Genomic DNA, 50,504 nt, shown 5'->3' on the forward strand with positions numbered 1-50,504 from the left:
GTTTCATGGTGACTCCCGGGTGGTGGTACGCAGGTCGGGACGCCGGTACGCCGCGCCGTACCGGCGTCCCGACCTGCGTACCACCACCCGGGAGTCACCATGAAACTCACCGCCGGCCTCCTAGGATGCGCCGTCCTCGCCACGACGCTGACCGCCTGCGGATCCCCCGCGGCCGACGAGCCGGGGGTGGTCGTCATCCGGGTCCAGGGCATGCCGCCGGCCACCGACAAGCCGGGGCTCGACCAGTTCAAGAAGATGGTGGCGGACTTCGAGAAGCAGCATCCCGGGATCGAGGTGCAGGGCTCGACCACGACGTTCGACCCGCTCACGTTCTCCGCCAAGCTGGCGGGCGGCCGGGTCGAGGACGTCATCAAGGTCCCGCTGACCGAGCCCCAGGGGCTCATCGCCCGCAAGCAGGTCCGGCCGCTCACCGAGGAGCTGTCCGCGTGGGCGCACTACAAGGAGTTCAACCCCCAGGTGCTGCGCCCGCTCAGCGACACCGCCGGCCAGGTGTACGGCGTGCCCCAGTCGCCGTTCGCCCAGGGCCTGGTCTACAACCGCGCGCTGTTCGCCGAGGCGGGCCTCGACCCGGACCAGCCGCCCAAGACGTGGGACGAGGTCCGCGCCGCCGCCAAGGCCATCTCCGGCAAGACGGGCAAGGCGGGATTCGTCCACGAGTCCAAGAGCAACCAGGGCGGCTGGCAGCTCACCATGCTGACCTACACCCACGGCGGTGAGATCGAGCGGCAGGAGGGCGGCAAGCACGTCGCCGCGTTCAACGCCGATCCGATGAAGAAGGCGCTCGGCCTGCTCAAGGAGATGCGCTGGTCGGACGACTCGATGGGCGACGCCCAGCTCAACGACCAGAACGACGTGATCAAGAGGTTCGCCGCCGGTGAGATCGGCATGTTCATGGGCACGCCGGGCACGTACCGGCTGGCCAAGATGACGTACGGGATGCAGGACACCGACGCGTTCGGCGTCGGCCCGCTGCCCCAGGCCGGCGGGAACGCCACGATGACCGGCGGCGACGTGTACCTGGTGCCCCGGTCGGTGTCCGAGGAGCGGGCCGCCGCGGCGGTGAAGTGGCTGCTGTTCGCCTACGCGCAGCCGCAGTACGACCCCGCCGCCGCCGCGTCGCGGGCCAAGGACCTGGCCGCCGATCCGAAGTCGGCGGTGGGCGTGCCGACGCTGCCGATGTTCGACGCGGCGCAGCAGGCCAAGATCGACGCGGCGATCGAGCCCCACGTCAACGTGAAGCTGGAGCACTTCCGCCCGTGGCTGGAGGGGACCCAGGCGCTGACCCTGCGGCCGGAGCCGTCCGTGCAGGCCCAGCAGGTGTACGCGGTGCTGGACACGGTGGTGCAGGCCGTGCTCACCGACAAGGGCGCCGCCATCGACGAACTGCTCGCCGAGGCCGAGTCGGACGTCAACGCCAAGCTCGCGGCGGCCCGGCAGTGAGTGCCCGACGCGGCACCGCGGTCGTGGAGGCCGCCGCCCCGGTGGCGGCGAGCCCCGCGCCCCCGGTCCGGCCGAAGCGGCCGCGCCTCGGGCGCAACGCGCTGACCGCGACGCTGTTCCTCCTGCCGGCGCTGCTGGTCTTCGGGGTGTTCTCGTGGTGGCCGATCCTCAGGGGACTGCTCATCGGTTTCCAGGAGACGAACCTCGTCGATCCCGCCACCTGGGTGGGACTGGCGAACTTCCAGACGCTGTTCGCCGACCCGCTGCTCGGCAAGGCCGTCGTCAACACGCTGCTGTTCGTCGGGCTGGCGCTGCTCATCGGGTTCCCCGCGCCGCTCGTGCTGGCCGTGGTGCTGTCCACCGTGCGCCGTGCCGCCGGGCTCTACCGGTTCCTGGTCTACCTGCCGGTGGTGGTGCCGCCGGTGGTGGCGATCCTGCTGTGGAAGTGGTTCTACGACCCGGGCCACGGCCTGTTCAACGAACTGCTCGGCCTGGTGGGGCTGGGACCGTTCCCGTGGCTGGACTCGCCGCACAGCGCCATGCTCAGCCTCGTCCTGCAGTCCACGTGGGCGGGCATGGGCGGCGCCGTGCTGATCTACCTGGCCGCCGTCGTCGGCGTCCCGGCCGAACTGTACGAGGCCGCGCAGATGGACGGCGCCTCGATCTGGACGCGCGTGTGGCGCATCACGCTGCCGCAACTGCGCCCGGTGATCGGCCTGCTGCTGCTCATGCAGCTCATCAACACCATGCAGGTGTTCACCGAACCGTACATCTTCACCGGCGGCGGCCCCGAGAACGCCACCCTGACCGTGCTGCTGCTCATCTTCCGCTACGCCTTCCAGGACGGCGCGTACGGCCAGGCCGCGGCGCTGTCGTTCCTGCTGGCCGGCGTCCTGGCCGTGCTGTCGGCCGGCTACCTGCGGGCCACCCGCGCCTGGAGCGCCTCATGAGCCTGATCTCCCACGTCGAGGAGCGCCGCCCCGCGGTGCGGGCGGGACTGCGCTCCGTCCAGTGGCTCACCCTGGCCTTCCTGATCGTCATCGGTCTCGGACCGCTCTACATGACGGTCAAGGGCGCGGTGTCCCCGAGCTCGGACCTGATCTCCAGGCCGCTCGACCTGTGGCCCGCCGAGCCGCGCCCCGGGAACTTCGCCACGGCCTGGGAGGACCTCGGCATCGGGCACTACCTGCTCAACACGCTCCAGGTCGTGGCCGGATCGTGGGCGGTCCAACTCGTGGTGGCGGTGAGCGCCGGGTTCGCGCTGTCGGTGCTGCGGCCCCGGTTCGGCAGGTACGTGTACGGCGCGATCCTGGCCACGATGTTCGTCCCGTACACGGTCTCGATGACCAGCCTCTTCCTCACGGTCATCGATCTGGGCCTGGTCGACTCGTACTGGTCGATCTGGCTGCCCTCCGGGGCCTACGCCTTCAACGTGCTGCTGGCCAAACGCTTCTTCGACGCCCTGCCCGCCGAGCTGTTCGCGGCGGCCAAGGTGGACGGGGCGAACACCTGGCAACTGCTCACCCGGATCGTGCTGCCGATGAGCCGGCCGATCCTGGCCGTGATCAGCCTGCTGGCCGTGATGCATAGCTGGAAGGACTTCATCTGGCCCCTGGTGGCCATCACCGACCCCGAGAAGCAGCCCATCAGCGTCGCCCTGGCCAACCTGGCGGCGCAGGCGCCGCAGGACGAGCTGATCGCCGCCATGGCGATGGCGCTCGCCCCGCCGGTGCTGGTGTTCCTCGTCTTCCAGAAGCACATCGTGGCCGGACTCGGCTTCACCGGCGTCAAAGGTTGAACCTCCCTTGAAAGGCCGTCCATGGCTGACATCCCCCGCCGAACCCTCATCCAGGCCGTGCCCGCCACCGTGGGCGCGACGTTCATCGCGGCCCAGCCGGCCCAGGCCGAGAGCGCGGCGGCCGCGGCCCCGCCGACCGTCGAGGCCGACGGCATCGCCCTGGTGGCCGAGCCCGACGGCTCGATCCTGGTCCGCGACGGCGCCGACCGCGTCCGGCTCAGCCACTTCATGATCAAGGACACCGTGCTCGGCCAGCAGCGCACGTTCGGCGGCACGCCCTCGCTGGTGACCGTGGACGGCGCGCCGGCCATCCAGGTCGACTACCGGATGTCCGCCTCGGCCCAGCAGGTGAAGGTGCGCGGGCTGTTCACCGTCTCCGCCCGCCGGGCGCACCTGCGCTGGGAGGTGAGCGGCAGCGCGACCCTGACGCCGTCCGGATTCATGTTCTCCAGGACGCTGCTGAACGCCGCGGCCCCCGAACGGTACGTGCCCGTCACCCGGTGGACGCGCGACCCGCGCGGCGGCGTGCCGTACGAGGTCAACGCGGGCGCGCTGTACGCGGAGAGCTGGGCCGACACCAGCGCGTACGTCCGGCTGGACAAGACCACGCCCGGCTTCACGAACGCGTCGTGGATCCACGCGCCCGGCACCGCGGACAACGTGACCGAGGCGGAGCTGGTGCTGGGCACGATGCGCCCCGCCGCCGCGAACGGGATCGCCACCGCCGCGCCGCTCACCGTGGAAGCCTGGAGCGACCAGCCGTTCGGCCTGTACGACCCGGGCGCGTCCATGCGGCTCAGGGCCCAGGTCGTCAACGGCTCCGCCACCCGGCGCAGGGTGCGGCTGACCTGGAGCGCCCGCGACTTCGACGGCAGGCGGGCCGGCGGCGGCGTGCTCACCAGGGCCCTGGCCCCCGGCGAGATCTGGGACGAGACGTTCACGGTCGGGGGCGCCCCGCAGGACATCGTCTTCGCCGAGGTCAAGGCGGTCTCCGGGGCCGACGAGGTGTTCGCCAGGACCAACCTGGCCACCCTCGAACCGCACGACTACCAGGCCGAGGGCAGGTTCGGCATCGCGAACTACCCCTGGATGCTGGTGCCGGACAAGGCGGCGGTCGGCACGCTGATGCAGCGGATCGGGGTGAAGTCGGTGCGCATCGCCTACGACGGCGCGCCCGGCCTGTCCCCGGCGGAGCTGGACGCGCTCGGCATCCCGCACAACGTCCAGCTCGGCGGGGTCATCTTCGACGGCACGGCCGAGCAGGTCGCCGCCTGGGCCGACGACCGCGTGGCCGTCGCGCGGGCCTCGGGCGCCCGCTACTTCGAGGTCGCCAACGAGCTGAACCAGCCGTGGATGTCCGGTCAGAAGGCCGCCGAGTACGTCCGCGACGGGCTGCGGCCGATCCACGACCGGCTCAAGGACTCGGGCATCAAGCTGATGAACTGCGGGCTCGGCGGCATGGACCACAAGTGGACGGCCAACTTCAAGGAGGCCGGCGGCTGGGAGCTGATCGACGCCTTCGCCTTCCATCCCGGCCGCGGCAACTTCACCCCCGACCACGCGCCGCCGCCCGAGGAGTGGGAGCAGGGCGAGAACGGCTCGTACTGGAACTTCCTCGGCGCGCTGCGCAAGGCCCGGCAGACGGTGGACGAGTACGGTGGCGGCAAGGAGCTCTGGCTGACCGAGGCGTACGCCTGCACGCGGCCCAACAGGTGGTGGAACGACAGCCACCGGCAGGCGGCCGAGAACGTGCTGCTCACCCTGGCCCTGGCCGTGTCGGAAGGGGTGGACGGGGTGAACTGGTACCAGCCGCACGACAGCACCATCCATCACCCGCAGGAGGCCGATCCGGCCAACCCCGAGTACCACTTCGGCCTGATGAACCGCGACACCAGCGCCAAGCCCGCGCTGCTGGCCTTCGCCACGGCCACGCGCGTCCTGGAGGGCGCGACGTTCGTGCGCTGGCTGACCTTCGACGACCCCGATCTCAAGGGCCTGCTGTTCGACGGGTTCGCCATCCTGTGGAGCCGCAAGGACGGATATTTCCTGAACGCGGACCACGGCGCCGACCCGTGGTACCCGCACAAGGAGGCATGGGCCGACCACTGGCCCACCAAGACCGCGCTCACCCTCCCCGCGACGGGCACGTCCGTCCGCGAGGTCGACTGCATCGGCCGCGAGCGCACGATCCCCGTACGCGACGGCCGGGTGCGGCTGACCCTGGACGGCGCCGCCCGCGTCTACTACGGATTGAGCCAATGAGACAAGAAACCATAAAGCGTGACATAACCGTCGTGGGCGGTGGGCTGGCCGGGGTGAGCGCCGCCATCGCGGCCGCCCGGCTGGGCCGCACCGTGGCGCTCGTCAACAACCGGCCGGTGCTCGGCGGCAACTCCAGCAGCGAGGTACGGGTCTGGGTGTGCGGGGCCACCGGCCACGGCAGGAACCACCACGCCCGCGAGGGCGGCATCATGGGCGAGCTCTTCGTCGAGAACCAGTACCGCAACCCGCACGGCAACCCCTACTTCTGGGACACCACCGTGCTGGACGCCGTCCGCGCCGAACCGAACATCTCCCTGTACCTCAACACCGACGTGCGCCTGGTGGACGCCGGCGAGAGCGGGATCGCCTCGGTCACGGGCTGGATGATGGGCTCGGAGCGGCTGATCACCTTCGAGTCGCCGATCTTCCTCGACTGCACCGGCGACGGCCTGGTCGGCCACCTGGCGGGCGCCCGCCACCGCATCGGCCGCGAGGGCCGCGCGGAGTACGGCGAACCCTGGGCCCCCGACGAGCCCGACGACATCACCCTGGGCAGCACGCTGCTGTTCTACACCAAGGACGCGGGCGAGCCCGTCCGCTACGTCCCGCCGAGCTTCGCCAAGGACATCACCACCACCTCGATCCCCGAGCGGCGCATCATCAAGGCCGGCGACAACGGCTGCGCCTACTGGTGGATCGAGTTCGGCGGCGAACTCGACACCGTGCACGACAACGACCGCATCCGTGACGAGCTCTGGTCGGTGATCCACGGCATCTGGGACCACATCAAGAACTCCGGCAGGTTCGACGCCGACACCATGACGCTCGAATGGGTCGGCGCCCTGCCCGGCAAGCGGGAGTACCGGCGCTTCCTCGGCGACTACGTGCTCACGCAGCACGACGTGCTCGGCCAGACGCCGTTCGAGGACCGGGTCGCCTTCGGCGGCTGGTCGATCGACCTGCACCCGCCCCAGGGCATGTACGCCACCGAGGCCGGCGCCAGGCAGCGCTACGCCGACGGCGTCTACCACATCCCCTACCGGTCGCTCTACTCCGTCAACGTGCCCAACCTGCTCATGGCGGGACGCAACATCTCGGCCTCCCACGTGGCGTTCGGCTCGACCCGCGTGATGGCCACCTGCGCGACCATCGGCCAGGCCGCGGGGACGGCCGCCGCGCTGTGCGTCGCGCACGGCAGCCGCCCGCGTGACCTGCCGGTCGCCGACCTCCAGCGGACTCTGCTGCGCGAGGACGCCTCGCTCGTCGGCCTGCCGCTCGACGACCCCGGCGACCTGGCCCGCACGGCGACCGCGTCGGCCACCGGCACGCTGTCGCGCCTCGTCGTGGACGCCCCCGACGACCTGTGGCGGCTCGCGGCGGACGCCGGGATCGTCCTGCCCGCCGCCCCCGCGCTCGACGGCGTGCGCCTCCTGGTGGACGCCGCGGCGGACACGACGCTCTCGGTCGAGCTGCACGACCCCGTGCTCGGCCAGAACTACGTGCCGCGCGAGCTGGTCGGCACGAGCGAGGTCACGGTGCCCGCCGGTGCCAAGCAGTGGATCGACCTCGCTGTCGGCTGGCGGCCGGAGACAGCGCGCAACGCGTTCCTGGTGCTCAGGGCCAACCCGCTGATCTCGGTGCACGTCTCCTCCCGGCCCACGCCGGGGGTGCTGTGCTTCACCCGCGTGCCGCTGCGCCCCCAGGACGAGTCGCCGCAGCCGCTGCGGGAGTGGACCGACGCCGGGCTGCTGCGCCGTACGTTCTGCCTGGAGACGGGGGAGACGGCCGCCTTCGCGCCGGCCAAGGTGCTCGACGGCTACCAGCGCCCGTACGCGGGCCCGCACATGTGGGTCTCCGACACGCTGCCGGCCGCGCTCGAACTGGCGTGGGCCGAGCCGGTGACGATCTCCCGGGTCGAGGTCATCGCCGACGACGACGTCAACGAGGACCTGATCAACCTGCACCACCACCGCACGCCGTTCGAGCTGCTGCCCACCCTGGTCCGCGACTACCGGGTGGAGATACGCACGGGAGGCGTCTGGCACGCCGTGGCCGGGACGCGGGAGAACCGGCGACGCCGCATCGTGCACGTCCTCGACGAGCCGGTGCGCGCCGACGCGCTGCGCATCGCGGTGGAGACCACCAACGGCGCGCCGTCGGCGCACCTGATCGCGGTACGCGCCTACGCCTCCGGGCTTGCGGCGGGGACCCCGGAAGACACCGTGGGCCCGACGTGAACGGCGTGGACAGCGTCGGGATGAGCGTGCGGCGGGTGCTGGTGACCGGGGCCGCCGGGCGCGTCGGGCGGGCCGTCCTCGACCTGCTGGCCGCCGAGGGGATCGAGGCCACCGCCCTCGTCCTCGACGACCCCGGCGACCTGCCCGCCCGCCGGGTGGTCGCGGGCGACGCGGCCGAGCCAGGCACCGTCCGGACGGCGCTGGAGGGCGTGGACGCCGTCATCCACCTCGCCGCCATCCCGACCCCCGAGCGCGACCCGGCCGAGCGGGTGTTCGCGGTCAACACCCAGGCCACGTTCACCGTGCTGGAGCAGGCGGGTCTCGCCGGGGTCCGGCGGGCGTGCGTGGCCGGTTCCCAGGCCGCCAACGGCCTGGCGTTCGCCGCCAGGGACCTGCATCCGGCCTACGTCCCGATCGACGAGCGGTCGCCGTCCCAGGCGGAGGACCCCTACGCGCTGTCCAAGCTGGTGGACGAGCTGACCGCGGCGACCATGGCGCGCAGGCACGGCATGGGCGTCGTCGCGCTGCGCCTGCCGTACGTCGGCGGCTTCGACGAGCGGCTGCGCGACTTCGCCGCCCGGTGCGCCGCCGACCCCGGGCTGCACGCGCGCGGCCTGTGGGCGTACCTGGAGACCCGCGACGCGGCACGGGCCTGCGTGCTGGCACTCGACGTGCCCGGGACCGGCGCGCGCACGGTGCTGGTCGCCGCCCCCGAGACGCTGGTCCCGCAGCCGACCGAGGAACTGATGCGCCGCTACCACCCGCGGGCGGAGCTGCGCTCGCCGCTGCCCGGCCGTACGGTGCCCGTCGACCTCGCACCGGCGCGGGAGGTGCTGGGCTTCACGGCACGCTTCACACTCTGAGCGCCGGTCAGCCCCGTCCGGCTTCGCGGTGACCAGGTCGAGGCGCTTGACCCTCACGTGGCGTCAGGCGGCATAGTCGGTGCCGTGGAGGATCACTGGACCGTCGGGCACGTGGCCGAGCTGGCCGGCGTGAGCGTCCGCACGCTGCATCACTACGACGAGATCGGGCTCGCCCGGCCGTCGGCCCGGACCGCGACCGGCTACCGCGCCTATTCGGCGGCTGACGTGGAGCGGCTGCGGGAGGTGCTGGCCTACCGGCGGCTGGGCTTCGGGCTGCGGGAGATCGCCGAACTGGTCGGCGACCCGGCCACCGACGCGGTCGCGCACCTGCGCCGGCTGCGCGGCCTGCACCTGGAGCGGCGTGATCGCGCCGAGGCCATGGTGGCGGCCATCGACAGGGAACTCGAGACACGGGCGAAGGGGCTGCGGGTGACACCGGAGAAGCAGTTGGCGATGCTCGGCGCACGGCTGTACGACGCGATCGGCGGCGCGTACCCCGCGACCCGGCGTACCGACCCGCGGATCGCCGCGCAGATCTGGGCCGCGCTCGGGGACGCGCGCACGGTGCTGAACGTCGGGGCCGGCACCGGCTCCTACGAGCCCGCCGATCGCGAGGTGACCGCGGTGGAGCCGTCGGCGGTGATGCGGGGGCAGCGGCCCGCCGGCTCGGCGCCGTGCGTGGCCGCCGCCGCGGAGAGCCTGCCCTTCGCGGACCGCTCCTTCGACGTCGCGATGGCCGTCTCCACCGTGCACCACTGGGCGGACCCGATGGCGGGGCTGCGCGAGCTGCGGCGGGTGGCCCACCGTGTGGTGGTGCTCACGTTCGACACCGACGAGCCCGGATGGCACGACCGGTTCTGGCTCACCCGCGACTACCTGCCCGAGTTCGCCGCCGTCCTCGACGGGTTTCCCTCGCTCGCCGGGATGGCCGACGCCATCGACGCCCGCGCCGAGCCGGTGCCCGTCCCGTGGGACTGCGCCGACGGCCTGTTCGAGGCGTACTGGCGCCGACCGGCGGCCTATCTGGAGGAGCCCGTGCGCCGCGCGATGTCGGTGTGGACGAGGGTCGGGCCGCAGGCCGAGCAGCGGGCGGTGCGCGCCCTCGGCGACGACCTCGGCTCCGGCCGCTGGGCCGAACGCAACGGCGATCTCGCCGGCCTCGACGCGGCGGATCTCGGCCTGCGCCTGCTCGTCGCCTGAACCCCGCCGCGGCCGGTGAGCAGCGTTCGTCACAGTTGCGGCAGGCAACGGGTCCGGCCGGTGGCCACGACGTTCTGGCCGACCATGTCGAGCCGCGCGCGGGCCTGCACACAGCCCATGCCGGTGAGCAGCAGGTTGCCGTAGGTCTGGTCGATGTAGCCCATCTTCCAGGAGTTCGCGGTGTTGTTGGCGGGCCGCAGTCCTTCGACGGTGAGCACGCCCACCGTGGTGTCGCCGGGGTCGGGGTTGAGGCCGGGCGTGGGGTCGAACCGCGGCCAGGCCCCGGCGCAGCGGGGCGAATAGGCCAGGCTGATCACGCCGACCTTCGTCCCGGCGGGCAGCCGCCTGCCGCGTAATCGTGCCTCCTGCTCCAGGAGGACGGGTGCGGAGTCCAGGGTGATCTTGTCGGTTCCGCAGCCGGCGATCTTCGGGTCGGTGCCGTCCAGAACCTGCGCGACCGACGGCGCGGGCGAGGGAGCGGCCGGCCCGCCGGCCGGTTCGCCGGCCGGCCAGGGCAGTCCCTGGGCGAGGACGAACCCGCCGACCCCGGCCAGCACGGCGGCCACCAGCCACAGCCGTCGCTCCTGCCGCCGGCGGCGGTGAGTGACGTCGGGAGTCTGCGGCAGCAACGCGAAGCCACCGGCGAGATGCCAGCTCCGCGTGTCCTCCGAGGCGATGACCTCGCCGTCGGTGAGGGCCGGCGTCTGCCCCGTCACGACGGGCAGCACGATCTTCACCGGGACCAGGTCCACCCCGGCCGCCCGGACGTCGTCTGGCCGCGCGGTGTGGGACGCGACCTCGGCGAGCGCCTGGAGCCAGTGCTCGCGCCAGTACGGCCAGTCCCCACCGCAGACCTGAACGAAGTTACGCAGCACGTGCTCGGTGGGCAGTTGGTGACCGGCCACCGCTGCCGCGAGCGCGCTCTTGGAGATCTCGCATCGCCGGGCCATTTTCCAGAAGGGCAGTTCCCCGGCCCGGGCCCGCAAGGCGCGCAGGTCACAGGCGAACCGCTCGACCGGGCCGCCGGCGGGATCCAGGGTCCGCATGCGCCGTCCCACGCTGCCGTCCGCCTCCTCAGGCCGGTGATCCTGCTGGAGATACTGGACAACACGCTGCCAGGAGTTGTCCAGATCCCTCTGACGTGGACGAATGCGCCTTCAAGCAGGTCACTGCGGCCGAGGCCCGGCCCGACCGCCGGGGCGGCGCGACGACCCCGACGACAGCCACGCCGCCCTTCCGGATGATCCGGGGCGGCGGGTAACGTGCTTCACCGCGCATCGCTCGTGGACTGTCCGGGCGCTTCCGCGGAACCCGCCCCGCCGTCAGGGCCGGATCGAAGCCGGTGGATCTCGGCGGCGGTGCTGCGCCTGGCCGTTCCCAGGAAACGCAGGACGGCGCTGAGCTCTTCGTCGTCGAACGCGCCGAGGTCGTCCCTGGTACGGGCGATCAATCCCGCGTAGGCGGCGGTGACCCGGTCAAGGCCGTCCTGCGTGGGTTCGACGAGGACCCGCCTGCGGTCGCCGGGATCGGCCACCCGCCGGACGCAGCCCGCGGCGACGAGCCGGTCGATCATCCGTGAAGCCGATCCGGTGGTGAGGTTCACGTGCTTGGCCAGCACGCCCGGCGTCTGGGGGCCGTGACGGCCCAGCACGTGCAGGCACTGCACGTCGGTGTCGGTGACTCCCAACCGGTCGGCGACGATGTTGTTGAGCTGCACGACCAGGATCGCCCAACCGGGCACCGCGTCGCCGATGATTGCGGCGAGCAGCGCTTCCCTGTCCTGGTCCGGCTTCGTCATGTGAGATCCACTCCATCCGATGTTGCTGCGTCGCGCAGCAATCATGCTAAGTTGACTGCGTGACGCAGCAACTGTGCGGCGCAGTCATCTTATCTCATCGCCCTCCGGCCAAGGAGCACAGTTCGGCATGACCACATCCACCCGCCCTCGGAGCGGCGCCGCGGCGGCTCCCGCCCTCCTGCACGGGCGCACGGCGTTCGTCGTACTCTCCGTGATCCTCATCGCGGACTTCATGGAACTCCTCGACGCCACGATCGTCAGCGTGGCGGCCCCCGCGATCGCCGCGGACCTGGACGCCGGCGAGTCCGCACTGCAGTGGATGATGGCCGGGTACACGCTGGCCGCCGGAGCCGGCCTGATCACCGGTGGACGCGTCGGCGACCAGTTCGGCCGCCGCCGCGTGTTCCTCCTCGGGCTGGCCGCGTTCATGCTGGCCTCCGCCGGCTGCGGGCTGGCGCCGAACGCCGGAGTGCTCATCGGCACGCGCATCGCGCAGGGCCTGGCCGCCGGACTGATGATCCCGCAGGTGTTCGGCATCATCCGCGCGTCGTTCGAGCCCGGCGCCCGCGCGAAGGCCCTCGGCGCGTACGGGGCCGTGCTCGGCGTGGCCTCGGTGGCCGGGCCGCTGCTCGGCGGGGTCCTGGTCGAGGCCGACCTGTTCGGCCTGGGCTGGCGGGCGATCTTCTGGGTGAACGTGCCGATCGCGATCATCGGGCTGATCGTGGGCGCTCGCCGCATGCCCGAATCGCGCCTGCCGGGCGGCGCCCGGCTGGACCTGCCGGGCGCGGCGCTCGCCTCCGCCGCCGTGCTGCTCCTGCTCCTGCCGCTCCTGCAGGGACGCGACTGGGGCTGGCCCCTGTGGAGCCTCATCGTCCTGGCACTCTCGGCGCCGGCGGTGGCCCTGTTCCTGATCAGGGAGCGGCGGCTGGCCGCACGCGGTGGGCAGCCGATCCTCGACCCGGCCCTCCTGCGGGTGCGGGCCTTCGCCGCCGGCCTGTCCGCCTCCCTGCTGTTCTTCGGAGCTCTCGGCTCCTTCTTCCTCCTGCTGTCGCTCTACCTCCAACTGGGCACCGGACGGACCGCGCTGGAAACCGGTCTGGTGATCCTGCCCTACGCCATCGGCTCGATCATCACCTCCGGGATCGGTGTCCGGTTCGCCCGCCGTGCCCTCCTGGTGTCGGGTGCGCTGGTCCTGGCCGCGTCCCAGATCGTCCTGCTCCTCGTCGTCGGTGGCGGCGCCGAACCCACGTACTGGGCGCTCGCCGCGCCGCTGTTCGCGGGCGGACTGGGGCTGGGGCTCACCGCCCCGTCCCTGGTCAACGTCGTGCTGGCCGGGGTGCCCGCCAGGGACGCCGGCGCCGCCGGCGGGGTGCTCACCACCGTCGGCCAGGTCGGGAACGCGTTCGGGGTCGCCGTGCTCGGGACGGTGTTCTTCACCCGGCTGACAGGCCGCTCCGCCGACGGGGCCACCGTCCTCGTCGCCTACGGCGAGGCATTCGTCGCGATCCTGCCCTGGCAGGTCGCCTGCTACCTGGCCGCGGCCGCGCTCATGTTCCTGCTGCCCAGGCGCGCCGGCGCCGCCCACCCGTGACGGCGCAGGCGCATCGGCGCCGCCCACCCGTGACGGCCGGCACACCGCGGGGCGCGCCACCGCCTGCCGGATGTCCGCACGTCCTCACCACCCCGATCCGAACACCTTCCCGGGAGATCTGATGACCGACGCACCTCATGTCACCATCGACCCGTTCGCCGGCGGCGTTCGCAGAGTCGGCGAACCCCATCCCGCTCGTGCCGTGCTGCGGGCCGCGGGTCCCATCGTCCGAGCCGACGCCCCGGCCGGGGGGCCGGTGTGGATCATCACCGACGACGTGCTCGCCCGGGAGGTCTTCGTCCACCCGCACATCGTGAAGGACCCGGCCTGGGCGCCGGCGGGCTGGGACCCGCGGACGGCAGGTCTCGAACCGACCGCCGCCACGCAGCCGTCGCTCACCACCTGCGACGGCCCGGCACACGAGACACTGCGCCGGGCGCACGCCCCGCTCTTCACGGCCCGGCGGATGAGCGAGTACGCCGACCGCGCCACGGTGCTCGCCCGCGAGTTGCTCGCCGGGCTCGGGGACACCGCCGAAACGGTGGATCTGATGGCCGACTTCACCACCCGGTTCCCGCTCACCGTGGTCTGCGACGTGCTCGGCGTCCCGCTCGATCGGATCGATCAGGCCATCGCGGCCTGCCGGGGCATGTACAGCGCCGACCCCGAAGAGGTGGGAGCGGCGATGGCCGCCTTCGGGGAACTGGCCGCCGCCGCGCTGGGCGACGGCCAGGACGGCCTCGCCGTCGAACTGCGCGATCGGGTCCCGGCCGAGCTCACCGAGGCACAGTTGCACTACCTGCTCTTCACGCTGATCTACGCCGGACAGCTCACCACCGACCCGTCACTGGGATTCCTGCTCGCACGCGTCCTCGCCGCCGGGGACACCGCGGCGGAGCCGACCACGACCGAGGAGTTCGTCCGGGAGACACTGCGCCGGCACGCGCCGGCGCCCTTCAGCCTGTGGCGGTTCACCTCCGCTGAGGTCGAGCTCGCCGGAGCCCGCCTCCCCGCCCGCTCGCCGGTGCTCGTCGACATCCAGGGCATCAACACCGGCCCCGGCCGGTCGATCGGGCCGGACCTCACCTTCGGCGCCGGCCCGCACTACTGCACCGGCGCCCGCCTCGCCCAACTCGAGCTGAAGGCGGTCGTGGAGGTCCTGCGGGCCGACTTCCCCAAGGCGCGCCTCGCGGTGCCCCTCGCCGACCTTCAGCAGAGCGACCTCGGCGGCATCCAGGGCAGCCGCCTGACCGCCCTGCCGGTGAAACTACGAGGCTGACGGCCTGCCGGCGTCCGGCGCCGGCCGATCTCGGGTGCCCGTGATCGCATCACGACGTCGCCCGGCCGCGCACCAGAGGGCAGGGTCAGAGCGCGTGCCCGCCGGCGACCTGCAGCACCTGACCGGTGACCCAGCGGGCCTGGTGGGAGGCCAGAAACAGCACCGCGTCGGCGATGTCGTCCGGCTCTCCGACCCTGCCCATCGGCACGATCGCCGTCGCCCGGGCGAGGACCTCCTCGTCCATCCAGCCGGTCTGGACGGGCCCGGGAGCGACGGCGTTCACCCGGATGCCGCGCGCCGCCAGGTCCAGCGCGGCCGATCGGGTGAGCGCCTCGAGCGCGGCCTTCGACGTCCCGTAGCCGGTCTGGCCGGGGAACGCCCGCGCGGCGTCGGTGGTGACGTTGACGACGCACAGCGGGTCGTCGCCGCGCCGCAGGCGGGCCACCTCAGCGGTCAGCAGCGCCGGGGCGATGGCGTTGACCCGGTAGTGCCGTTCCAGCGAGCCGTGGGTCAGCGTGTCGAGGGTGTCCGGCGATTCGCAGTGTGCGGCATTGTTGACCAGGACATTGATCGAGCCGGCGCGGGCCACGACCGCCTCCACGAGCCGCGAGGCGGCCTCCGGCGCGGACAGGTCCGCGCTGACGGCGAAGGATCCGTTGCCGAGTTCGGCGGCGAGCTTGTCGGCCGCGCCGGCGGCGGGGGTGAGGTGGGCCCATTCGGCCCGCGCGGGTGCGGGGACGTCCTGCGCCAGGTAGTGGATCGCCACGCGCGCGCCTTGGGCGGCGAACGCGCGGCTGATGGCCGCACCGATGTTCCCGGCCCCGCCGGTGACCAGAACATTGCGGTGGGCAAGGCGGGTATCGATCATGGTCTCTCCTTCTGGCCGGCACGTGCACCGCCGCCACCTCGACCCGTGGGAAAAGGATTGGACGGGCTGACGTCCGAGCTTGTAGCTTGCCGTTGATCGTGACACCGCCCGAGGAGGTGAGACCCATGAACGCTGTATCGATGTGGGTGCTCCCCCTTTTCGTCATGGTCGGGCGATCGACGTAGGTGTCGCCGGGAGCGCCTCGCCACCCAGGCACTCCCGAAAGGCAACACCTATGCATTCTCCGCAGCTCCCCGCCGAGTCGTCGTCGGACGGCAGGGCCGAGCGCGTTCCCTCCATGTTCGACGTGATCATTGCCGGGTGCGGGCCGACCGGTGCGCTGCTGGCCGCCGAACTGCGGCTGCACGACGTGCGGGTACTCGTCCTGGAGAAGGAGACCGAGCCCAAGTCGTACGTCCGCATCGTCGGTCTGCACATCCGCAGTCTCGAACTGATGGAGACGCGCGGGCTGCTGGATCGTTTTCTCGCGCACGGAAGACGGCGTCCGGCCGGCGGTTTCTTCGCCGCCATCAACAAACCCGCGCCCGAGGGCCTGGACTCCGCGCACGCCTACCTGCTGGGCATCCCGCAGCCGGTCGTCGAACGTCTGCTGGAGGAGCATGCGATCGAGCTGGGCGCGCAGGTCCGGCGCGGTTGCGCGGTCACCGGCCTCCAGCAGGACGACGAGGGCGTGACCGTCGAGCTGGCCGACGGGGAACACCTGCGTTCGCGCTATCTCGTCGGCTGCGACGGCGGGCACAGCACGGTGCGCAAACTGCTCGGCGTCGGCTTCCCCGGCGAGCCCTCGCGGACCGACACGCTGATGGGCGAGATGGAGGTGGGGGTGCCGCCGGAGGAGATCGCCGCCAAGGTGGCCGAGATCGGCGCGATCCATCGGCGGTTCTGGCTCCGGCCCTTCGGGGGAGGGGTCTACAGCGTCGTGGTGCCCGTCGCGGGAGCCGCCGACCGCGCGAGACCGCCGACCCTCGACGATTTCCGGCAGCAGTTGCGTACCGTCGCCGGAACCGATTTCGGCGTGCACTCCCCGCGCTGGTTGTCCCGGTTCGGCGATGCCACCCGGCTGGCCGAACGGTACCGGGCCGGGCGGGTGCTGCTGGCCGGCGACGCGGCCCACATCCATCCGCCCATCGGCGGACAGGGCCTCAATCTGGGCCTCCAGGACGCGGTCAACCTCGGCTGGAAACTGGCCGCGCAGATCCGCGGCTGGGCGCCGGACACCCTGCTGGACACCTACCAGGCCGAACGCCGTCCGGTCGCCGAGGACGTGCTGGACAACACCCGCGCCCAGCTCGAACTGCTGTCCGACGAACCGGGCCCGCAGGCCGTGCGCCGGCTGCTCACCGAACTGATGGACTTCGACGAGGTGAACCGCCGGCTCATCGAGAAGATCACCGCGATCGGCATCCGCTACGACTTCGGCGAGGGCCCCGACCTGCTCGGCCGCCGCCTGCGCGACATCGAGGTCAGACAGGGCCGCCTCTACGGTCTGCTGCATCGCGGCCGCGGCCTGCTGCTGGATCGCACCGGACGCCTGACCGCGGGCGGCTGGTCGGACCGGGTCGACCACCTCGCGGATCCCGCCGCGGCACTCGACGCTCCGTGCGTCCTGCTGCGTCCTGACGGCCATGTCGCCTGGATCGGCGACGACCAGCGGGACCTGGACGCCCACCTGTCCCGCTGGTTCGGCACGCCGGCCGGCTGATGACCGGGCCGCCGGGAAGGGGCCGGACGCCGGGCGGCACACGGACACCCTGAGGCGGCGCACCGGCCCGTGACCCCGGGCGGAGCCGGTCACGGAGGGCGGCGCCGGGCCGTCAGTCGCCGAGCAGTTCGAGCACGGCGCTGACGGCCGGGGTCACGGTGCGGAACAGCGCATGGGTGGTCCGGGTGATCTCGATCGTGGAGACCGGACGGAGCACCACGCCGTCGGGGACGCCGACCACCGTGGCGACCAGTTCGGGGACCAGGGCGGCGCCCAGACCCGCACGGACCATGCGCAGAACGAGCGCGTAGTCGTCGGCCGTGTGGATGACGTTCGGCTGGAAGCCCGCCAGGGCGCAGGCGCGGTTGAGCATCTCGTGGTCGGTGGTGCCCCGGGAGCCCGCGATCCAGGACTCCTCGCGCAGCCTGCGCAGGTCCACCTCGCCGGTCGCGGCCGGGTGGCCGACGGGAAAGGCGATCATGATGGGCTCGGCGGCCAGGGAGCGCCGGGTGACTCCGGGCGGCGGCTCCTCGGGGATCAGGCTGTAGGTGAAGGTGATCGCGAGGTCGCAGCCGCCGTCACGGAGCGCCTCGACCGCCTCCCGGGGTTCGAGTTCGTACACGATCACGTGGAGGCCGGGATGGCGGGTCCTGGCGGCGGCCGTCGCGGGCAGCAGGCGGTGGACCGCGGCCGTGGCGAAACAGGCCACCCGCACGGGTCCTCTGGGGGTCGAGGCCGAGCGGAGGTCCTCTTCCGCGGCGTCCATCGCGTTCAGGACGATGTGCGCGTGCCGGACGAGCCGCCGCCCCTCGGCCGTCAGGCGGACGCGGCGCCCGGCACGCTCGAACAACGCCACCCTGGCCTCGCGTTCCAAGGTGGCGAGCTGCTGCGAGACGGCGGACGAGGTCATGCCGCAGACCTCGCCCACGGCGGTCATCGTGCCGTGCTCGGCGAACTCGCGCAGGAGGCGCAGCCGAGTGGGATCCAGCATCAAGAAGTCCTTATAGATCAGCACAGGATTACTAAGTGGACGTTGCTGATTGGACCACGCGACACTGACGTCCGGCCACCAGAAATCCATGCCAGGAGGGCGAGATGCTGACTGTAGTCGAGGTTCCGCAGTGGCAGGGTTCACTGTCACCCACCGCACCCAGGCTGGTCGAAGGCGCCGCCCGGCTGGCCGCGATGGTTCCCGACGCCCGGCACGTACGGGTGGACACCGGCGCCGGCCTGGCCGAGACCGCCGACCGGGTCCGGCGGGCGCTCCCGGAGGACGGCTTCGTCGTCACGGTCGGCGGAGACTGCGGCGTCGAGCTCGAACCGGTCGCGGCGGCGCTGCGCCGGCACGGCGACCGCCTGAACCTCGTGTGGTTCGACGCCCACGGCGACATGAACTCGCCCGCCACCTCCCCGTCGGGCGCCTTCCACGGCATGATCCTCCGGACGCTGCAGGGCGAGGGCCCGCCCGACCTGGTCCCCTCACCGGCGCTGCGCCCGGACCAGATCGCCCTGGCCGGAACGCGTCGCCTGGATCCGGCCGAGGCCGACTACATCGAGCGGGCGGGCATCGGCGGCCTGTCCACCATCGACGAGAACGCGGTTCTCTACATCCACGTGGACCTCGACGTCCTGGACGGCATCACCTCGGTCGGCTACCCGGAGCCGGACGGCCTGTCCGCGACGGCGCTGACCGAGGCGATCGCCGGCCTGGCGGCCCGGCACGAGATCGTCGGCCTGGGCATCACCGAATACGCGCCCTCGGACCCGAAGGACGAGGAACTGCTCAGGAGGCTGGTCCCCGAACTCGTCCGGCTGTGCGGCCCTGCGTCGCGCTGACGACGCGACGTTCCGGGTGGTGGGCGCGCAGCGCGGGTGGACAGGCGACCAGGCGTCAGTTCCTGGGCCAGACGGTTGTCCAGGCGGCGAACGGCCGGTCCTGGGGGCACGCCCTCTTGGACAGCTCGCGCACGCCCACGAACGCCCCGTAGTAGCGGACCTCGGTTGCCGGGTCGTCGATGTCCGACCTGCAGTCGACCACCACCCGCTGGGTTCCCGTTCCCGTCATGCACCGCCCCCAGGCCAAGTCCACGGCACCGTCCGTGATCCCATGGCTGCAGTCGCCCGGTACGGCCTGAGCGGGCGTGGCGCTCAGGCCCAGCGCCAGCACGCCCGAGCAGACCGCGACGACGGCCGAGAGTTTCCGCATGTCATTCCTTCCGTGGACGATCTTGCGGAACCAATGTCGCAGCCGGCGGTATGACGCGGGTATGACGGCCCGGCCGCGTCCAGGCCGTCAGGAGCGCGGGCCGGCCTCGCCGCGCTGGAAGGTGGCGTACAACCACCACAGCGACGGCACCAGCAGCAGCGCGCCCACGGCCAGCGCGCCCAGGGTCGCGGCCAGCACGGAATCGGTGGCCGCCGCCCGGTCCAGGGTGACTCCCGGCAGCAGCACCGGGTACTGCGCGACGCCCCACCCCCACAGCAGCCCGGCCACCGCCAGCGCGGCGGTGACGCGTACGGCGAGGTAGGCGCGGCGCCACAGCAGGACCAGCGAGGCCAGCCCGGCCGCCACGGACAGGACCAGCAGCGGCAGGGCCCGGCCGGAGGTCAGCTCGGTGAACAGGACGGGCGCGTCCAGGCGCAGGACGATCAGGCCGGCGGCCGACAGCAGCCCGACGACGATTCCGCAGCCCAGGGCCCGCCGGCGGAAGCCGTCGACCAGGTCGGACGCGCCGCCGCGGTGCGCGTCGCGGGTCAGGTAGACGGCGGCCAGGTAGGCGGCGCTGGTCACGGCCAGCGCGCCGGCGAGCAGCGAGGTGGGGTTGAGCCAGCTTCCCACCAGGTCACCTTCGGCGATGCCCGGCGGCACCCGGCCGGAGGCGAGGCCGCCGGCCACCGTCCCGAGGAAGAACGGGGTCGCCACGGACGAGAAGGCGAAGGCGGCGCCGAACAGCCGGCGTTGCCACAGCTCCGTGGAGACCTTACGGAAGGCGAAGGCCGCGCCCCGGCCGATGATGCCCAGCGCGGCCAGGGTGAGCGGGATGTACATGGTGGAGGCCACGGCGGCGAACACCGACGGGATGCCGGTCCACATCAGCACGATGACGAAGATCAGCCAGACGTGGTCGGCCTCCCAGATGGGCCCGATCGAGTGCTCCACGAGCGCCCGCTGCCGCCTGCCCGCCTCGGCGCCGCCGGCGACCAGGTCCCAGACGCCGCCGCCGAAGTCGGCCCCGCCGAACAGCACGTACGCGGTCAGGCCCAGCCACAGCACGGCGAGCATGATCTCCGCGAGCGGCACGGTCACACCACCCGGTAGCCGGTCACGTCGCGTTCCTGGGGCGCGACGGGCACGGGTTCGTCGCGGGCCAGCCGGCGCAGCACGTACACGGTGGCCGCGGTCAGCACCGCGTACACGACGCTGACCAGGACGAACCCCCACACCAGCCCGGGTGCCGGGTTGACCGCGTCGGCGGTGCGCTGCACGCCGTAGACGATCCACGGCTGCCGTCCGACCTCGGTGACGACCCAGCCGGCCTCCAGCGCGAGCACCGCGGCCAGGCCCGACAGCGCGGACGCGCGCAGGAACCAGCGCGAGCGCGGCAGGTCGCGCCGCCGCGCCCAGGCCAGGCCCAGCCAGGCGGCCAGGCCCAGCAGGGCCAGCCCGCAGCCCACCATGATCTGGAACCCCCAGTGGACCACGTTCACCGGCGGCCGGTCGGCGCGCGGCACCTCGTCGAGCCCCATGATCTCGGCGTCCGGGTTCCCGTGCGCCAGCAGGGACAGCCCGTACGGAATCGCCAGGGCGTACCGCAACTCGTCGTCGATCACCACGCCGCCGACGTGCAGCGGGACGGCGCGCCCGGTCTCGAACACCCCCTCCATGGCGGCGAGCTTGACCGGCTGGTTCTCGGCGACGAAGCGGGCGGCCCAGTCGCCCACCCCGATCTGCACCGGGGTGACCACGGCCGCGACGGTCAGCGGCAGCAGCAGCCCCAGCCGGTGGTAGCGGTCGCGCCGCCCGCGCAGCATGGCGACCGCGTACACGCTCGCCATGGCGAACCCGGCGACCATGAACGCGGCCAGGATCATGTGCGTCGTCTGCGGCGGCGTGGCGGGGTTGAACATGGCCGCCCACGGGTTCACGGCCACGACCCGGCCGCCCTCGGCCGCGAACCCGGTCGGGTGCTGCATCCAGGCGTTGGCCGTCACCACGAAGAAGGCGCTGGCCACACCCGCCAGCACGATCGGGACGCCGGTCAGCAGGTGCGCCCGCGGCGGCAGCCGGTCCCAGGCGTACAGGTAGACGCCGAGGAAGATGGCCTCGATGAAGAAGGCGATGCCCTCCAGCGCGAACGGCAGCCCGATGACCTCGCCGTAGACGCCCATCAGCCCCGGCCACAGCAGCCCCATCTCGAACGACAGGATCGTGCCCGACACCGCCCCGACCGCGAACAGCACGCCCATCGCCCGCGCCCAGCGGCGGGCCAGCAGCCGGTAGTGGACATCGCCGGTGCGGTGCCCGCGCCACTCGGCGATCAGCGTGATGGCCGGCATGCCGACCCCCAGGCAGGCCACGATGATGTGCCAGCCGAGCGACAGGGCCATCTGCGTGCGCGCCGCGGCGAGGTCGGCGGGCGCCGCGGCGATCAGCGCCGGCGTGAGCACGGCTCTCGCCCGGCCGGGGGTGTACGGGCCGCGCCGGCGCCCGGTCCGTGAATGGTCACCGAGGTCCCCCCATGCTCTTCGACGCCCACCGTGGTGGAGATTCCGCAGGTCAGCGCGGCAGAACAGGGCTTACCCAGGCCCGTGCGGTTTATCGCCCGCCGGCTCGGCCCGAAGCGATGTCTTTACGCGGCGGGCCTCGCCTCGCGTCATGTCCCGCTCACCAGGTGACCGGGAGTTCGTGCAGGCCGTAGATGACGGCGTCGCTCTTGAACGGCAGGTCCTCGGCCGGTGCGGCGAGCCGCAGGGCGGGGATGCGGCGGAACAGCGTGTCGAAGACGATCCGCAGTTCCATCCGGGCCAGGCTCTGGCCCAGGCACTGGTGCGGCCCGAAGCCGAAGGCGAGGTGGTGGCGGGCCCCGCGCTCGATGTCCAGTTCGGCCGGGTCCGGGAAGGCCGCCGGGTCCCAGTCGGCGGACAGGGTCGAGACGATGACGCCCTCGCCGGCCTTGACGCTCACCCCGCCGGTCTCCACGTCCTCGGTGGCCACCCGGACGGTGACCCCGTCGGCGATGCTGAAGTAGCGCAGCAACTCCTCCACGGCCTCGGGTGTCCGGCCCGGGTCGGCTTTGATCAGGGCCAGTTGCTCCGGACGGGAGAGCAGCCCGACCACGCCGAGCGAGATCATGTTCGCCGTGGTCTCGTGACCGGCGGTCAGCAGCAGGAAGGCCAGGCTCACCAGGCCCGTGTGATCGAGCGCGCCCAGGGTGATCTGCCGGCCGAGGATGTCGTCGCCGGGTTCGGACTCCTTGCGGGTGACCAGGTCGTCGAAGTAGGCGCGCAGTTCGGCGAAGGCCCGCGGGCGGTCTTCGAGCGAGGTCTTGCTCACCATCATGGCGGTGCGGCTCTGGAAGAAGTCGTGGTCGGTGTAGGGGACGCCGAGCAGTTCGCAGATCACCAGGGACGGCACCGGCAGGGACAGCGCCTGGACCAGGTCCACCGGCCGCCGGTCGGCGGCGAGCAGGCCGTCGATGAAGCGGTCGACGATGTCCTGGATGCGCGGGCGCAGCGCGGCCAGTCGTTTCGCGGTGAACTCGCCGACCACCGGGCGGCGGGCCGCGGCGTGTTCGGCGCCGTCCATGCCGAGCATCACCGGCGGCTGGGTGCGCTGCATCAGCAGGGTCGCCGCGTCGAGCGTGTAGAGCGGGTAGCCGTCGTTGCGCCGATCGGAGGAGAAGCGGGAATCGGCCAGGACGGCACGGGCCTGCTCATGCCCCGACACCCACCACGCCTCGCCGCCGCTGGTCAGGCGGACCTTGCTGATCGGGGCCTGCTCGCGCAGCCGGTCGTAGGCGGCGGGCGGGGCGAACGGGCAACCACGCTCGATCGGCAGTTCGAGGCCGGTCAGGTCGCCGGCAACGCTCTTCGTCATGAAAGACCTCCCAGTGATGGATGTGGTGGAGCCGGTTGTGCTGGTGGCGGGCAGGGCCGCCCGGACGTGCGGGTCGGCTCGTCGTCGGTGTTCAGCGCAGGGTGAGCGGGATCTCGGAGGCGATACGGGTCAGCTTCTGCGGGTTGCGGACGTAGTAGAGGCCGGTGATGCGGGCGTCCTCGACCCGGACCGCTATGACGCCGTCGATCTCGCCGTCCAGGCGGAGGAGGAGCGCCGGGTTGCCGTTGACCACGGTGTGCTCGCTGGTGAGCGCGACCCGGGCCTTGCCGAGACCGCTGACGATCATGCGGGCCACCTTGCCGGCGCCGGTGATCGGCTGCTGCGCGGCCAGTTTGACGCCGCCGCCGTCGCTCACCAGGACGACCTGCGGGGCGAGCACGTCGAGCAGGCCCTTCAGGTCCCTGGTCTCCAACGCGCGCTGGAACGACTCCAGGACCACCCGGGCCTGGCTCGGGGAGACCACCTCGCGCGGACGGCGAGACTCGACATGCCGGCGGGCGCGGTGCGCGATCTGCCGGACGGCCGCGGAGCTCTTGCCGACGGCCGCCGCGATCTCCTCGTGACTGACCCCGAAGACCTCGCGCAGCACGAAGACGGCGCGTTCCGTGGGGGAGAGCGTCTCGAGCACGAGCATGAGCGCCATCGACACGCTCTCGGCGAGTTCGACGTCCTCGGCCACGTCCGGCGCGGTGAGCAGCGGCTCGGGCAACCAGGGGCCGACGTAGTCCTCCTTGAGGCGCCGGATCACGCGCAGCCGGTCGAGCGAGCGCCGGGTGGCGATCCGCACCAGGTAGGCGCGCCGGTCGTGCACCTGGTCCAGGTCGACCTTGACCCACCGCAACCAGGTCTCCTGCAACGCGTCCTCGGCGTCGGCCGCCGAGCCGAGCATCTCGTAGGCCACGGTGAACAGCAGGTTGCGGTGCGCGAGGAAAGCCTCGGTCGCCGGGTCCGTCCGGCCGCCACCGGCCGTCGGCCCGGCGGTGACCGTCGTCGCGTTCCTGCGCTCGTTCATACCCGGCTCCTGTCCGCCCTCGGTTCCTGCTCCATGAAGAAGGCGGATGAGCCCCCCGAAATGTGACACGCGTGATCGAAGACACCCGTCGGACGGCCGCACTGTCACAAAGTCCGGGGCGCCGACGCCGCATGGTCGTCAGGACGCCACCCCCCGAACATCGCGATCTCAGAGAACGGAAAGACATCATGAGCAAGGTCTGGTTCGTCACCGGTTCGTCCCGCGGCCTGGGCCGCGACTTCGTCGAGGCCGCCCTGTCGCGCGGTGACAAGGTGGCCGCGACCGCCCGGAGCACTGCGAGCCTCGACGCGCTGGTCGCCGCCCACGGCGCGGCCGTGCTTCCGCTGGAGCTGGACGTGACCGACAAACCCGCCGTCTTCGCGAGCGTACGGCGGGCCAGGGAGCACTTCGGCCGTCTCGACGTCATCGTGAACAACGCCGGCTACGCCCAGGTCGGCGCGATCGAGGAGCTGACCGAGCAGGACCTGCGCGACCAACTGGAGACCAACCTGTTCGGCGCGGTGTGGGTGATCCAGGCCGCGCTGCCCTACCTGCGCGAGCAGGGCGCGGGACACGTCGTCCAGCTCTCCTCGGCGGCCGGGCTCATGGCGATGCCGCTCAGCGGCGCCTACAGCGCCTCCAAGTGGGCCCTGGAAGCCGTGAACGAGTCCCTCGCCCAGGAGGTCGCCGGTTTCGGCGTCAAGGTGACCGTGATCGAGCCCGGCGGCTTCGCCACCAGGGGCGGCCAGAACCCCGATCCCCTCGCCAACGGCCACCTGTCCGACCCCGACCCGATCTACGACGGCCTGCGCCGGCGCATCGCCGCGTTCGCGGGCAAGCAGCTCGCCGGTGACCCGGCCGCCGCGGCCCAGGCCCTCCTCACGATCGTCGACTCCGACGACCCGCCCCTGCGCGTGCTCTTCGGGCAGGGCTTCTACCCGATGCTCCAGCAGGTCTACGCCGACCGGCTCAGGACCTGGGCCGACTGGCAGGACCTCTCGGCCCGGGCGCACGGCACCCTCGATCAGGAAACCCGGTGACCCGGGGCCGAGCCGACCAGCGAACCGACAGGAGTCACCCATGAAGCACCGCATCGTCGTCCTCGGCGCCGGCTACTCCGGGGCCTACGTGGCGGGGAACCTGGCCCGCCGGCTGTCCCCGGAGGACACCGAGATCACCGTGGTCAACGCCGTACCGGACTTCGTCCAGCGCATGCGGCTGCCCCAGGTGGCGGCCGGCCAGGAGATCGAGGCCCCGAAGCTCGCCGACGTCTTCGCGGGCACCGGGATACGGCTGCGCCTGGCCCGCGTCACCGCCGTCGAGCCCGCGCGCCGGGTCGTCGCCGTGACGGACGCCGCCGTGACGGACGCCGCCGTGACGGACGCCGACGTGACGGATGCCGGCGGCGGCGAACTCAGCTACGACACGCTGGTCTACGCGCTCGGCAGCCACGTCGCCGACCACGGCGTCCCCGGCGTGGCCGGGCACGCCTTCGACGTCACCGGCCGGCCCTCGGCCTCACGCCTGCGCGACCACCTGGACAGCCTGGACGAGAGCGGGAACGTGCTGGTCGTCGGCGACGGGCCGACCGGCATCGAGACCGCCACCGAGATCGCCGAATCCCGGCCCGGCCTGTCGGTGACGCTCATCGCCCGCGGCGAACTGGGCGCCCGGCTCTCCGCCGGAGCCCGCGGCCACCTGCGCCGGGCCTGCGACCGGCTGGGCGTCACCGTCCTGGAGCAGACCAGCGTCGCGGCCGTCGAAGCGACGCGGGTGCGGTGCGCCGACGGCACCGTCCTGGCGTCCGACGCGACCGTGTGGACGGCCGGGTTCGCGGTCGCCCCCATCGCCGCCGCCGGCGGGCTGGCGGTCACCGGGACCGGTCAGATCAGCGTCGATCGCACCATGCGGTCGCTCTCGCACCCGGACGTCTACGCCGTCGGCGACAGCGTCCACGCCGTCGGCGACACCGGCCGGCCGCTGCCGATGTCCTGCGCCTCGGCCGGCCACACCGGCCGCCAGGCCATCGAGGCGATCGTGGGACGCCTGACCGGCCGCACGGTCCCGCACACCAAGCTGGTCCACACCTACAACAGCATCAGCCTCGGACGGCAGGACGGGATCCTGCAGACGATCGACGACGAAGGGCGGGCGAAGCCGGCGTACCTGGGCGGCCGCACGTCCGCACGGATCAAGGCCGGCATCCTCAGGACGGCGCTGTGGGCCACCTCGCACCCCACCTACGGCCTGCCCACGCACCGGCACCGCCTGACCACCTCATAGGGTGCGCTCCACGTGAAGTGCCGGCAGCGGGCCGGTTCCACCGGACGAGAACGGGAACCGGCCGACCCCGGCCGGGGTGCTAGGCTGCCGTTCGTTCGGTACGGGATCAGCGTGGCAGGGAGGTGAGGTTCGATGACCGCGGTGCAGACCGCTGCCATGCGCAGCGCCCGGACCAACCTCACGTCCCGGGCCCCGGTCTGACCCACTGCCTCCCTCAGCCCTGAGCCGTCGCGCTCGCCGGGCGGGGTGACGTCCGCGTCTCGTCGGGGCCCCTTCACCGCAAGGGTCTCTCACGTTGCCACACACGCACACCGATCCATCCGGCCTGTCCCGGTACGGGTGGACCGGCGCACTCGACCGAACCTTCACCGAACACGACGCAGCGGGCCTCGTACCGGCCCGGATCGCACGGGCCGATCGCGGCCGGTGCACGGCGATCACCGCGTCGGGCTCGACGCGGGCCACGTACGCCGCGCACCCGTCCGACCCGCTCCGGACGCCCTGCACCGGCGACTGGGCCGCGTTGCGTCCGGACGCCGAGCCGCGCCCGGTGGCCCTGCTGCCGCGGCACCGCGCGATCGTGCGCTCGCCGGCGTCCAGGTCCTCCCACGGGCAGGTGCTCGCCGCCGACGTCGACCCGGTCGTCATCGCCCTGGCCCTGTCCCTGGCCCGGCCCCTGGACGCGGCCGAACTGGCGCGGCTGCGCGCCCTGGCCTGGGAGAGCGGGGCGCGGCCGTTGATCGCCCTGACCAAGGTGGACCCGGCCGACGATCCCGGGGCCGGCCACGCCGAGGCCGCCGCGCCGGCTCCCGGTGCGGACGTCCTGGACACCAGCGCCGCCACCTACAGATTCCGGGACCGCGAACACGGCGCGGACTCCCGGCACACCGGCCAAACCCTGCACCCGCAGAAGGGAACGAACCCGACCATGACCGCTTCCTGGACCACCCGCCCCGAGACCGCCGGCGACGTCGCCGCCATCCGCGACGTCAACCTCGCCGCCTTCCCCAGCCCGCTCGAGGCCGACCTCGTCGAGGCGCTGCGGGCCGACCCGCAGGCGTGGCTGCCCGGCCTGTCCTGGCTGGCCGAGGCCCCCGGCGGGGATCTCATCGGATACGCGCTGCTCACCCGCTGCCACGTCGGCGACTCACCCGCCCTCGCCCTGGGCCCGTGCGCCGTCAGGCCCGGACACCAGCGGCAGGGCGCCGGTTCCGCCGCCATCCGCGCCGCCCTGCGCGCGGCCCGCGAGCAGGGCGAGAACCTGGTGGTCGTGCTCGGCCACGCCGAGTACTACCCGCGCTTCGGCTTCACCCCGGCCTCCGGGTTCGGCATCCGCCCGCCGTTCGACGTCGAGGACAAGTACATGATGGCGCTCGCCCTCGACCCTGAGCGACCGGTCCCGAGCGGCGTCATCCGCTACCCGGCGGCCTTCGGCGTCTGACCTCCCTTCGAACGCCGTACGGCCACGGCTCTGGGCCGGACCTGCGGCTACGCGTCGCGCGCCCGGAACGACAGGCCGCCGCCCACGAGCGCGGCGGCGGCCCAGGCGGCCGGCACGCCCAGGCCGGCCCACGGGCTCAAGGGCAGGGCGGCGAGGTTGGTCGTGCTCTGCACGGCCAGCCCGGCGTTCATCGGGGAGATCTGCCACAGAGTGCGCTGCCAGCCCTCGTCGCCGACCAGGAGGATGAGGGCGGGAAAGAGGTAGAGCAGGCCGAGCACGACCCCGATCGCGGTGGCGGAGTCACGTACGGCGGTGGCGACCCCCAGGCTGAACAGGGCGATCAGCGTCAGATAGAGGACGGAGCCGACGACGGCCCGCGGCATGGGACCGGCGGTGAGCACGAGCGCCTCGGGGGCGAACCCGTTGCCGAGCAGCAGCCGCCGCGTGACCGGCACGGAGGCGAGCACCGCGACGCCGCCCGTGACCAGGGTCAGGCCGGCCAGGACGATCGCCTTGGCGGCCAGGACGCGGATCCGGTCCGGCATGGCCGTCAGCGTGAGAGCGATCATGCCGGTGCCGTACTCGCCGGCGACCATCAGGACGGCCAGGATGGCGACGACCGCCTGACTCACCTGGACGCCGAAGAGACCGATGACGGCGGGGTCGTAGCCGCAGGCTTCGCCGGTGCAGGAGACCAGGGCGGAGGCCGTGACGCTGCCCGCCACGGTCAGCGCCACGATCGTCACCAGCAGCCGGCCGGTGCCGGGCAGGGTGCGGATCTTCGTCCACTCCGCACGCAGGTGATCCGTCACGCGTCCCTCCCGCGGAGCCGGTGGATGGCCAGGCCGAGGGCGAGCACGGTGTAGCCGGCCAGCACGGCCAGGCCGCCCCAGGGCGGCAGCGGGTAGAACCCGGCGATCGGCGTGTAGTGCCATAGCACGTGCGGGTATTCGGGGATGCTCTGGCGGACGGCGAAACCGGCCGCCGGGGTGAGGCGCAGCAGCCACTGCCCGGCGGCTTCCGGCAGCACGGAGGTGGTCGCCAGCATGTGCGGGACCAGTACCACCAGGACGGTGGTGAGGACCGCCGCGACGCTGCGCCGCAGCAGCACGCCGAGAGCGAGGGCGAGCACCGCGGTCAGCGCGAGCACCGCCGCGACACCGGCCACGACCCGCATCTGGGTCAGCACCGGCACCGGCAGGACGGCGTTGCCGTTGGCCCGCAGGATCTGCCCGCCGGCCGTGACCGTGATCGCGATCGCGGGCAGGGCGACGGCGAAGGTGACCAGGCCGAGCGCCACGGCCTTGGCAGTCAGCGCCCGGCCGCGCCGCGGGCCCGCCAGCAGGGTCGTGCGGATCAGGCCGTGACGGTACTCGGCGGTGCCGAACATGACCGCCACCACGATGACCAGGAGCAGGCCCATCAGCACGCCGCTGAGCGGACGTTCGACGGTCATGCCCTCCACCGCCGGTGCGATGTCGCCGACCCCCGTGACGGAGAAGGTCTCGCCGGACCGGGCGGAGCGGCCCGGGTGGTGCACCTGCCCGTTCAGGTACTGGGCGCCGACCTCGTCGTCGCGCCAGCCGCCCGACAGCGTGCCCGCGAGCGCGACCTGGTCGAACTCGCCGGTGGCCTCGGTGAAGCGGGCCGCGGCGATGTGCCCGCCGAGGTCGGCCGGCGTGACGGTCAGGTCGCCGGGGGAGGTCGCGAACAGGCCGGCCTCGACCGTCGCCGGGAGCCCGGACAGGGTCGCGGTGCTGATGCGGGTCCATCGCGTGCCGTCGGCGGACTCGTACCCGGTGAGCGTGTCACCGGAGCGGACCAGGCGCAGCCACCGGGGTGACCGCTCGGAGACGCCGCCGGGCCGGCCGGCCACGTCATGCAGGAAGTCGTGCTGCATGCGCACGCCGTGCTCGCCGGTCATCAGCACCGCCGCGTAGGCGGAACCCTGCGTCATGCTCGCCTTGATCATGACGCCGGCCTTCGCCCACGGCACGACCCCGGCGATCTCGTTCCGCACCCGGGGGACGACGTCCGGCTTGCGGATCCGGCCGGTCATGGACGTGAGACGAGCGGTGATGCTCCCGTCGCCGGTCAGCCGCCGGTGCACGAAGAAGAACTTGTCGTCCACCTGTTCGCCGTCCGGTCCCACGGCGGGCGGCGGGCAGTCGGCGGGGCGGCCGTCACGGTCGCACGAGGCATGGTCGCCGGACGCCGACAGCAGCCCGAGCGACACCGTGACCAGCGCCGCGGCCGTCAGGGCGACCACCCAGCCGCGTACGGTCCTGAACTTGGTCCACTCGGCGTGGAGCAGCCGCAACGAGTCGTTCACCGGTACTCGACCGCCTCGCTGGTGAGAGCCAGATAAGCCTCCTCCAGCGTCGCCCGGTGGGCGGCGACCTCGGAGAACGGCACCGCGTCCGCGGTGAGCACGGCGACGATGCGCTCGGCCGGCAGGCCCGAGACCACCAGCGTGCCGGCGTCGGCGACGGTGACGGTGGCACCGGCGCGCCCCAGGGCCGACACCGCCGCCGGAGACGCCGTCGTACGCACGGTGCAGCGACCGCCGGACGCGGCCGCGATGAGGTCGGTCACGCTGGTGTCGGCGATGACCCGGCCGTTGCCCACCACCACCAGGTGATCGGCGCTGTCCTCGAGTTCGCTCATCAGATGGCTGGACACCAGCAACGCCCGTCCTTCACCCGCCAGCGACCGGAGCAGGCCGCGCATCCACACGATGCCCTGCGGATCCAGGCCGTTGGCCGGCTCGTCCAGCATGAGCACCGGCGGGTCGCCGAGCAGGGCGGCCGCGATGCCGAGCCGCTGCCGCATCCCGAGCGAGAACCCGCCCGCCCTGCGCCTGGCCGCCGACCGCAGCCCCACCTGGTCGAGCACCTCGTCGACGCGCCTGCCGTCCAGACCCTGCGAGTGGGCCAGCCACAGCAGGTGGTTGCGCGCGGTCCGGCCGGGCTGCAGCGCCGCCGCGTCCAGCAGCGCCCCGACGTGGGTGAGCGGCCGGCGAAGAGTCCGGTACGGCACACCGCCGACGAGCGCGCTGCCCTCGTCGGGCGCGTCCAGGCCGAGGATCACCCGCATCGTGGTGCTCTTTCCGGCGCCGTTGGGCCCGACGAATCCGGTGACCTCCCCGGGCTCCACGGTGAACGACATGCCGTCCAGCGCCACGGTCCGGCCGAACCGCTTGCGCAGCCCCTTGACCTCAATGGTTGATCGCATGCGACCGGTTGTACGCAAACGCCGCTAACACCGGCCGAACGGGTGCCGTCATGTCGCTGTTAGGTGCGAAGGAGCATCATGAACGCATGAGAAAGCGGCGGCTGGGGGCGCGTACCGTACGGGTGCGGTTCACGATGTTGTACGGTGCCATGTTCCTGCTGTCCGGCGTCGGGCTGCTGGTCATCACCAACCTCGTGGGGCTCGGAGGGACACTGGTCAGCCAGTCCCCGCCGGGCGCGACGGCGCCGGCCGCCACCGCCGAGCAGGTCGCGCTGCTCCAGGCCCAGCTCGCGGAGCTGCACACGGTTCAGGCGCGTCAGTTCCTGATCGGCTCGGCCGTGGCCCTGGTGGTCATGGGGGCGGTGTCGGTCGTGCTGGGCCGGAGCATCGCGGGCCTGGTGCTGCGCCCGCTGCGGACGCTCACCACGACCACCCGCCGGATCTCCGCCGACAACCTGCACGAGCGGCTGGCCGCGCAGGGCCCCGCCGACGAGGTCAAGGATCTCGCCGACACCATCGACGACCTGCTGGAACGGCTGGAGACGTCGTTCGCCGCGCAGCGCAGGTTCGTGGCCGACGCCTCCCACGAGCTGCGCACGCCGCTGGCCACCATGCGCGCCTCCCTGGACGTGGCGCTGGCCAAGCCCGAGCCCGTGCCGGCGCAGACGGCCGCGCTGGCCGTACGGCTGCGTACCGAACTCGACGAGGTCGACCGGCTCCTCGAAGGACTTCTGCTGCTCGCCCGCGCCCAGCACGGCGCGCTCGCCGACCGCACGACGCTCTCGCTCGGCCGCCTGGCCGGCACCGCCCTGGAGGCCAGGTCCGCCGAGATCACCGCCAAGCACCTCACCGTCCGCTCCACGGACGCCGCCGCCTGGACGGCGGGAAACAGCACCCTGCTCACCCGGATGATCGGCAACATCGTCGACAACGCCGTCACCCACAACCACCCGGGCGGCTGGATCCACCTCGCGGCCGGCGCCGACGACACGACGGCCCGGCTCGTCGTCGAGACCGGCGGGGACGTCCTCGACCAGGAGCAGGTCAACCGGCTGGCCCGGCCCTTCCAGCGGCTCGGCGCCGACCGCACCGGCTCCGGCGACGGCTCCGGGCTCGGCCTGGCCATCGTCGCGGCCGTCGCCGCCGCGCACGGCGGGACCCTCGACCTGCGGGCCCGGCCGGAGGGCGGCCTGCGCGTCGCCGTCTCGCTGCCCGTGGCGGCGGAGGGCGGCGCATGAGAGTGCTCGTGGTCGAAGACGCCCGCTCCCTCGCCGACGTCATCGCCGAAGGGCTGAGCGATCAGGGCATGGCCGTGGACGTGGCCTACGACGGCTTGGCGGCCGCCGCCAAACTCGACCTCAACGCCTACGACGTGGTCGTCCTCGACCGCGACCTGCCGGGCATCCACGGCGACACGCTCTGTCAGATGATCACCGAGCGCGACGACCGGGTGATGATCCTGATGCTGACCGCCGCCGACGCGCCCGTGGACCGGGTCTCGGGCCTGACCCTGGGGGCCGACGACTACCTCGCCAAGCCCTTCCACTTCCCCGAGCTCGTGCTGCGCATCCGCGTTCTGGCCCGCCGTCAGCCCGCCGCCCGGCCCCGCAGGCTCAGAGCCGCCGGGATCGAACTCGACCCGCTGCGCCGCACCGTCACCCGCGACGGACGGCACCTCGACCTGTCGGTCAAGGAGTTCGCCCTCCTCGAAGCGCTCCTGCGCGCCGCGCCCGCCTTCCTCAGCGCCGAGGACCTGCTGGAACAGGTGTGGGACGAGCACGCGAACCCGCTGACCAACACCGTCACGGTCACCATCGGCCGGCTCCGCCGCAAGCTCGGCGAGCCCCCGGCCATCACCACCACCCCGGGAGTGGGGTACCGGATCATCCAGGACGGTCGCTGACGGCCACGTTCCGCTCCGGCCGCCCGCCGAGCCGCGTGCGCCTTCCGGCTACGGCAGGCGCAGGGCGCGCAGCCGTGTCCACGACAGCAGCACGTGCACCCGGTCCGGCAGGTCCAGCTTGGCCAGGACGCTCGACACGTGCACCTTCACGGTGTACCGGCTGATGACGAGCCGGCGGGCGATCTCGTCGTTGGACAGCCCCTCGGCGATCAGCTCGCACACCTGCCGCTCGCGGTCGGTGAGCCGGTCGGCCGCCGCCAGCAGGGCGCGGTCGGCGTCGGTGGGCAGGGCGGGCTGCAACGCCTCGATCATCCGGGTCGTCGCCTCCGGCGCCAGCACCGACTGGCCGGCGGCGACGATCCTGATGCCGTCGCGGATGCGCTCGCCCGGCGCGTCCTTGAGCAGGAAGCCGCTGGCTCCGGCCTGCAACCCGGCGTAGACGTAGCTGTCCAGGTCGTATGTCGTGAGAATGAGCACCCGGCTGTGCCCGCCCGCGATGCGGCGGGTGGCCTCGATGCCGTCCATGCCGGGCAGGCGGATGTCCATGAGCACCACGTCCGGGCGGTGCTCCGCGACGGCGGCCACGGCGGCGGCGCCGTCGCCCACGGCGGCCACCACGGTCAGGTCGTCCGCCGCCCCGACCAGGCGGACCAGCGCCTCGCGCAGCAACTGCTCGTCGTCGCAGACCAGGACGCGGATGGCGGTCACGACACCTCCCGCAGCGGCAGCGTCGCGCGCACCTCGAACGTCTCGCGCCCCGCACGCACCTGCACGGTGCCGCCGAGCAGCCCGACGCGTTCGCGCATGCCGATCAGCCCCACCCCGCCCGGCCCGCCGGCGGGGGCCGTGACGGGGACGGCGTTGACCACCGTGACGACCAGGCGGGTGGCGCCGTAGTCGAGCGACACCCGCACGTCCACGGGCCCGGCGTNNNNCGATAGGCGGCCAGCTCGATGCTGGTGTCGACCTGGCGGACGTCGCCCGAGCGGGTCAGCGTCGCCCGGGGCCCACCCGGCGGGAGGGCCGCCACCAGGGCGTCGAGCTGTTCCAGCCGTGGGGGAGGGGCGAGCGGATCGTGCCCGGGCGGGGCCTGCCTGAGCACGCCGAGCAGCCGCCGCAACTCGGCCAGCGACTCCCGGCCGGTACGGGCCACCCGCCGCAGCGTCTCCTCCATGTCGTCACGGGTGTCCGCGCCGGCCTCCGCGTCGACCACCATCGTGGTGACCGAGTGGTTGAGAATGTCGTGCAGCTCCCTGGCCAGCAGGGTCCGCTCGCGTTCGGCCGCGCGGCGCTCGGCCAGCTCGCGTTCGGCCTCCAGCTCCCGGATGCGGTCGCGGCGGCGTCCGTCGGCCCGTCCCATCGCCCAGAACCCGACGACGAGCACCGCCGCCACCGCGTACACGGCCACCACCCGCAGGGGCTCACCGAGTGACACCAGCGTGACCGGCAGCCCGAGGCCCAGCAGGGCCAGCACCGCCGCGACGCCGAGCTCCCGGTGCCCGCCCCGGCCCCACGCCCCGAGACGGGACGCGGCGACCAGCGGCGCCACCAGGACGGGCATCTTGACCAGGATCAGCGCCAGCTCAAGGGCGACGCTCACCCCCAGCGCGGACAGCGGGAAGCGGCGCGACCACATCAGCGCCGCCGACTGCGCGCCCGCCAGCGCCAGTTGCACGCCCGGCCGGTCGCCGGGCACGAGCAGCCAGGCGGCCAGCGGCGGCAGCACGGCGGGCAGGACGTCGCTCAGCCACTCCAGCCCGGTTTCGCGCCGCGCCGGATCGCCCTCGTACGCGCCCAGCCGCCCGTCACCAGCACCACCACCGGCGCCCACGGCAGCAGCGCGATGGTCCAGCTCAGCCCGAGCGGCGGTCCCGGCTGGCCGATCGCCTGGACCGGCAGGGCTCCCGTCGAGGTCGCGCCCGCTCGCTCCACGGCGAACTCGAACCGCCATGTGCCCTCCTCCGGCAGTGAGACGACGTCCAGCCCCCAGACCTGCTCCGCGCGGGGATGGCGCGGCAGCACGATGGCATCGCCGCGACGCTGCAGGACGATGCCCTTCAGTCCTTTGCGGTCACCGCCGGGCGAGACGGTCGTGAGCAGGCCGGTGCGCCCGTCGATGCCGCCCGCCGGTACGAAGGTGAAGTCGAGGGACTGCAGGGCACGGACCGGCCACTCCGTGAACCCTACGGTGATCGGTGACCCGTCGCTCATCGGGACGGTCTCGGTGTGAACGATCTCACCCGGGAGCGGGGCGGCGGCGGCCGGTCCCGCGCCGGCCAGCACGGCCAGGGCCGCCGCCAGCGCCGTCAGGACGCGCCTCATGCCGTCACCGCCTGCGGGACGGACCGGCCGCGTTCGCCGAACCGGCGCAGCAGGACGGCGCACTGCCAGCCCAGCCAGCCCGTCCCCGCGCCCAGGGCGGTCGCCGCGACCAGGGTGACCGGCAGGTTCATCTCCAGAATGCCGAGCACGCCGTAGAAGAGCGCCGTGTTGAGCCCGGCCAGCGCGCCGGCCGCCACCGCGATCCGCACCGGGTGCACCGCGCGCCGGACCGCCCACGCCGTCATGGCGCCGGCCAGCAGCGCGACGAGCGGATAGGTGACCGGGAACCCGATCAGCGCCTGTGGCATGTTCGCGGCGTAGTCGCGCATCGGCTGGCCGATCGTCTCGGCGTACCACCGGGTGGCGGCCGGGGCGAACAGGGAGAGCCCGCCCTGGACGAGCACGAACGTCAGCCCCGTCGCGGCGGGCCAGTGCCAGGACCGGGTGAGGCCGATGACCAGGCTCAGGATGAGTGCCGCCGCCGCGCCCAGGCCCAGCACGCGCGGCGCCACCCCGGGCAGCCACTCGAAGATCAGCTCCGACACCATGCCGAAGGCCGACGTCGAGCCGAGGGTGGCCAGGCCGACGGCCAGGGCCAGGCCCCATCGCTCGGCCCGGGTGCGCCGCAGCACGGCGAACGCCATGATCATGGCGAAGATCTCGACCTGGATGGACAGCCCGAGCCCGAAGTGCGACGGGGTGGTCCCGGCGGCGATGTCGAAGCCGTACACCTCGTGCCACCACAGGTCGGAGCCCGCGTACAGGAGGTTGCCCGACGCGCCCAGCCCGCCCACCAGGAACGGCCACGGCGCGCGGAAGGTGCGCAGCACCGTCGCGGAGGGGGTGCTGGTGGCCGGGCCGCGCGCCCAGGTGGACAGCAGCACCACGATCAGGCAGGTGAGCCCGATGATGCCGGTGCCGGCGTAGAGGAGCAGGTGGGGGGCGGTCCAGAAGTTGTCGGGCCCGACGTCGCCGTGCCACTGCCCGTCCCAGACCATGCCGGTCAGCAACGTGGCGTAGCCGAGGAGCAGGACCCAGGCGCCGGCGACCTCCCGGCGGGGGATATGTGGACGTTCGGATGACATGAGAAATTTCTCCTATTCTGTGACCAATGTGGGGATTTTGATGACCTCGGTGCCCGAGGCGCCGTGCACGCGGACGCCGAGCTCCCAGGTGCCCGTCATGGTGAACAGCTCGCCGTGGGCCACATAGCGGCCCGGACCGTCGGGCCGCGCCGGGATCTCCGGCGTGGTGTGCCCCATGTGCGGCATCACCGCGAAGACCGAGACCTCCGCGGGGGACGCCGGATGGAGCTCGACCCGCGCTTCGAGGGAGCCGGGACGGGGTTCCAGCCGCACCACCACGGCGTGGCGGGTGCCCCGGCCGTGCAGCTCGGCCGGTTCGGGAGCCGGAGCCCCGCGGAGGAGCCAGACGAGCCCCGCCACGATCAGCAGCACCGGCAGGACGACGTACCGGCGGCCTCTCATCGGCCGCCCCCTTCCGCCGCGACCTCGATGACGTGGGGCACGGTGACGATCCGGTAGTCCCGCGCGTACTGGATCCAGACCAGGTAGCGGCCCGGCCGGGGAAAGCTGAAGACGAACTCCAGCCGCGGCCCGTAACGGGCGACCGACTCGTCCGGCGGACGGGCAGCGGTGGCGCCGGCCATGGAACGGGCCTCGTGGACGTGGCCGAGGTAACCGCCGTCCTGGCTGCGCACGATCAGATGACCGGCCATGCCGAGCCACGGCCGCAGCGCGCCGGCGCCGGTGTCCAGCGTGAGGCGGAGCGGCCGTCCGGCCGCCGGACGCGCGGGCTCGGTCACCGGCGGCGCGCCGGTGGAGGCGGTCGCCGGGCTCTCCCCCCGATCGCGGTCGTCCGGGCCGGACACGGAGAACCCGCCCGAGACGAGCTGGCCGCCCGCACCGGCGCGTTCGAACTCGACGTACACGAGATGCCGTCCCGGCCGCTCCGCGCGCAGCCCCACCTCGTACACGCCCGGCCCGGTCCTGAGCGGGTGCACGTGCCGGAAGAAGCGGCCGTCGTCGCTGGTCACCACGAGGTGCGCCAGGGCGGCGTGGTGCTCGGCCAGGTCGTCCGCCGGGCCCCCGGTGGAGCCGTCGGACAACGTCACCCGCAGCCGGAAGTCCGCCCGGAGAGCGGGCCGCTCCGGAGCCACCTCCACCAGCGGCTGCGCGTTCGGACGGGTGAGCGTCTCAGGAGCCGGCGCCCCCTCCGGCGCGAACCAGGGCGAGACCGCTCCGGTGGTGAACGCCACGACGATCGCCACCGCGAACGTCCCCGCGAACCCCGCCGCCGCGCCCCTGCGCCGCAGCGCCGCGCTCGCCAGCGCGCCGAGCAGCGCCACCGCCCCGCACGCGAAAGCCGCGTACACGACGACCTCCCAGCGCGGCGTGCGCGGCACCAGCAGGACGAACGGCAGCACCGACCGTTCCCCGCCGGCCCGCACCTCCAGCTCGTGCGGTCCCACCCGCCCGGCGCGCAGGACGGCCGGGTACATGCCGGGCCGTCCCGCCGCGATCCGCACCGAGGCCGCGGACGACCCGCCGTCCTCGACGGACCGGACGGCCAACTCGACCGGCCCGCCCGGCCCGGGATCGTGCGCGACCACGTCCACCTGCAGCGGAGCCGGAACCCGGAGGCTCGCCCGGACCACGACGGTGAGCTCCATGCCGGCGATCGTCTGCGCGAAACGCACATCGGCCTCGGCGTCGCGGCCGTGCGCGGCCGCGGGAGACGCCCAGGCGAGCAGGGTCACGAGGGCGAGCAGGACGGGGATCAGGCGGTGGATCACGGCCCCGAGCGTAGGATCCGGCCCGCCTCCGCCACATCGCCCGGCGGCACTGACCTGCCTAGTTCCACGGAACTACGGTCAGCCGGTACGGACGCCTCGGGGGGACGACCTATCCGATACGACATACCGCTTCTTTTTCGGCAAACTCCTCCCATGCACAGCGGACGCCTCTTCACCATCATCGGCGCGATCTTCGGTCTGGTCGGGCTGGTGCTCCTCAGCGTCGGCATCGCCCTGGCGGTCTCGACGGCGAGCTTCCTGGGCTCGGCCGAACGCACCGACGGCACCGTGGTCGCGATGACCGAACGCACCACCACGACACGGGCCGCCGACGGCCGCAACCGCAGCAGCACGGCCTGGTACCCGACGGTCGAGTTCACGGTCGACGGCCGACGCCACTCGTTCCAGGGCTCCACCGGCAGCAACCCCCCGTCCTACGCGGAGGGCGACGGCGTCAGCGTGGCCTACGACCCGGACGATCCGTCCGACGCGCGGATCGCGTCGTTCGGGTCGGCGTTCCTCGCCCCGCTGATCATCGGCGGACTGGGCGTGGTGTTCACCCCGCTCGGCACGGTCCTGTTCGTCAGAGGACGGCGGATCGCCCGGCTGCGGGCCTGGCTGCGCGAGCAGGGCCGGCAGGTGTGGGCGGAGATCGACCATGTGGGACGCGACATCAGCGTACGGGTGAACCACCGGCACCCCTACGTGGTCCACGCGATCTGGCAGGACGAACGGACAGGCCGCACCCACACCGCGACCAGCGACCACCTCCGCCACGACCCCGGCCCCCGTCTGCGGGGCCGGACCCACGTTCGCGTGCTCTACGACCCCGCCGACCCGGATCGCAACCTGGTCGATCTGGACGCGCCCGTCACCCCGTAGGCACCCGGCCGCGCGGGTGGACGTCGCCAGCCGGAGTGCGGTTCCATGGTGACCGTGACACGGAGAAGGACGTCCGTCGCTGTCGTCGCGGTCGTGTTCGCCGCTCTCACGTCGTGTGCCGCGGATCCTTCGAACGTGTCCCCCACCGAGGGCCCGCCCGGCAGGTCCGGCCCCGCGCCGGCGGCCTCAGAACCCGCGCCGGCCGGGCTGTGCGCCGACGGGACGTGCGAGATCAAGGTCTCCGTGGGAGACGTCGTGACAGTGCCGGACACCTACGGCCTCGGGCCGATCGAGGTGACGGCGATCACCGGCGAGGCGGTCGAGATGGTCGCGCCGCTGACGGGGTCGGGCTTCAGCATCGCGGGCTGTTCCGGTGGCGGCGGCGTGTCGTCGGACGGCGGTGGCGGCGTCCGGATGAGCTGTGGTCAGGGCGCCGCCGCGACCGTCAACGACGTCATGCGCCTGGAGGTCGTCAAGATCGGCGAGACCGCCGCCGTCCTCCGCATCGAACCCGCCGGATGAAAGCCTGAGGTTCACCTGCGCCGCTCGCCGACGGACGCCCGGTCATCCGTCTGCTTCCTGGCGGTGTTCGCACCGAATTCGACGATGGCCATCGCGACCGCGCCCAGCATGAAGCCGACACCGATGACCGCCACGATGAGCAGGGTCTCCCGGGCCGCCTCCGTGGTGCCCTGGACATATGCCCCATATGCGGCGGCAGCCAGCAGAAAGCAGCCGGCGAGGAGATAGAGCCGACGACCGATCATGTTCGACGATCTTAGGTCCACGACCGCAGCCGGCGATACCCGGCTTCGGCGAAAAGGGCCGGGCCACCCGCAGGTGGCCCGGCCGCGGGCATGGCTCGCCGCCCGCAGCAGCGACGAGATCATGCCCCAGACAGCACAGTAGTGCCCTGGCGGCTCGCTCGATGCACAAGAGCACCGAACCGCCGGCCCGGCAGGGCGCCTGGCGGCGTCCGGGCTTGTTACCTGGAAATGCACCGTAGTAAGAAGAGGGCTGGGCGCACGCTCGCCGATCACGTGTCCACCTCTTCTTCGGTCGACTTGTGTAGTCGACTGTCCGGAATTTGTTTGGGCCCTCGGGCGCAATGCGCGGCTCGGGCGGAGTCTGCCGCCCGATCGGGAAGACGGCATTGTCCAGAGCCGCTTACTCTCCCGGCCCGGTTCAGCCGTCGCCGCCGCCGAAACCATAGCGGGCACTATCGGCGGACATGACACCGGAACACATCCCGCCGCGCGTATTATATTGCTAGAGTGGCCAGACGGCTGGATACCGCCGATCAAGAAATAGCCGGCAAGAGCGGCGCCAGTGCACCGCCAACGACCCGAAGGGGCACGTCATGAAACTCATCGGCATGATCGGGGGGATGAGCTGGGAATCCACGGCCCTCTACTACCAACTGGTCAACCAGTTGGTTCGTGATCGAGAAGGTGGCCTGCACTCGGCCCGCTGCATTGTCTATTCCGTGGATTTCGCGGTTATCGAGCAAATGCAGGTGCAGGGTAGATGGGATGAGGCAGGAGTCATTCTGGCCGATGCCGCGAAAGCCCTCGAAGGTGCCGGTGCTGATTTCGTCATGCTCTGCACCAATACCATGCACAAGGTCGCCGCCCAGGTCCAGGAGTCCATCAGCATTCCATTCCTGCACCTGGCCGACACCACCGCGAACGCGGCGCTGTCGGCCGGCACGGACGTTCTCGGCTTCCTGGGAACAGATTTCTCCATGAGCGACACCTTCTACCGCGACAAGCTCACGGAGCGCGGGTTGAAAGTGATCGTCCCGGACGAGCCCGAACGCAAGCTGGTGCACAACATCATCTACAGCGAGCTGTGCGTGGGCATCATCAGAGAAGAATCACGCGAGGTCTACCGCCGGATCATCCGCAACCTCGTGGCCGAGGGCGCGCAGGGAATCATACTCGGGTGCACGGAGATCGAGTTGCTGGTCGGTCAGGAGGACAGCCCCGTACCGGTCTTCCCCACGACAAGACTGCACTGTGAGGCGGCCGTCGATCACGCCCTCGACGATGCGCTTGTCGCGCGATAATTCAGCGAGTAATACGCGGCCCGGCGGGTTCTCCGGGCACCGAGAACGATTTCCCGTCCGGCGTCGAAAAATGCGCTCGTATCGCTGCTGTGCGATTTCGCATGCCGCCGGGCGGCGTCGAGAATATCGAGGGCGGCTGTGTGGCCAAGCGTTCTCATGTGGTGAAACCGCAGTGGGGGAGAATCACGTTTGCTGCTCCGCAGCTCCCGCGGGGTGGCGGCGTGATAGCGCGCAGGGACTCCTCGTACTGGCGGCGGTCGAAGACGAACGGCCCGAGGGCGGTGGACAGGCCCCAGTCCCGTGCGTACGGCAGCTCCGCCGCGCGCACGAGGTCGAGCAGCGGAACGCCGTCGACGAGAATGTCGTGGTGGCCGTCGTTCAGCCGGAACTCGATCTCCTGCACTCCCCGCCTCCTGATCATGATCACCCCTTCATTCCGATGATGCCGGTCGCACGGGCGAAACCGCGTTGTGGGCCGGGTTCGAGCCCCTGATCTCGGACGTCCGTCAAACCGGAGCAAGCCCGTTCCCATCGCGTTCTCCCGCGGAATGGCGCGGAGCGTCAGGGAAGCCCGGCCTGGGTCAAGCGTCTGCCAAAGTGCGACGGGTTTTTCCCGTGAGGTCGGAAACGTCGGAAGCGTTCCTTGATTCACCCCTGGTTACAGTCCCTATTGCTGAAATCGTGCAGGGGGAAAGATGAACGGTGCTCGCGTAGCCGGGGTCATGATGGCGAACGTGTTGTGCGTCGGGCTGCTCGCGGTCCCGTCGTTTCCTAGGGCCGTGCCCGAACCGTCACCGGACACCTCAGTGGTGACGGTGAAGGTCGGCGGTGACCGGACGGGTCCCGCCAGGGTGGGCCCGCTGGCCGGTGTCGAACTCGGCCTGTTCGACGGCCCTGACGCCACCAAGCCGGTGGACGACGTCTGGGGCGTGTGCGTGTCGGACCACGACGGCGACTGCAGCTTCGTCATCCCCGACGCACGCGGTGCCGACGAGGGCGCCCGTTACTACGTCAAGCAGCTCTCCGCGCCCGGCGGGTGGTATGCCAACCTGCGGTTGCGCACCGGCCACGGCAGCGGGGCCTACTCCGTCGCCACCCCGTACGCCTTCGAGCTTCCCGCCTCGGCGAGCGGCGCCACGTACACCTCCACCCGCGACTTCGTGATCGACGACACGCGCGGGGAGGCCACCGCCTCGACCGGTGTCTGGCAGCAGTCACGGGTCAATCCGCGGCCCGATCTCACCTGCGGCCTCGATGTCGCGCTGCTGCTCGACCTGTCGGCCTCGGTGGGCCGCGCGCTGCCCGATCTGAAGGCGGCCGCCGACACCTTCACCGACGCGCTGACCGGCACGCCGTCACGGATGGCGCTGTTCACGTTCGACCGCCGCTCGCCGAGCGTCGGCACCGTGAACCGTCCCGAACTCACGCCGGTCTCCACCGAGGCGGGCGCCGCGGCGTTCAAGAACCGGTACGCCGACTGGGAACTCGGCAGCGGCACCAACTGGGACCGCGGCCTGTGGGCGGTCGCCGAGGCGGCGCCGCGCTACGACCTGCTGGTGGTGCTCACCGACGGCAATCCCACCTTCTACGACAGTCTGCTCGGCGACGGCGGCAACACCCGCATCGCCGAGGTGGAGGCCGGGATCTTCTCCGCCAACGCGGTCAAGGCCGAGGGCACCCGCGTCCTGGCCGTCGGCGTCGGCAACCGCGTGACCGGCCTGACCGCGCGCAACCTGCGCGCCATCTCGGGCACCACCGCCTTCAGCGGCTCCAACGCGGCCGACGCCGACTATTTCCAGACCCGTGACTACGCCGAGGCCGGCCAGGCGCTGCGCGACCTCGCCCGCGCCCGGTGCCGGGGATCCCTGTCGGTGATCAAGCAGATCGTCCCGGCGAACAACACCGGCGAGGACGTCACCGGCGCCGCACCGGCGGGCTCCGGCTGGGAGTTCACCGCCGAGACCACCACCCCGGGCGTCGGCGGCCTGCCCGGCAGGGAGTCGACGATCGACGACGGCACCGGATCGGTCAACTTCGGCCTCACGTTCAACGAGGACACGGCGGCCGAAGTGACCGTCGCCGAGACCCGGCGGCCCGGCCACACCCTGGTCACCCAGGACGGGCAGAACGCCGTCTGCCGTGACATCGACGCCGGCGGAGACGTGCCGGTGACCAACGGCGACGGCTTCGGCTTCACGGTCGAGGTGCCGAGCGACGCCGCCATCAGTTGCACCGTCTACAGCCGCCCGGCTCCCAGCCCGGCGCCGAGGCCCAGGCCGACGCTGAAGCCCAAGCCGAAGCCCAGGCCGAAGCTGTGCCACAAGGAACGGGCGCACCGGGAGCACTGCCGCCCGCACCCTGGCCGGCAATAGGGCTCACCGAAGCGAGCACTGCCTCCGCCACGGAGATCGGCACGCCCGCCGGCCACGGCACCGGCCGGGATCCGGCACTCCAGGCAGCCGGTGGGCCCCGAACCGGCCGTGGAACGTTCTGGGGCCCGATGGCCGAGCTGGGCGTGCTCCTGCGCCGGGCCGGCGGCGTCGAGGCCGCGCTGCTCGCCGCGCACGACGAGACCAGGGAGCACCTCGCCGGCGCGTGACCGTCTGGCAGACGGACCTCGGCACCGTGCGGCGCAGGCTCTGCGAGATCGTCCGCACCGAGCCCGACCCCGCCTTCTGGTCCTCCTACGGTCAGGGCGAGACGCCGCGCAGGCTGTGCCCCTGACCGCCGGCGTCCCCGCTAGAGATCAGATGTCTGAGGTCCTGGTAGCTTGGACGCCGCAGGTCAGGAGGGGAGCGGCGTGATGGCGGCAGAGCAGGGATCCGGCCACCGGTCCGGCACGGCGGGGTCGGTCGTCTCACGTCCCGCCGACAGCGGCCCCGTCCTGCGGGCCGACGCCGTCGATCTCGTCCGCGACGGCCGCCACCTGCTCCAGGACATCTCGCTGACCGTGCGCCCGGGGGAGCACTGGGCGCTGCTCGGGGCCAACGGCGCGGGCAAGAGCACCCTGCTCAGCCTGCTGGGCGCGGTCACCCACCCCACCCGGGGCACGGTCGAGGTGCTCGGCCGGACCATGGGCCGCGTGGACGTCCGCGAACTGCGCGGCTACCTCGGCCACGTCAACCCGCGCCACACCCCCGACGGCCCCCTCCAGGTCCGGGACGTGGTGCTGACCGGGCTGACCAACACCGCCGCGCCCGTGCCCCGCTGGACCCCCACGGAGCAGGAGGCGGCGCGGGCCGACGGGCTGATCGCCATGCTCGGGATGCGCGCCAGGACGGGGGCCGCCTGGGCCACCCTGTCCCAGGGCGAGCGCGGCCGGGCGCTCATCGCCCGCGCGCTCATGCCGCAGCCCCGGCTGCTGCTGCTCGACGAACCCGCGACCGGGCTCGACCTGGCCGCCCGCGAGCAGTTGCTGGCCAGCATCGACGCGCTGCGCGCCAGGCACCCTGCGCTGGCCACCGTGCTGGTCACGCACCACCTGGAGGAACTGCCCGCCACCACCACGCACGCCCTGCTGCTGCGCGACGGCCGCCGCCTGACCGGCGGGCCGGTCGCCGACGTGCTGACCGGCGAACTGGTCAGCGCCTGCTTCGACCATCCGGTACGGATCGTCCGCAGCGACGACGGCCGCTGGGCAGCCCGCGCCGAGCGGGTCGGCGTCACCATGCCCGACGACGCCCCGGCCACGACCGGCCCGGCATCCGCGCCGGTAACGGTCTAGCGGAAGGTAACTTTCCGCATTGCCTCCTACCGTGGGTCCCTCAGGACGGAAGAGAGGCGATGATCCGTGATCGAACTGTCGTGGCCGCAGGTGAGCGCGAGGCGACTGCAACGCGCCGGGCTGGTCGCCGGCGCGGGGGCTCCCGAGGAGACCGTGGCCGCCATGTGCGGAGCGCACGCCCAGGTCATGGCGGCGGCCGAGCTGTCCGTCGGGCTCCGCCTCGACGGCGTCACCCGGACCCACGTGCGGGAGGCGTTGTGGAAGGACGGCAGCCTGGTCAAGACGCACGGCCCGCGCGGCACCGTGCACCTGCTGCCGGCCCGCGACCTGCCGATGTGGGTGAGCGCCCTGTCGTCGCTGCCGGCCGGACCCCGCCCGGCGTCCATGCGCATGACGGACGAGCAGACCGAGCAGGTGGTGGCGGCCATCCGCGACGTGCTCGGCGGAGCCGAACTGACCATCGACGAGCTGAGCGAGGCCGTCATCGCGGCCACCGGGCCGTGGGCCGGCGACCTCGTCATGCCCGCCTTCCAGGGGTGGTGGCCCCGGTGGCGGCAGGTCATGGCGCTCGCGGCGCACCGGGGCGCGTTCGTCTTCGGGGCCGGACGCGGGCGCAAGGTCACCTATACCGCCGCACCGGCCGCGCCGCCGGTGACGGACGGGCTCACCGGGCTGGTCAGGAGCTACCTGCACGCGTACGGACCGGCCACCCCGGCGGAGTTCGCCCAGTGGGCGGGCGGCAACGCCACGTGGGCGAACGAGGCGTTCGGGCGGCTGGACCTGGCGGAGGTGCGGCTCGAAGGGCGGCGGGCCTGGGTGCTGGCGGGTGATACCGAGGTGCCCGCCGAGCCGCCGAAGGGGGTGCGGCTGCTGCCGTACTTCGACGCGTACGTGGTGGCGGGCCGTCCCCGCGAGCTGCTGTACGCGGGCGGCGCGGCGGAGCGGGCGCTGGCCGGCGGTCAGGCCGGCAACTTCCCCGTGCTGCTCGTGGACGGGAACGTGGCCGGAGTCTGGCACCAGCGCCGTTCGGGGAGCCGGATCGACATCACGGTCGAGCCGCTGCGCGACCTCGCGCCCGCCCAGGTCGAAGAGCTCCACGAGCAGGCCCGGCGCGTCGGCGAGGTCATGGAGGGCCGCCCGAACCTCACGATCGGCCCGATCTCCGTCGGCCCGCACGCCTGAAAACTTCCCTGTCACTCCCTATCGTGCCCCATAATGGGGAATGAAAGGGAGCGACATGGAGCAATACACCGTTGAGCAGGTGGCGGACCTGCTCGATCTGCACGTCAAGACCGTGCGCGGCTACATCCGCGACGGGCGGCTGCCCGCCGTGCGGATCGGCAAGCGGTACCGCATCGCCAAGGACGACCTCGCCGCGTTCACGGGCATGCCCGCGCCCGGCCCCCGCCGCGCCGAGGCGTCCAGCATCGTGCAGGTCGACGGCATCGCCAGAGCCGACATGGACCGCGTCAGCACGATGGTGCTGAGCTCCCTGGCCGGCCGCCCGCACGGCCTGCGCGTCGAGTTCGCCTACGACGAGGAGCGCGAGCACCTCAAGATCATCGTGCTGGGCGGCCTGGAGGACAGCGCCCACGTGCTGCGGATCATCGACGCCCTGGTACGGCAGTGACGGCCGCGAGCCTGCACCCGTGAGATCACGAACCATCTGGAGGACCCCCATGCCCGACGGCTACCACTACGCCGACGGCCCGCCCCTGCGCGGGATCGCCGACGTGCTCGACCTCATCGGCGCGGCCTGGGGCGACGGCGTCGCCTGGGTCGGCGTGCCCGCCGACCGGCTGCCCGGCGACTTCTTCACGCTGAGCACCGGCGTGGCGGGCGAGATCGCGCAGAAGTTCACCAACTACCGCATCGGGCTGGCCGTCGTCGGCGACGTCTCCCGCCACACCGCCGCCAGCAACGCGCTGCGCGCCTGGGTGAGCGAGGCCAACCGGGGCGAGCACGTCTGGTTCGTCCGCGACGAGGCGGAACTCGCCGCCCGCCTGTCAGCTCGTGAACATCCCGCCGGTGACGTTGACGAACGTGCCGGTCAGGCCGCCGGCCCGGTCGGAGGCCAGGAAGGCGGCCGTCTCGGCGATCTCGGCGACGCCAGGGGAGCGGCGCAACATCCGTAGCGCGGCCAGCGACTCCAGCACGCCCTTCAGCGTCTCCTCGTTCGCCATGGCCGGGTTGACCTCGGCGAGCTTGTCGACCGTGAGCGACTCCGGCACCCCCGCCACCCACATGCCCAGCGCCCGCACCCCGCTCGGCCCCACCTCGCCGGCCAGCGCCCGGATGAACGTGTCGAGCGCCGCGTCCGCCGGGCACGTGCCGCCCATCAGCGGGCTGACGTGCGCCGAGCCGCTGTCCAGCGCCAGGATGACGCCGCAGCCGCGCCCGGTCATGTGCCGGGCGGCGGCGCGGGCCGTGATGAAACCGGCGGTGAGGCCCGTGACGACCGGCCGCACGAAGTCCTCCACCGACATCTCGATCAGCGGCGTGCCCTGCACGTCGCCGCGCGGCACCAGGTTGAGCGAGACGTCCAGGCCGCCGTGCCGCTCGGCCACGGACCGGGCGTGCGCCTCCACCGCCCGCTCGTCGAGCGCGTCCAGCACGGCGGCCTCCGCGTGACCGCCCGCCGCGGTGATGTCCTCGACCACCCGCTCCAGCGTCCGCGCCGTGCGTCCCGCCACGAACACCCGGGCCCCCTCACGGGCGAACGTGCGCGCGATGACGCTGCCGAGCGAGCCGCCGCCGCCGTAGACGACCGCGTTCTTGTCCTTGAGCAACATGTCGTTTCTCCCTGTCGTCCGTACTGTTCCGGCAACGCGTCGAACGAGCCGGCGGCCGATCGACAACCGGCGGGAGATTTTTTCTCAGGTCTCGCGGACGGCCGCTTCGACGCCGTCCAGCAGCACGTGCAGGCCCAGCGTGAACGTCTCGCCGGCCGGCTCGTCCGCGGCCGGCTCCGCCCACGTCACCATGGGGAAGCGGGCGGTGAACCCCGGCGCCGCCTGCTCCAGCAGGAGCGAGCGCGCCCGCCGCCGTTCCCCGTCGGCCGCCCCCGTCTCGGCGCACGTCCTGGCCGCGCCCCGGACGAAGTCGAACAGCAGCGCCACCACCCCGCGCACCCGGCGCGGCCCCAGCCCCGTGCCGCGCAGGATCGCCACCAGGCCCTCAAGCACCGCGAACTCGTTGGGCCCCGCCACCGGCCGCGCCTGCGACACCTGCAACATCCACGGATGCCGCAGGTAGAACCGCAGCAGGTGCCCGGCCCACGACGCCACGGCCGGCCGCCAGCCCGCGCCCACGTCGTACTCGGCGGGCAGTTCGGCCAGCGCGCGGTCGTACATCAGGTCGATCAGCTCGGCCTTGCCCGGCACGTACGTGTACAACGCCATGCCCGTGCGCCCCAGCCGTTCGCCGACCCGCCGCATCGACAGGGCCGCCATGCCCTCGGTGTCGGCCACCTCGATCGCGGCCTCGACGATCACGTCGACGCTCAGCCCCGGCTTCGGGCCCGGCCGCACCTCACCCGGCTCGCCGCCGCCCCACAGCAGTGCCATCGACCGTCGCGCATCGTCCTGACCTGCGAAGACGGGCAACCCGGAACTCCCCGTGCCGGACAATTCTTTACGTCATAAGGGTATCAGCCGGAGGGCCGGCGACCGGTTACGCGGCCGATCGCAGCGCGGCCACCGCGGCGAGCATCTCCCAGGCGGCCTCCGGGTGGAGCGTCTCGTCCGGATCGCCGTGGAACGGGTCGAGCAGGACCGTCTCCGCGCCGAGCAGCCGAAGCTGCTCCAGGTCGTCGGCGACCTGCTCGATCGTGCCCTCCCCGGCCAGCCGGTCCGGGCCCGTCACGGGCCTCTTCGTGAGGTGCAGCGTGATCCGCGGGGCCAGCGCCGGCGCGGGCCGCCCCTGCTCGGCGGCGATGGCCCGCACCCGCGGCCACGCCTCGCGCAACCAGGGCAGCGTGTTCCTGAGCGGATGCCACGCCTGGCCGAACCGCACCGCCCGGCGCATGGCCGCCGCGCTGCCGCCGCCCACCCAGATCGGCACGCCGCCGCCGGTGCGGTAGTCGCGCTCGTCGGCCCAGGCGGCCTGGACGGCGGCCAGGTGCTCGTCGGTCAGCCGGCCGCGCCGCTCGTAGGCGACCCCGAGGGCCTCGAACTCCTGCCGCGCCCACCCGACCCCGACGCCCAGCACCAGCCGGCCACCGCTGAGATCGTGCAGGTTGGCCGCCATGCGGGCCACGAGCAGCGGATGCCGGTAGGGGACGATCAGCACCGTCGTGCCCAGCCTGATGTCCGTGGTCACGCCGGCCAGCCAGGCGAGCGTGGTGAACGGGTCGAAGAACGGCGGCGGGTACTTCGCCGCGACATCAGGGGTGATCGCCACGTGGTCGGAGACCATGAGCAGGTCGAACCCGAGCCCCTCGACGGTCAGCGCCCAGCGCCGCAGGACGTCGGGACGGGTGCCGGGGCCGAAGTTCGGGACGTTCACGCCGAGTCGCATCGGACAAGATTATCGGGCCACCGCAGCGGGCGGGCCCCGGAACGCGCCGGTCCCGGCACCCATGACGGGTACCGGGACGCGAACGTGCGGCGGAGGTCAGTCACCGACTCCGATGCCGACTCCCGGCCCGTAGCCGTGGCCGATCCAGTTGCCGTTGCCGCTGGTGGGCCAGTTGCGGTGCTCCCAGTGCTTACGGTCGTGGTCGTGGTGGTGGTGGTCGCGGTAACCCCAGCCGTGGTGCCAGCCGTGCTCCTTCTTGCAGGCGTCGGCGTCGCGGGTGCCGGCGAACACGCCCTGACTGGTGACGTGGTGGTAGGTAGAGTCCTCGTTCACCCCGAGATTGCAGTGCTCCGGGTAGTGGTGGGTCCAGTCGGTCCAGATGTCGGCGGCCGCGGGACCGGCTGCTCCGAACAGCGTGGCCGCGGCGAGCAGCGCACCGCCTGCGGCGATGAGGCTACCTCTCATGATCTCCCCCTGTAATCACGAAGTGACATCGGCCATCACTCTACGGAGCGATCTTGTGGCACCGGAGCACCGCCACACCCGGTTTCGCCCAACAAGAACCCGTTGACCGGCAAACTCCGGAGCCGTCCGTCGGCCCGCGTGCCGCCCCGTCGTCAGACGCCGTGCCTGGCCAGCGGCTCGACGAGTTCGCGCTCCTCGTACGACAGGTGGGACAGCAGGCCGTCGGTGAGCAGGTCCACGGCCTCGCGAAGCTCGTCCAGGCCGGCCGGATCCGTGACGAACGCGACCAGCGCGCGGTCCACGCGTTCGAGCACCTTGTGGATGGCCTGGTGCTCCTCCCGGAGACGGTCGAGGACGGGGGCGAGGCCGGGCTCCACGCGGCGCAGGTGGGGGAAGAGCATGGCGTCCTCGGTCGAGTGGTGCATGGTGACCAGGCGGCAGTAGGACTCGCAGTACGCGCCCAGCGTCCAGTTGTTCTGGCGCATGGTCATCGTGCTGATGTGCGAGCGGGCGGTGCCGGGGTCGAGCGCGCCGGCGGCGACCTGGCCGGTGAGGTCGCGCAGCCGGGCGAGTTCGGCGCGCAGATGGTCGTGCACGTCGATGAGGTGCCGGCCGTTGGCCTGCTCCCCGGACGTGTAG

The 50,504-nt window shown here is 72.6% G+C and carries 49 protein-coding genes and 2 pseudogenes; 26 read left to right on the forward strand and 25 right to left on the reverse strand.

The window, feature by feature from the left end; genetic code table 11:
* Positions 1-99 precede the first annotated feature (99 nt).
* The 7 genes from FAF44_RS31115 (at position 100) to FAF44_RS31145 (ending at position 9,821) form a co-directional block, all read left to right on the forward strand.
* Positions 100-1,461: an ABC transporter substrate-binding protein gene (locus FAF44_RS31115; protein WP_237106876.1), complete on the forward strand. Its 1,362-nt coding sequence runs from the start codon at positions 100-102 to the stop codon at positions 1,459-1,461.
* Positions 1,458-2,411 (forward strand): carbohydrate ABC transporter permease, encoded by a 954-nt coding sequence (locus FAF44_RS31120; RefSeq protein WP_237106877.1) that lies wholly within the window; start codon positions 1,458-1,460, stop codon positions 2,409-2,411. The genes FAF44_RS31115 and FAF44_RS31120 overlap by 4 nt, the downstream gene beginning before the upstream one ends.
* On the forward strand, positions 2,408-3,259 hold the full coding sequence (locus tag FAF44_RS31125) for a carbohydrate ABC transporter permease (protein ID WP_237106878.1): 852 nt from the start codon (positions 2,408-2,410) through the stop codon (positions 3,257-3,259). Before FAF44_RS31120 ends, FAF44_RS31125 begins: the two co-directional genes overlap by 4 nt.
* Positions 3,260-3,280: 21 nt before the next feature.
* Entirely contained in the window at positions 3,281-5,521 is a 2,241-nt protein-coding gene (locus tag FAF44_RS31130) for a hypothetical protein (protein WP_237106879.1), read from the forward strand.
* A 32-nt stretch (positions 5,522-5,553) separates the two neighbouring features.
* A complete protein-coding gene (locus tag FAF44_RS31135; protein ID WP_237106880.1) occupies positions 5,554-7,758 on the forward strand; it encodes an FAD-dependent oxidoreductase in 2,205 nt (734 codons plus the stop codon).
* A complete protein-coding gene (locus FAF44_RS31140; RefSeq protein ID WP_237106881.1) occupies positions 7,755-8,621 on the forward strand; it encodes an NAD(P)-dependent oxidoreductase in 867 nt (288 codons plus the stop codon). Before FAF44_RS31135 ends, FAF44_RS31140 begins: the two co-directional genes overlap by 4 nt.
* Before the next feature lie 84 nt (positions 8,622-8,705).
* Positions 8,706-9,821, forward strand: coding sequence for a MerR family transcriptional regulator (locus tag FAF44_RS31145; protein ID WP_237106882.1), 1,116 nt, complete (start codon positions 8,706-8,708; stop codon positions 9,819-9,821).
* Positions 9,822-9,850: 29 nt separating this feature from the next.
* Here FAF44_RS31145 and FAF44_RS31150 read toward each other — a convergent pair whose 3' ends face one another.
* Both FAF44_RS31150 and FAF44_RS31155 read right to left on the reverse strand, forming a co-directional pair.
* Positions 9,851-10,867 carry a YjfA family protein gene (locus tag FAF44_RS31150; RefSeq protein ID WP_237106883.1) on the reverse strand — a complete coding sequence of 339 codons (1,017 nt, stop codon included), beginning with the start codon at positions 10,865-10,867 and terminating at the stop codon, positions 9,851-9,853.
* 221 nt (positions 10,868-11,088) lie between these two features.
* Positions 11,089-11,619, reverse strand: coding sequence for a MarR family winged helix-turn-helix transcriptional regulator (locus FAF44_RS31155; RefSeq protein WP_237106884.1), 531 nt, complete (start codon positions 11,617-11,619; stop codon positions 11,089-11,091).
* Positions 11,620-11,746: 127 nt separating this feature from the next.
* On the opposite strand from FAF44_RS31155, the gene FAF44_RS31160 reads away from it, so the two are divergent.
* Both FAF44_RS31160 and FAF44_RS31165 read left to right on the forward strand, forming a co-directional pair.
* Positions 11,747-13,210 (forward strand): MFS transporter, encoded by a 1,464-nt coding sequence (locus FAF44_RS31160; protein WP_237106885.1) that lies wholly within the window; start codon positions 11,747-11,749, stop codon positions 13,208-13,210.
* A 121-nt stretch (positions 13,211-13,331) separates the two neighbouring features.
* On the forward strand, positions 13,332-14,489 hold the full coding sequence (locus tag FAF44_RS31165; protein ID WP_237106886.1) for a cytochrome P450: 1,158 nt from the start codon (positions 13,332-13,334) through the stop codon (positions 14,487-14,489).
* Between the two features lie 85 nt (positions 14,490-14,574).
* Here FAF44_RS31165 and FAF44_RS31170 read toward each other — a convergent pair whose 3' ends face one another.
* Positions 14,575-15,357, reverse strand: a complete 783-nt coding sequence (locus FAF44_RS31170; RefSeq protein ID WP_237106887.1) for an SDR family NAD(P)-dependent oxidoreductase — start codon at positions 15,355-15,357, stop codon at positions 14,575-14,577.
* Positions 15,358-15,655: 298 nt separating this feature from the next.
* On the opposite strand from FAF44_RS31170, the gene rox reads away from it, so the two are divergent.
* Entirely contained in the window at positions 15,656-17,080 is a 1,425-nt protein-coding gene (gene rox / locus FAF44_RS31175; protein ID WP_237106922.1) for a rifampin monooxygenase, read from the forward strand.
* 112 nt (positions 17,081-17,192) lie between these two features.
* Here rox and FAF44_RS31180 read toward each other — a convergent pair whose 3' ends face one another.
* Positions 17,193-18,071: a LysR family transcriptional regulator gene (locus FAF44_RS31180; RefSeq protein ID WP_237106888.1), complete on the reverse strand. Its 879-nt coding sequence runs from the start codon at positions 18,069-18,071 to the stop codon at positions 17,193-17,195.
* 104 nt (positions 18,072-18,175) lie between these two features.
* On the opposite strand from FAF44_RS31180, the gene FAF44_RS31185 reads away from it, so the two are divergent.
* Entirely contained in the window at positions 18,176-18,916 is a 741-nt protein-coding gene (locus FAF44_RS31185) for an arginase family protein (protein WP_237106889.1), read from the forward strand.
* 55 nt (positions 18,917-18,971) lie between these two features.
* Here the strand turns inward: FAF44_RS31185 and FAF44_RS31190 are convergent, their stop codons facing one another.
* The 5 genes from FAF44_RS31190 to FAF44_RS31210 form a co-directional block, all read right to left on the reverse strand.
* Positions 18,972-19,286, reverse strand: a complete 315-nt coding sequence (locus tag FAF44_RS31190; protein ID WP_237106890.1) for a hypothetical protein — start codon at positions 19,284-19,286, stop codon at positions 18,972-18,974.
* An 87-nt stretch (positions 19,287-19,373) separates the two neighbouring features.
* Positions 19,374-20,381 (reverse strand): cytochrome d ubiquinol oxidase subunit II, encoded by a 1,008-nt coding sequence (locus FAF44_RS31195; RefSeq protein ID WP_237106891.1) that lies wholly within the window; start codon positions 20,379-20,381, stop codon positions 19,374-19,376.
* A gap of 2 nt (positions 20,382-20,383) precedes the next feature.
* Entirely contained in the window at positions 20,384-21,748 is a 1,365-nt protein-coding gene (locus FAF44_RS31200; protein WP_237106892.1) for a cytochrome ubiquinol oxidase subunit I, read from the reverse strand.
* A gap of 217 nt (positions 21,749-21,965) precedes the next feature.
* Positions 21,966-23,177, reverse strand: coding sequence for a cytochrome P450 (locus FAF44_RS31205; protein WP_237106893.1), 1,212 nt, complete (start codon positions 23,175-23,177; stop codon positions 21,966-21,968).
* Positions 23,178-23,268: 91 nt separating this feature from the next.
* Positions 23,269-24,210, reverse strand: a complete 942-nt coding sequence (locus FAF44_RS31210) for an RNA polymerase sigma-70 factor (RefSeq protein WP_237106894.1) — start codon at positions 24,208-24,210, stop codon at positions 23,269-23,271.
* Positions 24,211-24,398: 188 nt separating this feature from the next.
* Between FAF44_RS31210 and FAF44_RS31215 the strand changes: the two genes are divergently transcribed.
* From FAF44_RS31215 to FAF44_RS31225, 4 genes and pseudogenes are all read left to right on the forward strand, one after another.
* Entirely contained in the window at positions 24,399-25,250 is an 852-nt protein-coding gene (locus FAF44_RS31215) for an SDR family NAD(P)-dependent oxidoreductase (protein ID WP_237106895.1), read from the forward strand.
* Between the two features lie 40 nt (positions 25,251-25,290).
* Positions 25,291-26,493: an NAD(P)/FAD-dependent oxidoreductase gene (locus tag FAF44_RS31220; RefSeq protein ID WP_237106896.1), complete on the forward strand. Its 1,203-nt coding sequence runs from the start codon at positions 25,291-25,293 to the stop codon at positions 26,491-26,493.
* Between the two features lie 550 nt (positions 26,494-27,043).
* Positions 27,044-27,325 (forward strand): annotated as a pseudogene (gene rsgA / locus FAF44_RS56470) (GTPase RsgA); the annotation flags it as partial.
* A gap of 96 nt (positions 27,326-27,421) precedes the next feature.
* Positions 27,422-27,934 (forward strand): GNAT family N-acetyltransferase, encoded by a 513-nt coding sequence (locus FAF44_RS31225; RefSeq protein WP_237106923.1) that lies wholly within the window; start codon positions 27,422-27,424, stop codon positions 27,932-27,934.
* A 47-nt stretch (positions 27,935-27,981) separates the two neighbouring features.
* On the opposite strand, the gene FAF44_RS31230 is transcribed toward FAF44_RS31225, so the two are convergent.
* Genes FAF44_RS31230 through FAF44_RS31240 form a run of 3 tightly spaced genes read right to left on the reverse strand, consistent with a single transcriptional unit; the run spans position 27,982 to position 31,168 of the window.
* Positions 27,982-28,746, reverse strand: coding sequence for an ABC transporter permease (locus tag FAF44_RS31230; RefSeq protein ID WP_237106897.1), 765 nt, complete (start codon positions 28,744-28,746; stop codon positions 27,982-27,984).
* On the reverse strand, positions 28,743-30,266 hold the full coding sequence (locus tag FAF44_RS31235; RefSeq protein ID WP_237106898.1) for a DUF1349 domain-containing protein: 1,524 nt from the start codon (positions 30,264-30,266) through the stop codon (positions 28,743-28,745). The genes FAF44_RS31230 and FAF44_RS31235 overlap by 4 nt, the downstream gene beginning before the upstream one ends.
* Positions 30,263-31,168, reverse strand: coding sequence for an ABC transporter ATP-binding protein (locus FAF44_RS31240; protein ID WP_237106899.1), 906 nt, complete (start codon positions 31,166-31,168; stop codon positions 30,263-30,265). Before FAF44_RS31240 ends, FAF44_RS31235 begins: the two co-directional genes overlap by 4 nt.
* An 86-nt stretch (positions 31,169-31,254) precedes the next feature.
* Here FAF44_RS31240 and FAF44_RS31245 point away from each other — a divergent pair, with 86 nt between their 5' ends.
* Positions 31,255-32,406, forward strand: a complete 1,152-nt coding sequence (locus FAF44_RS31245; RefSeq protein ID WP_237106900.1) for a sensor histidine kinase KdpD — start codon at positions 31,255-31,257, stop codon at positions 32,404-32,406.
* A complete protein-coding gene (locus FAF44_RS31250) occupies positions 32,403-33,071 on the forward strand; it encodes a response regulator transcription factor (protein WP_237106901.1) in 669 nt (222 codons plus the stop codon). The genes FAF44_RS31245 and FAF44_RS31250 overlap by 4 nt, the downstream gene beginning before the upstream one ends.
* 48 nt (positions 33,072-33,119) lie before the next feature.
* Here FAF44_RS31250 and FAF44_RS31255 read toward each other — a convergent pair whose 3' ends face one another.
* The 6 genes from FAF44_RS31255 to FAF44_RS31280 all read right to left on the reverse strand — a co-directional run bounded on the left by FAF44_RS31255 (position 33,120) and on the right by FAF44_RS31280 (position 38,208).
* Positions 33,120-33,779 carry a response regulator transcription factor gene (locus FAF44_RS31255; RefSeq protein WP_237106902.1) on the reverse strand — a complete coding sequence of 220 codons (660 nt, stop codon included), beginning with the start codon at positions 33,777-33,779 and terminating at the stop codon, positions 33,120-33,122.
* Positions 33,780-33,882: 103 nt separating this feature from the next.
* Complete coding sequence (locus tag FAF44_RS55990) at positions 33,883-34,902, reverse strand: histidine kinase (protein WP_237106903.1); 1,020 nt, start codon at positions 34,900-34,902, stop codon at positions 33,883-33,885.
* Entirely contained in the window at positions 34,815-35,393 is a 579-nt protein-coding gene (locus FAF44_RS31265; RefSeq protein ID WP_237106904.1) for a hypothetical protein, read from the reverse strand. Before FAF44_RS31265 ends, FAF44_RS55990 begins: the two co-directional genes overlap by 88 nt.
* A complete protein-coding gene (locus FAF44_RS31270) occupies positions 35,390-36,478 on the reverse strand; it encodes a hypothetical protein (protein WP_237106905.1) in 1,089 nt (362 codons plus the stop codon). Before FAF44_RS31270 ends, FAF44_RS31265 begins: the two co-directional genes overlap by 4 nt.
* 12 nt (positions 36,479-36,490) lie before the next feature.
* On the reverse strand, positions 36,491-36,880 hold the full coding sequence (locus FAF44_RS31275; protein ID WP_237106906.1) for a FixH family protein: 390 nt from the start codon (positions 36,878-36,880) through the stop codon (positions 36,491-36,493).
* Positions 36,877-38,208 (reverse strand): hypothetical protein, encoded by a 1,332-nt coding sequence (locus tag FAF44_RS31280; protein ID WP_237106907.1) that lies wholly within the window; start codon positions 38,206-38,208, stop codon positions 36,877-36,879. Before FAF44_RS31280 ends, FAF44_RS31275 begins: the two co-directional genes overlap by 4 nt.
* Positions 38,209-38,361: 153 nt before the next feature.
* Here FAF44_RS31280 and FAF44_RS31285 point away from each other — a divergent pair, with 153 nt between their 5' ends.
* On the forward strand, positions 38,362-39,090 hold the full coding sequence (locus FAF44_RS31285) for a DUF3592 domain-containing protein (protein WP_237106908.1): 729 nt from the start codon (positions 38,362-38,364) through the stop codon (positions 39,088-39,090).
* 135 nt (positions 39,091-39,225) lie between these two features.
* Complete coding sequence (locus FAF44_RS31290; protein WP_237106909.1) at positions 39,226-39,612, forward strand: hypothetical protein; 387 nt, start codon at positions 39,226-39,228, stop codon at positions 39,610-39,612.
* Positions 39,613-39,623: 11 nt separating this feature from the next.
* Here FAF44_RS31290 and FAF44_RS31295 read toward each other — a convergent pair whose 3' ends face one another.
* Entirely contained in the window at positions 39,624-39,980 is a 357-nt protein-coding gene (locus FAF44_RS31295) for a hypothetical protein (RefSeq protein ID WP_237106910.1), read from the reverse strand.
* Between the two features lie 470 nt (positions 39,981-40,450).
* Between FAF44_RS31295 and FAF44_RS31300 the strand changes: the two genes are divergently transcribed.
* A complete protein-coding gene (locus FAF44_RS31300) occupies positions 40,451-41,158 on the forward strand; it encodes an aspartate/glutamate racemase family protein (protein ID WP_237106911.1) in 708 nt (235 codons plus the stop codon).
* 154 nt (positions 41,159-41,312) lie between these two features.
* Here FAF44_RS31300 and FAF44_RS31305 read toward each other — a convergent pair whose 3' ends face one another.
* Positions 41,313-41,579, reverse strand: a complete 267-nt coding sequence (locus FAF44_RS31305; protein WP_237106912.1) for a hypothetical protein — start codon at positions 41,577-41,579, stop codon at positions 41,313-41,315.
* A 274-nt stretch (positions 41,580-41,853) separates the two neighbouring features.
* On the opposite strand from FAF44_RS31305, the gene FAF44_RS31310 reads away from it, so the two are divergent.
* The 6 genes and pseudogenes from FAF44_RS31310 to FAF44_RS31330 all read left to right on the forward strand — a co-directional run.
* A complete protein-coding gene (locus FAF44_RS31310; RefSeq protein ID WP_237106913.1) occupies positions 41,854-43,530 on the forward strand; it encodes a vWA domain-containing protein in 1,677 nt (558 codons plus the stop codon).
* Between the two features lie 223 nt (positions 43,531-43,753).
* Positions 43,754-43,882 carry a hypothetical protein gene (locus FAF44_RS55070; RefSeq protein WP_272895265.1) on the forward strand — a complete coding sequence of 43 codons (129 nt, stop codon included), beginning with the start codon at positions 43,754-43,756 and terminating at the stop codon, positions 43,880-43,882.
* A gap of 79 nt (positions 43,883-43,961) precedes the next feature.
* A complete protein-coding gene (locus FAF44_RS31315; protein WP_237106914.1) occupies positions 43,962-44,882 on the forward strand; it encodes an ABC transporter ATP-binding protein in 921 nt (306 codons plus the stop codon).
* Positions 44,883-44,948: 66 nt separating this feature from the next.
* Positions 44,949-46,064, forward strand: a complete 1,116-nt coding sequence (locus FAF44_RS31320; protein WP_237106915.1) for a winged helix DNA-binding domain-containing protein — start codon at positions 44,949-44,951, stop codon at positions 46,062-46,064.
* Between the two features lie 55 nt (positions 46,065-46,119).
* Positions 46,120-46,512: a helix-turn-helix domain-containing protein gene (locus FAF44_RS31325; protein WP_237106916.1), complete on the forward strand. Its 393-nt coding sequence runs from the start codon at positions 46,120-46,122 to the stop codon at positions 46,510-46,512.
* Positions 46,513-46,561: 49 nt separating this feature from the next.
* Positions 46,562-46,876: pseudogene (locus FAF44_RS31330) on the forward strand (DUF4180 domain-containing protein); the annotation flags it as partial.
* Between the two features lie 12 nt (positions 46,877-46,888).
* Here FAF44_RS31330 and FAF44_RS31335 read toward each other — a convergent pair.
* The 5 genes from FAF44_RS31335 to FAF44_RS31355 form a co-directional block, all read right to left on the reverse strand.
* Entirely contained in the window at positions 46,889-47,674 is a 786-nt protein-coding gene (locus FAF44_RS31335) for an SDR family NAD(P)-dependent oxidoreductase (protein WP_237106917.1), read from the reverse strand.
* Positions 47,675-47,758: 84 nt separating this feature from the next.
* Positions 47,759-48,487, reverse strand: coding sequence for a TetR/AcrR family transcriptional regulator (locus FAF44_RS31340; RefSeq protein ID WP_237106918.1), 729 nt, complete (start codon positions 48,485-48,487; stop codon positions 47,759-47,761).
* Positions 48,488-48,554: 67 nt separating this feature from the next.
* Entirely contained in the window at positions 48,555-49,400 is an 846-nt protein-coding gene (locus FAF44_RS31345) for an LLM class flavin-dependent oxidoreductase (protein WP_237106919.1), read from the reverse strand.
* Between the two features lie 96 nt (positions 49,401-49,496).
* The gene (locus FAF44_RS31350) at positions 49,497-49,865 is read right to left on the reverse strand and encodes a hypothetical protein (RefSeq protein WP_237106920.1); all 369 of its coding nucleotides are present in this window, start codon (positions 49,863-49,865) and stop codon (positions 49,497-49,499) included.
* A gap of 152 nt (positions 49,866-50,017) precedes the next feature.
* On the reverse strand, positions 50,018-50,504 hold a 487-nt coding region (locus FAF44_RS31355), incomplete at its 5' end, for a hemerythrin domain-containing protein (protein ID WP_237106921.1).

Source organism: Nonomuraea sp. MG754425, assembly GCF_021699195.1.
In the GTDB taxonomy this organism is placed as follows: Bacteria; Actinomycetota; Actinomycetes; order Streptosporangiales; family Streptosporangiaceae; genus Nonomuraea.

Excerpts from the sequence above, each read along its gene's own strand:
- FAF44_RS31180 (WP_237106888.1), bottom strand. The coding sequence starts at position 18,071 with ATGCTGGATCCCACTCGGCTGCGCCTCCTGCGCGAGTTCGCCGAGCAC.
- FAF44_RS31275 (WP_237106906.1), bottom strand. The coding sequence starts at position 36,880 with ATGAGAGGCCGCCGGTACGTCGTCCTGCCGGTGCTGCTGATCGTGGCG.
- rox (WP_237106922.1), top strand. The coding sequence starts at position 15,656 with ATGTTCGACGTGATCATTGCCGGGTGCGGGCCGACCGGTGCGCTGCTG.
- FAF44_RS31345 (WP_237106919.1), bottom strand. The coding sequence starts at position 49,400 with ATGCGACTCGGCGTGAACGTCCCGAACTTCGGCCCCGGCACCCGTCCC.
- FAF44_RS31310 (WP_237106913.1), top strand. The coding sequence starts at position 41,854 with ATGAACGGTGCTCGCGTAGCCGGGGTCATGATGGCGAACGTGTTGTGC.
- FAF44_RS31240 (WP_237106899.1), bottom strand. The coding sequence starts at position 31,168 with ATGCGATCAACCATTGAGGTCAAGGGGCTGCGCAAGCGGTTCGGCCGG.
- FAF44_RS31155 (WP_237106884.1), bottom strand. The coding sequence starts at position 11,619 with ATGACGAAGCCGGACCAGGACAGGGAAGCGCTGCTCGCCGCAATCATC.
- FAF44_RS31225 (WP_237106923.1), top strand. The coding sequence starts at position 27,422 with ATGACCGCTTCCTGGACCACCCGCCCCGAGACCGCCGGCGACGTCGCC.
- FAF44_RS31115 (WP_237106876.1), top strand. The coding sequence starts at position 100 with ATGAAACTCACCGCCGGCCTCCTAGGATGCGCCGTCCTCGCCACGACG.
- FAF44_RS31150 (WP_237106883.1), bottom strand. The coding sequence starts at position 10,867 with ATGCGGACCCTGGATCCCGCCGGCGGCCCGGTCGAGCGGTTCGCCTGT.
- FAF44_RS31205 (WP_237106893.1), bottom strand. The coding sequence starts at position 23,177 with ATGACGAAGAGCGTTGCCGGCGACCTGACCGGCCTCGAACTGCCGATC.
- FAF44_RS31325 (WP_237106916.1), top strand. The coding sequence starts at position 46,120 with ATGGAGCAATACACCGTTGAGCAGGTGGCGGACCTGCTCGATCTGCAC.
- FAF44_RS31125 (WP_237106878.1), top strand. The coding sequence starts at position 2,408 with ATGAGCCTGATCTCCCACGTCGAGGAGCGCCGCCCCGCGGTGCGGGCG.
- FAF44_RS31270 (WP_237106905.1), bottom strand. The coding sequence starts at position 36,478 with ATGTCATCCGAACGTCCACATATCCCCCGCCGGGAGGTCGCCGGCGCC.
- FAF44_RS31245 (WP_237106900.1), top strand. The coding sequence starts at position 31,255 with ATGAGAAAGCGGCGGCTGGGGGCGCGTACCGTACGGGTGCGGTTCACG.
- FAF44_RS31250 (WP_237106901.1), top strand. The coding sequence starts at position 32,403 with ATGAGAGTGCTCGTGGTCGAAGACGCCCGCTCCCTCGCCGACGTCATC.
- FAF44_RS31130 (WP_237106879.1), top strand. The coding sequence starts at position 3,281 with ATGGCTGACATCCCCCGCCGAACCCTCATCCAGGCCGTGCCCGCCACC.
- FAF44_RS31190 (WP_237106890.1), bottom strand. The coding sequence starts at position 19,286 with ATGCGGAAACTCTCGGCCGTCGTCGCGGTCTGCTCGGGCGTGCTGGCG.
- FAF44_RS31335 (WP_237106917.1), bottom strand. The coding sequence starts at position 47,674 with ATGTTGCTCAAGGACAAGAACGCGGTCGTCTACGGCGGCGGCGGCTCG.
- FAF44_RS31300 (WP_237106911.1), top strand. The coding sequence starts at position 40,451 with ATGAAACTCATCGGCATGATCGGGGGGATGAGCTGGGAATCCACGGCC.
- FAF44_RS31305 (WP_237106912.1), bottom strand. The coding sequence starts at position 41,579 with ATGATCAGGAGGCGGGGAGTGCAGGAGATCGAGTTCCGGCTGAACGAC.
- FAF44_RS31285 (WP_237106908.1), top strand. The coding sequence starts at position 38,362 with ATGCACAGCGGACGCCTCTTCACCATCATCGGCGCGATCTTCGGTCTG.
- FAF44_RS31160 (WP_237106885.1), top strand. The coding sequence starts at position 11,747 with ATGACCACATCCACCCGCCCTCGGAGCGGCGCCGCGGCGGCTCCCGCC.
- FAF44_RS31220 (WP_237106896.1), top strand. The coding sequence starts at position 25,291 with ATGAAGCACCGCATCGTCGTCCTCGGCGCCGGCTACTCCGGGGCCTAC.
- FAF44_RS31170 (WP_237106887.1), bottom strand. The coding sequence starts at position 15,357 with ATGATCGATACCCGCCTTGCCCACCGCAATGTTCTGGTCACCGGCGGG.
- FAF44_RS31265 (WP_237106904.1), bottom strand. The coding sequence starts at position 35,393 with ATGAGGCGCGTCCTGACGGCGCTGGCGGCGGCCCTGGCCGTGCTGGCC.
- FAF44_RS31350 (WP_237106920.1), bottom strand. The coding sequence starts at position 49,865 with ATGAGAGGTAGCCTCATCGCCGCAGGCGGTGCGCTGCTCGCCGCGGCC.
- FAF44_RS31315 (WP_237106914.1), top strand. The coding sequence starts at position 43,962 with ATGGCGGCAGAGCAGGGATCCGGCCACCGGTCCGGCACGGCGGGGTCG.
- FAF44_RS31185 (WP_237106889.1), top strand. The coding sequence starts at position 18,176 with ATGCTGACTGTAGTCGAGGTTCCGCAGTGGCAGGGTTCACTGTCACCC.
- FAF44_RS31215 (WP_237106895.1), top strand. The coding sequence starts at position 24,399 with ATGAGCAAGGTCTGGTTCGTCACCGGTTCGTCCCGCGGCCTGGGCCGC.
- FAF44_RS31295 (WP_237106910.1), bottom strand. The coding sequence starts at position 39,980 with ATGATCTCGTCGCTGCTGCGGGCGGCGAGCCATGCCCGCGGCCGGGCC.
- FAF44_RS31210 (WP_237106894.1), bottom strand. The coding sequence starts at position 24,210 with ATGAACGAGCGCAGGAACGCGACGACGGTCACCGCCGGGCCGACGGCC.
- FAF44_RS31165 (WP_237106886.1), top strand. The coding sequence starts at position 13,332 with ATGACCGACGCACCTCATGTCACCATCGACCCGTTCGCCGGCGGCGTT.